Genomic DNA, 56,777 nt, shown 5'->3' with positions numbered 1-56,777 from the left:
GGGTCTCCCGGCTCGGCGGTCCCGCCGTGGCCGCCGTCGCCGTCGCGACCAACTCCGAGAACGTGCTCCTCGGCGTCGCCCTGGTCTTCGCCTCCGGCACGACCGTCCTCGTCGCCCACGCCAGAGGGGCCCGGGATCCGGGCGCGCTCCGGGCGGCCGTACGCGGCGGAGGGGCCCTGTGCGCGGTCGTGACGCCCGTGGTCGCCGTGGGCGGATACCTGCTGCGCGAGCCGCTGGCCCGACTGGTCCTGGGCGGCGACGGGCACGCCCTGGCCCTGGCGGTCGCCTACTTCGGGATCTCCCTGCCGGGCATCGCCGTCTTCTTCGCGCAGAACCTCGTCGACGGCATCCTGAAGGGCGCCGGTGACACCCGCACCCCGATGCGCCTCGCCCTGCTGGCCAACGGGCTGATTCTCGGCCTCGACCCGCTGCTCATCCACGCGTACGGCGTCCGGGGCGCCGCCGCCTCCACGGTCCTGTGCCGCTGCGTCGCCCTCGCCGCCGGCCTGCGCGCCCTGCGCCGCAACGCGCCGCTGCGCGAGGCCGCGGCCGTCCGCCCCGCCGAGCCCACCGGCCCCGCGCTGCGCCGCACCCTGCGGACCGGACTGCCCATGTCCGCCGACTTCACCGTGCGCCAGGGCGGGGCGCTGGTCCTGGTCGCGATCGTGGCCCGGCTCGGGGTGACGGCCGTGGCCGCGTACTCCATCGCGTACAAGGTCATGTACGTCGCGACCATGGCCTTCTACGCGGTGCGGCAGGCCGCCTCGATCCACACCGCGCACACCCGGGGCACCGGCCGGGACGAGCGGGGTGCGATCGGGCGGCAGGCGGTGATCGTCTCCGGGGCGGTGGGCCTGGTGGCAGCCGTCCTGCTCGGCGCGTTCGCCCCCTGGATCACGCGGGCCTTCGGAGCCGGGGGCGCGGTCGCCCACGACGGTGTGCTGTTCCTGCGCTGCGTCGGCCCGTACCTGCCGCTGATGGCCTGCTTCATCGCGTTGGGCGGGGTCTTCGAGGGGAGCGGGGGAGCCCCGTTGTTGCTGCGGGTGACACTGCTCGGCACCGCGGTCCAGCTGCCCCTGGCGTACGCCCTGTCGGGGCTCGGACTGCCCGGGATCTGTCTGGCGCTGGCACTGTCCATGGCGGTGCAGTGCACGGCCGTCGGACTGCTTCTCGCCCGCGCCCGCCGCCGTCAGGAGGAGCTCAGGCGCTCCTTGCTGCGGGTGGCCTGAGCGGGCAGGGTCGGGGCCGGGTCGGACACCGTGCTCCACCACAGTTCGAGGGCGGCGATCAGGGCCGCGACCACCAGCAGACCGTTGCGCACGAAGAGCAGGGTGATGCCCAGCCGGTCGCTGCCCACGACGTGCGAGAACCAGATCGGGAACTCCAGGACGGTCGCGAAGCACGCGGCCAGCACCAGGGTGACCGGCAGGGTCATCCGGCTGCCCCGGAAGCACAGGCAGACCGCGCCGATCCCGACCAGCCACACCATGTACTGCGGGCTGATGACCCGGCTGGTGGCCGTGAACATCAGCACCGCCACGAACGCGGCGTCGGCGAGCGTGTGCGGCCGGAAGCGCTGGACGCGCAGCCGCCACAGCAGCAGCCACGCGAAGGCGATCGCGGTGAGCGCCAGGGCCAGCCTGCTCACCACGTCGACGTACGGGCCGAGGAACTCCACCGAGCCGTAGTTGAGCAGCACCTGACCGTCCCAGCCGAAGTGCCGGCCCACGTGGAAGACGAGGGAGCCCAGCGACTCCACCTCGGTGCCCCGGTCGCGCTGGAAGGTCAGGAAGGAGAAGGCGCCGGGCATCGACAGCCCGAACAGCACCGCGATCCCGCCCGCGGTCACCGCCGCCGCGGCCCACGCGCGCCGCTTCACGGCCCCCAGGAGCAGGAGCGCCGGCCACACCTTCACCAGCGCCCCGAAGCCCACGAGAGCGCCCATCACCCGCGGATGGCGGGCTCCCGCGAGGAGCGCCGCGACCGCCACGGCCGTCACCATCACGTCGTAGCGGGCGTAGACGGTCGGTCCGAGCAGTGGGACGCCGATCACCCACACCCAGGCGCCGCGCAGCGTCTTGCCGGGGCGCCGGCCGGCGTAGTGGAGCAGCGCGTACACCACCACGTCGGCGACGAAGGCCAGCAGGAAGAAGGCGTGCGCGTAGTCGAGGAAGGGCAGCAGTCCGGGGGAGAGGACCGCGAGCGCGGCGGCCGGCGGGTACTGCCAGGTCACGTCGTCGAGCGGGAAGGTGCCGGTGCGCAGGATCTCGTACCAGCCCTGGTAGATCACCGAGACGTCACTCGTGACGTCCGGTCCCGGGAAGACGAACACCTTGAAGACGAAGAGCAGGAGCAGAAGCCTGGTCAGGCCCCAGGTTCCCAGCAACGCGTACGGAAACCCCGCCCCCCGTGTGCCCTTCATGCTCACCTGGCCCTCGTTCGTCGGCTGTCTGTGCGGTGGTGACGTGGTGCGGTGGTGCGGAAACATGATGACGTGCGGGGCTGTGCGAGGCCCATGAAGCGCGGCCGTACGGAGCTGTGACCACCGGTGGAATACAGCTTCGCCGCTGTGGACCGCTCGCGTGGGGATTCGAAGGTTTCGGTAGTGTCGAGCGCGATGCACAAGACCTTGATCGTGACCAACGACTTCCCGCCCCGCCCCGGCGGCATCCAGGCGTTCCTGCACAACATGGCGCTACGACTGGACCCGGAGCGGTTCGTAGTCTACGCATCCACCTGGAAGCGGAGCCGGGAGGGCATCGAGGCGACGGCCGCCTTCGACGCCGAGCAGCCCTTCACCGTCGTCCGGGACCGTACGACGATGCTGCTGCCCACACCGGGTGCCACCCGGCGCGCCGTCGGGCTGCTGCGCGAGCACGGCTGTACGTCGGTGTGGTTCGGGGCGGCGGCCCCGCTCGGCCTGATGGCGCCCGCGCTGCGCAGGGCGGGCGCCGAGCGCCTGGTGGCCACCACGCACGGCCACGAGGCGGGCTGGGCCCAGCTGCCCGCCGCACGGCAGCTGCTGCGCCGGATCGGCGAGTCCACGGACACGATCACCTACCTCGGCGAGTACACGCGCTCGCGCATCGCGTCCGCGCTGACGCCCGAGGCCGCCTCCCGCATGGTCCAGCTGCCTCCGGGGGTCGACGAGAAGACCTTCCACCCCGGCTCGGGCGGCGACGTGGTCCGCGCCCGCCTCGGCCTCACCGACCGCCCGGTGGTGGTCTGTGTCTCCCGTCTGGTCCCGCGCAAGGGCCAGGACACGCTGATCCTCGCCATGCCCCGCATCCTCGCCAAGGAGCCGGAGGCGGTGCTGCTGATCGTCGGCGGCGGGCCGTACGAGCAGGACCTGCGCAAACTGGCGTACGACACGGGGGTCGCCGCCTCGGTCCGCTTCACCGGCGCGGTCCCCTGGTCGGAGCTGCCGGCCCACTACGGCGCGGGCGACGTCTTCGCGATGCCCTGCCGCACCCGCCGGGGCGGCCTCGACGTCGAGGGCCTGGGCATCGTCTACCTGGAGGCCTCCGCGACGGGCCTGCCGGTCGTCGCGGGCGACTCGGGCGGCGCCCCCGACGCGGTCCTCGACGGCGAAACGGGCTGGGTCGTCCGAGGCGACTGCCCGGACGACTCCGCCGACCGCATCATCACCCTCCTCGCCGACTCCGAACTCCGCCGCCACATGGGCGAACGGGGACGGGAATGGGTGGAGCGGAAATGGCGCTGGGACCTGCTGGCGGAGAGCCTGAAGGAGTTGCTCTAGGTGCGCGGCCGGTCACAAGCAACCCGCACTCTCCCCACTCATCGCGGCGCCCCCTGAAATCCCGGCAAAAACCCTAGGCGGAAGCAAATAATCCGCCGATGCTGCGCTCATGACAGAAAAACTGACTCATCATCAGATGAGTAACCGTCAGCTGACAAACCGTCACTTGACGAGACGCCAGATCTTGGGCATGGTCGCCCTCCAGACGGCCGCCGCCGCCGGCCTCACCCGCGTAGGCCTCCAGTCCGCCCACGCGGCAGAGCCCGCCGCGGTCGACACCGCGCCCGCCATCGTCATCGGATCGGGTTACGGCGCCGCCGTGGCCGCCCTCCGCCTCGGCCAGGCCGGCATCCGCACCCTCGTGATAGAGATGGGCAAGCTCTGGAACACCGCCGGTTCCGACGGCAAGGTCTTCTGTTCCACCGCCGCCCCCGACGAGCGCTCGATGTGGTTCCGCACCCGCACCGAGGCCCCGCTCGCCACCTTCCTGTGGCTGGACGTCGTCAACAAGGACATCGGCCTCTACCCAGGAGTCCTGGACCGGGTCCACTACGACAACATGTCGGTCTACGTCGGCCGAGGCGTCGGCGGCGGCTCACTGGTCAACGGCGGAATGGCCGTCACGCCCCTCCAGTCCTACTTCTCCGAGCAGTTCCCCACGGTGGACGCCACCGAGATGTACAACACCTACTTCCCGCGCGCCCGCACCATGCTCGGCGTCAACACGGTCGACCCCACCTGGTTCGAGTCCACGGAGTGGTACCAGTTCACCCGCACCTCCCGTAAGGCCGCCGCCAACGCCGGCCTGAAGACGACCTTCGTCCCGAACGTCTACGACTTCACCTACATGCAGCGCGAGGCGGCCGGCACCGCCACCAAGTCCGCACTCGCGGCCGAGGTCATCTACGGCAACAACTACGGCAAGAAGAGCCTCGACAAGACCTACCTCGCGGCGGCGCTCGGCACCGGCAACGTCACCATCCACACCCTGGAGAAGGTCCGGGCGATCAGCAGGGCCACGGACGGCACGTACACCCTGACCGCCGACCGGATCGACACCACCGGCGCGGTCGTGGAGACCAAGCAGTACAGCTGCACGTACCTCTTCCTGGGCGGCGGCAGCCTCGGCACCACCGAACTCCTCGTCCGGGCCCGGGAGACGGGCACCCTGCCGGCCCTGGACGCGAGCGTCGGCACCGGCTGGGGCACGAACGGCAACGTGATGACGGGCCGCGCCAACCACATCTGGGACACGGTCGGGGCGAACCAGTCGACGATGCCGGTCATGGGCATCGACGACTGGGCCAACACCGCCAACCCCGTCTTCGCCGAAATCGCCCCGATACCCACCGGGTTGGAGACCTGGATCAGCCTCTACCTCGCGATCACCAAGAACCCGGAGCGCGCGTCCTTCACGTACGACGCGGCGACGGACTCCGCCAGGCTCGGCTGGACCGCCGCCCAGAGCGCGGTCTCCGTGAGCATGGCCAAGAAGCTCTTCGACCGGATCAACTCGGCCAACGCGACGATCTACCGCTACGACCTCTTCGGCAACAACAAGACCTTCGCCGACGACTTCTGCTACCACCCGCTGGGCGGCTGCGTGCTGGGCAAGGCCACGGACAACTACGGCCGCGTCAAGGGGTACCCGCACCTGTACATCACCGACGGCTCGCTCGTGCCGGGCTCGATCGGGGTGAACCCGTTCGTCACGATCACCGCGCTCGCGGAACGCGGAATGGCGCGGATCCTCGCCGAGGACACCGCGCCATGAGAACCGCTCGGTCGGGCCGTCAGCCCCGGTAGATGGCCTCGATCTCGTCCGCGTAGTCCTTCGCCACCACGTTGCGCTTGAGCTTCAGGGACGGCGTGAGGTGGCCCGACTCCTCCGAGAACTGGGAGGACAGAATGCGGAACTTCCGCACCGATTCCGCCTTCGACACCGCGGCGTTGCCGTCGTCGACCGCGTCCTGGATCGCAGCGATCAGATCCGGGTCCTCGCGCAGCGACGCCGCGGTGGAACCCGCCGGCTTGCCGTGCTCCTCGGCCCAGCGGCCCAGGAACTCCTCGTCGACGGTGACCAGCGCGCCGATGAACGGGCGCCCGTCGCCGACCACCATGCACTCCGCGACCAGCGCGTGCGCGCGGATCCGGTCCTCGATCACGGCCGGGGCGACGTTCTTGCCGCCCGCGGTGACGATGATCTCCTTCTTGCGGCCGGTGATCCGGAGGTAGCCGTCCTCGTCGAGGGTGCCGATGTCACCCGTGTGGAACCAGCCGTCCGCGAGCGCCTCGGCGGTCGCGGCCTCGTTGTTCCAGTACTCCTTGAACAGGTGCTCGCCGTGCAGCAGCACCTCGCCGTCGTCGGCGATGCGGATCACGGAGCCGGGCAGCGGCTGGCCGACCGTACCGATCTTCGTACGGTCCCAGGGGTTGAAGGCGGTGGCCGCACAGGACTCCGTCAGGCCGTAGCCCTCCAGGACCGTGAAGCCGATGCCGCGGAAGAAGTGGCCCAGCCGCTCGCCGAGCGGGGCGCCGCCGGAGATCGCGTACTCACCGCGACCGCCCAGCACCGCGCGCAGCTTGCTGTAGACGAGCTTGTCGAACGTCTTGTACTTGATCTTCAGGCCGAGCGACGGGCCGGAGGGGGTGTCCAGGGCGCGGCTGTAGGCGATCGCCGTGTCCGCCGCCTTGTCGAAGATCTTGCCCTTGCCGTCCGCCTGCGCCTTGGCGCGCGCCGAGTTGTAGACCTTCTCGAAGACACGCGGCACACCGAGGATCAGCGTCGGCCGGAACGCGGCCAGCTCGTCGGTGAGGTTCTTGATGTCCGGGACGCAGCCCAGCTTGATCGGCGCCATCATCGGCGCGACCTGCACCAGCCGTCCGAAGACGTGCGCGAGCGGCAGGAAGAGGAGGACGGAACACTCGCCCGTACGGAACAGGGGGCGCAGCCGCTCCACGATGTTGCCGCACTCCGCGAAGAAGGCACGGTGGGTGAGGACACAGCCCTTGGGGCGGCCGGTCGTACCGCTCGTGTAGACGATGGTCGCCGGATCGTCCGCCTTGGCCAGCGAGCTGCGCTCCTCGACGGTGGCGTCGCTGACGTCCTTGCCCGCGCGCCCCAGTTCCTCCACCCCGCCGGCCTCGATCTGCCAGACGTGCTTGAGGGCGGGCAGCCGGTCGCGCACCGATTCCACGGAGGCCGCGTGCGTGTCCAGCTCGACGATGCAGGCACTCGCGCCCGAGTCGCCGAGTATCCACTGCACCTGCTCGGCCGAGCTGGTCTCGTACACCGGCACGGTGATCGCGCCCGCGCTCCAGATCGCGAAGTCGAGCAGTGTCCACTCGTAGCGGGTACGGGACATCAGGGCGACCCGGTCGCCGGGCTGGACGCCCGAGGCGATCAGGCCCTTGGCCGCGGACCGCACCTCGGCGAGGAAGGTGGTGGCGGTGACGTCCGTCCACGTGCCGCCCACCTTGCGGGCGATGACGGCGACGTCGGGATGCTGCGCGGCGTTTCTGCGGACGATGTCGGTCAGATTTCCGTCCGCAGGGACCTCGTACAAAGCCGGAAGGCTGAACTCGCGCAAGACTGCTGCTCCTCATAGGGCGCCGACGCCACGACGGTGTGTGATGCGACGGAGCGGTCCAAGGCTCGGGCAGGTACCCAGGAACATCATTGTTGAAATCCTGAGTACGACTGGACTGCCCGGACGTTACCCACCGGTACGGCTTTTTCGATAGGGGGTCCCGCCGAGATGTTCCCTGCGTCACACAGGTTGGTGCGTCGCACCCGATGGCGTTCCTTCACGCACAGTAGTCCACGCTCTTCTTGCCATGCCAGTAACCGCAGGTCCGACCGCCTCTATTCACGTTTGCCGCACACGCCTACGCTTGATCGTCATGGCACCCACACCAGGCGGTAACCGCAGGACGCGCATTCATGTGGTCAGTGACGTGCACGGCAACGCGCGCGACCTGGCCCGGGCCGGCGACGGCGCGGACGCCCTGCTCTGCCTCGGTGACCTGGTGCTCTTCCTCGACTACGCCGACCACGCGCGCGGCATCTTCCCCGACCTCTTCGGCACCGAGAACGCCGACCGGATCGTCGAGCTGCGCACCGCCCGCCGCTTCGCCGAGGCACGGGAGTTCGGGCGGCGGCTGTGGGACGAGATCGGGATGGACCATTCCGTGGCCATCGAGAAGGCGGTGCGCAAGCAGTACGCCGAGCTGTTCGCCGCGTTCCCGACACCGACGTACGCGACCTACGGCAATGTCGACATGCCCCCGTTGTGGGCGGAGTACGCCGGACCCGGCACGACGGTCCTCGACGGTGAGCGGGTGGAGATCGGCGGCCGGGTCTTCGGCTTCGTCGGCGGGGGGCTGCGCAGCCCCATGCGGACGCCCTACGAGATCGACGACGAGGAGTACGCGGCGAAGATCGAGGCGGTCGGCGAGGTCGACGTGCTGTGCACGCACATCCCGCCGGACGTACCGGAGCTGGTCTACGACACGGTGGCGCGCCGCTTCGAACGCGGCTCCCGTGCCCTCCTGGGCGCGATCCGCCGCATCCGTCCCCGTTACTCCCTCTTCGGCCATGTCCACCAGCCGCTCGCGCGCCGGATGCGGATCGGGACGACCGAGTGCGTGAACGTCGGCCATTTCGCGGCGTCGGGCCGCCCGTGGGTCCTGGAATGGTGAACACCAGGTGGGGTGGCGATGCTTCGGCGGGCGCGCGGTAGCCTTCACGCTGCACACACGTGCGTACCACCCTCCCTCACCGGACCGCATCTGGAGGAGCCACCGCGATGGCGGAACACACCAGCTCGAGCATCACGATCGAGGCGGCACCGGCTGATGTCATGGCGGTCATCGCCGACTTCGCCCGCTACCCGGACTGGACGGGAGAGGTGAAGGAGGCGGAGGTACTCGCCACGGACGGGCAGGGCCGCGCCGAGCAGGTACGCCTCGTCATGGACGCCGGCGCGATCAAGGACGACCAGACCCTGGGGTACACCTGGACCGGCGACCACGAGGTCTCCTGGACCCTGGTCAAGTCCCAGATGCTCCGCTCCCTGGACGGCTCGTACATCCTCAAGCCCGCGGGCGCCGGTGCCACCGAGGTCACCTACCGGCTCACGGTCGACGTCAAGATCCCCATGCTGGGCATGATCAAGCGCAAGGCCGAGAAGGTCATCATCGACCGGGCGCTGGCGGGTCTGAAGAAGCGAGTGGAGTCGGGCGAGGCGGGCTGACCACGCTCCGAGGGTCGCCCCTGAAGTCGGGGCATCGCCCCGGATCCCGTCGGGCTGAGGTGTCTTGTCCGCGGGTTGGTGGGGGCTGGTCGCCCAGTTCCCCGCGCCCCTGACGGGGCGCGCCCGCGTTTCAGCCCGTCCGGCGTGTGAGGACGAGGCCGACCGGGGAGCTGGGGGCGGAGCCCCCAGGCACGGGCGGGGGCGGCGGGGGCGCTCGGCGCAGGTAGCGTTCATGCCATGCGCACCATCCTGATCACAGGCCAGGGCGGCACGGGCCGTACGACGGTCGCGGCGGCCACCGCGCTGAAGGCCGCCCGCGAGGGCACCCGCACCCTCCTGCTCACCGCCGACCGCACCGACACCCTCGGCGCCGTCCTCGGCGTACCCACCGGCGCGGAACCCACCGACACCGCGCCCCGTCTCACGACCTGGCGCCCCGACGCCAACGCCCGCTTCCGTGCGGACCTCACCGCCTTCCAGGACCGCGCGACCACCGCCCTGGACCTGCTCGGCGCCGCCCGCCTGGACGCCGAGGAACTCACCCCCCTGCCCGGCGCCGAGGAACTCGCCCTGCTGCGCGCCCTGCGCGACGCGGCGACCTCGCAGACGTACGACCTGCTGGTCGTGGACCTCCCGCCGACCCCACAGGCACTCGCCCTCCTCGCCCTCCCGGAGGAGCTCCGCCGCTACCTGCGCCGACTGCTCCCGCCGGAGCGCCAGGCGGCCCGCGCCCTGCGCCCCGTCCTCGGCCGCCTCGCGGGCGTCCCGATGCCCGCCGAGTGGCTGTACGAGACGGCGGCACGCTGGGACATCGAGCTGGCCGCCGTCGCGGCGGTCGTCGAGGACCGCGCCACGACCGTACGGCTGGTCGCCGAGCCGGGCCCGGCCGGCACCGACGCCGTGCACGCCGCCACCACCGCCCTCGCCCTGCACGGGCTGCGCGTCGACGCGCTGGTCGCGAACCGGGTACTGCCCGCCGCGAGCGCGGACGCCTGGCTGGGCGCCCTCGCCGCCCAGCAGCGCAAGGCGCTGGACGAGTGGCAGGAGACGTACACCGTCCACGAGGTCCCGCACCTCGGCCGCGACCCGCGCGGCACCGACGACCTCGGCGCGCTCCCCGTGCCCGGCGTCAACCGGGTGCCCGTCCCGGTCGAGTGGCCCGTTCTCGACCACCTCGCCGACGACGGCGTCCTCGTCTGGCACATCCCGCTGCCCGGCGCGATACGCGAGGAACTGGACCTGATCCGCCGGGGCGACGAACTCGTCGTCACCGTGGGCCAGTTCCGCAGGATCGTGCCGCTGCCGTCCGCGCTGCGCCGCTGCACCGTGGCAGGCGCCGCCCTGCGCGAGGGGGAACTCAGGGTGCGTTTCGCGCCGGACCCGGATCTGTGGCCCCGGACACGGTGAACGGCGTACCCCCGTTCGGGTACCGTCGAAAGGAAGAACCACAGGCAGGAGTCCGCCATGAGCGAAGAGCGCCCCACGTCCGACGCCGCTCAGGAGGCGAGCGACGAAGCGCGCGCGAGCGACGCCGACGCCTGGGCGAAGGCCTGCGCCGAGGACCTCGCGGCGGAGAAGGCCCGCCGCCGCGCCCAGTACGGTCCGCCGCCCGGCTCGGCCGCAGAGGAACTGCGCAAGCTGGTCGACACGGTCGCCGACAAGCTGTCCGGACTGAACTCGCCGCTCTTCGGCATGGTCGCCTCCGGCACCGCCCAGCAGATGGTCAACCAGGTCGTACAGCAGGCCAAGGCCGCCGTCGAGCCGGTCATAGAGCGCAACCCCGATGTTTTCGATCACCTCGCGGCCGCGGGCAACGAGCTGCTCGCCGCCTACCGCTCGGCCGTCGAGGCCCAGGAACGACGCTGGACCACCCGGGAGCATGGCCCCCGCGACGAGGGGACCGGTCCGGGGAGCGGATTGACTTGGACTAAAGGCTGCTCGGGTACGGTTGGCCGTAGCGGGGCTCGACCGAAACTGAGGGATTCATGGGACTCACCATCGGCGTCGATATCGGCGGCACGAAGATCGCGGCCGGTGTGGTCGACGAGGAAGGCAACATCCTCTCGACGCACAAGGTGCCGACCCCCACCACGCCGCAGGCCATTGTGGACGCCATCGCCGCCGCGGTGGAGGGCGCGCGCGCAGGTCACGACATCGTCGGCGTGGGCATCGGTGCCGCCGGATACGTGAACCGCCAGCGCTCGACCGTGTACTTCGCGCCCAACATCGACTGGCGGCAGGAGCCGCTCAAGGCCGAGGTCGAGGCGCGCGTGGGGCTGCCCGTCGTCGTCGAGAACGACGCGAACGCGGCGGCGTGGGGCGAGTACAAGTTCGGCGCGGGCAAGGGCCACCGGAACGTCATCTGCATCACCCTGGGCACGGGCCTGGGCGGCGGCATCATCATCGGCAACAAGCTGCGCCGCGGGCACTTCGGTGTGGCCGCCGAGTTCGGCCACATCCGCATGGTGCCGGACGGTCTGCTGTGCGGCTGCGGCTCGCAGGGCTGCTGGGAGCAGTACGCCTCCGGGCGCGCCCTCGTCCGCTACGCCAAGCAGCGGGCCAACGCCACCCCCGAGAACGCGGAGATCCTGCTCGCGCTGGGCAACGGCACCCCCGACGGCATCGAGGGCAAGCACATCTCGGTGGCCGCACGCCAGGGCGACCCGGTGGCGGTGGACTCCTACCGCGAGCTGGCCCGCTGGGCCGGCGCCGGCCTCGCCGACCTGGCCTCGCTCTTCGACCCCTCCGCCTTCATCGTCGGCGGCGGCCTCTCGGACGAGGGCGAGCTGGTCCTCGACCCCATCCGCAAGTCGTACAAGCGCTGGCTCGTGGGCGGCAACTGGCGTCCGGTGGCCGAGGTGATCGCCGCCCAGCTCGGCAACGAAGCCGGCCTCGTGGGCGCGGCGGACCTGGCCCGGGAACCCGACCCGATCATGTAACCGACTTGATCACGCAGTACGCACACCTCGCCCGCCGCGCCCTTCAGGGGTACGGCGGGCGAGGTCGTACCGTGCCCCTTTCGGCGGGGGCTCAGGGGCGCGGGGCTGTGACATCATGCGGCTCCGCCGCGCGGCGCGCCCAGCCCCCACCACCCCGCAGCCAACGAACCACCGCGGCGTTCCGGCGCCGTCGAGCAGCGCATCCACGTATGTTGATCCAATGGCGACGACCCCGCTGCCCGGCTCCCACACCGAACCCGACGGCTCCGCCGTCATCCGCGTCCTCAGCTACAACATCCGCTCGATGCGTGACGACACCACCGCCCTCGCCCGCGTCATCCACGCCTGCGCCCCCGACCTGGTCCTCGTCCAGGAAGCCCCCCGCTTCTTCCGCTGGCGCAAGAAGCTGGCCCGGCTCGCGGCCGCGTCCGGCCAGACGATCCTGTCCGGCGGCGCGACCGCCGCGGGCCCCGCGCTCCTCTGCTCGATGCGGGCCACCGTCGAACGCACCGAGGACGTCCTGCTGCCCCTCACCCCCGGCCTGCACCGCCGCGGCCTCGCCACCGCCGTCGTCCGCTTCGGCGCCGCCCGGCTCGGCGTGGTGAGTTGCCACCTCTCGCTCCAGAAGGACGAGCGGTACACGCAGAGCGGCCTGCTCCTCGACCGCCTCGCAGCCCTCGGCACCCCGCACGCCCTCGCCGGCGGCGACCTGAACGAACGCCCCGACGGCCCCACCTTCACCCGCCTCGCCGCCGGCCTCCAGGACTGCTGGGCCACCGCCCCCTGGGGCACGGAGTACACCTCGACGCCCACCGACCCCCACCAGCGCATCGACGCGATCTTCGCCACCCGCGGCATCGAGGTCCTCGGCTGCGGGGTCCCGTACGGCCACCCCGGGGTCACGGAGACAGACCTGAGGGCGGCCACGGACCATCTGCCCGTACTGGCCGCCCTCAGAGTGCCCGCCGCGTAACCGGCCGCGTCAGACCACCGCGCCCCGCCCGGGATCGTCCTCGTCCTCGTCGTCGGGCTTCATGCGCGCCACGAGGGTGGCGAAGCCGCCCAGGAAGCCGCCGATGCCGACCGTGGCGAGCCACCACGTCATGTCCCAGCCGAGCAGGACGGCCAGCAGGAGCACGATCGGGCCACCGACGACGGCGAGCCAGGCGAACTTGGCCGTGGTGTCCGCGGTGGGCAGCGGAGGCGGCTCCGGGGGACGAAGTGGCCCTCGTCGTCCCCGTCGAAGTCGTCCTCGGAGGGCTCGGGCGCCTGGTAGTCGCGCGGACCGCCGACGCCCGGCGCGAAGGAGACGGAGCCGCCGAGGGGCTTCGCCGCAACGGGCGGCTTCCCGGTCTCGTCGCCGGTCCCGTCCTTCTCGCTCGTCCCGACGGTCCCGCCGGTCCCGTTCTTCTTGCCCTTCTCGGGCCTCTCGGGTGCGTCCCCGCCGCCCGGGGCGTCGTTCGTCACCGGGTCGAGGAGCGCCAGGTGCTCGATCGACTTGAACGGCTTCGCGCCGGGCGGGTCCGGCGGTTCCTCGCCGTACCCCGCCACGATCGCCTGCCACGCGGCGTCCTCGTCGAACGGCACCCCCTGCCCGTCACCGAGAGGCTCGCCGACGGGTACGCCCTTCTCGTCGGGCTCGCCGCGCTCCGCGTCGTGCTCAGCCACCAGTGGCCGTCCCTTCCTGCTGACCCGCCTGGCCCGTGTCGGACCGCTTGCCGACACTGGGCGCGAGCCGGGCGATGAACGCGTAGCTCTCCTCGAAGATCCGGTCCGCGTCATGGTCCAACGTCGCCACGTGGTAGCTCTGTTCCAGCAGGATCTCCGTCACGTCGGTGGACGACACCCGGCTCAGGATCCGGGCCGAGTCGACGGGCGGCACCACATGGTCCTGAGGGCTGTGCAGCAGCAGCATCGGCTGGGTGACCTGGGGCAGTTCCCCGTCGACCATCCGGTAGAAGTTCCGCATGGAGTGGGCGGCGTGCAGGGGCACCCGGTCGTATCCCACCTCCGCGACGCCTTCCTTGGCGATGTCGCTGGTGATGCCGCTCACCGTCCGGACGAGGTGGCGGAGCACCGGGAGGGCGTGGGCCGCCGCCCCGTGCACCTTGTTCGCCGGATTGACGACGACGATGCCGCTCACCTCGTCCCCGTGCTTCGCGGCGAGCCGCAGGGCCAGCGCGGCGCCCATGGACAGGCCGAAGACGAACACCTGGGCGCAGCGCTCCCGCAGGCCACGCAGCTCGCGGTCCACCTCCGCGTACCAGTCCTGCCAGCCCGTGAGCTGCATGTCCTCCCAGCGCGTGCCGTGCCCGGGCAGCAGGGGCAGCGCGACGGTCAGACCGCGCTCGGCGAGATACTCCGCCCAGGGGCGCAGCGACTGCGGGGAACCGGTGAAGCCGTGACAGAGAAGGACACCGACCTCTCCGCCCTCGTGGCGGAACGGCTCGGCTCCAGGAAGGACCGGCACTTCGGTCTCCTGTTCATCAGACGGGCGGAATGCGAGGCGTACTTCACCGTACGCGACGGCACTGACACCGACCAGGGTCGTCGAGGCCTTTGACAGTGCTCCGGGATAAGGTCTGACCGACGACACAGGAGGCATTCGGTTGATCTACGGCGCCATGAAGTTTTCCATCGGAGGGCCGCTGAAGCTTGCCTTCAGACCCTGGGTGGAAGGCCTCGAGAACATTCCCGCCGAGGGCCCCGCCATCCTGGCCAGCAATCATCTCTCGTTCTCGGACTCGTTCTTCCTGCCCGCGGTCCTCGACCGCAAGGTGACCTTCATCGCGAAGGCCGAGTACTTCACGACGCCCGGCGTCAAGGGCCGGATGACCGCCGCCTTCTTCAAGGGCGTCGGCCAGCTCCCGGTGGACCGCTCAGGGGCACGCGGCGCGGGCGAGGCGGCGGTCAAGAGCGGCATCGACGTCATCGAGCGCGGTGAGCTGTTCGGCATCTACCCGGAGGGCACGCGCTCGCCCGACGGGCGGCTGTACCGCGGCAAGCCGGGCGGCCTCGCGCGCGTGGCGCTCGCCACCGGCGCCCCGGTCATCCCGGTCGCCATGATCGACACCGAGAAGATCCAGCCGCCGGGCAAGGTGATGCCCAAGCTGATGCGCCCGGGCATCCGCATCGGCAAGCCGCTCGACTTCAGCCGCTACAACGGCATGGAGCACGACCGCTTCGTGCTGCGCGCGGTGACCGACGAGGTCATGTACGAGATCATGAAGCTCTCCGGCCAGGAGTACGTCGACATCTACGCGACGGCCGCCAAGCGGCAGATCGCGGACGCGGCGAAGGCCGAGAAGCAGGCGCTCAAGGATGCCGAACAGGCGCAGAAGGAGGCCGCGAAGGCGGCCGAAGCCGAAACCGAAGAAGGACGGGCCGGCACCTAGACGCTTGCGTCGGGGGACGGTGGGGGTGGGGGACATGGCCAAGCGCGAGAGAGTCATGAGGATGTCGGTCGAGCAGCCGCTGTGGCGTGCGCTCACCGCCTACCGCGTGCTGACGATGCTGTACGCGATCGGGCTCTTCGCCACCGCGTTCCGCAAGTTCGCCCATCCCTGGGTGGCCATCGGGTACTACGCGGTCCTGTTCGTCTGGACGCTCGCCACTCTGCCCAGGGTGGCGAACGCGGCGAGCTGCACCAAGCGCTTCCTCGCCGTCGACCTGACCGTCGCGCTCACCGGCATCATGCTCACGCCCGTCGCGGACACCCACCACCGCGTGGTGACCGGCGGCCCCACACTTCCGTCGATATGGACCGCGGGCTCCGTCCTGGCCTTCGCCATCAAGGGCGGCTGGCGCTGGGCGGCCTTCGCCTCGACGCTCGTGGCGGCCGCCAACCTCGTCGAGCGCGGTGCCCCCACCCGCGACACGGTCCACAACGTGATCCTCGTCTGGGTCGCCTCCATCGCCATCGGATACGTCGTCGAGGTCGCCCGCGCCTCCGAGCTCACCCTCGCCCGCGCACTGGAGATCGAGGCCGCGACCCGCGAGCGCGAGCGTCTCGCCCGTGACATCCACGACGGCGTCCTGCAGGTCCTCGCCATGGTGCAGCGACGGGCCTCCGCGCTCGGCGGCGAGGCCGCGGAGCTGGGCCGGATGGCCGGCGAGCAGGAGGTCGCGCTGCGCAGCCTGGTCTCGGGCGGCCTGGTGCCCGTCTCGCGGGTGTCCGAGGACGCCGCGCTCGGCGCGGTCGTACGGGCCGTCGAGGAACCGGACGAGGACCGGGACCCCCGGGGCCCTGTCGACCTGCGCACGCTGCTCGCCCCGTACGCGAGCGCGCGCGTGACCTTCTCGGAGCCGGGCGCCCCGGTTCCTCTGCCCCCGGCCGCGGCCCGGGAGTTGGCCGCCGCTGTCGGTGCCGCGCTGGACAATGTCCGGGGGCACGTCGGAGAGGACGCCCGGGCCTGGATCCTCGTCGAGGACGAGCCGCACGAGGTGATCGTGACCGTACGCGACGAGGGCCCGGGCATCCCGGCGGGGCGGCTCGCCCAGGCCGAGGGGGAGGGGCGGCTCGGTGTGGCCCTGTCGATCAGGGGCCGGCTGCGCGACCTCGGCGGCGCGGCCGAACTGATCTCGGTGCCCGGCCAGGGCACGGAGGTCGAGCTGAAGGTACCGAAGGTTTCCAGGGTTTCACGGGGGAAGGCGGAGCAGCGATGACGGAGGTCACCGACGTGGTGAGGCAGGGGCCGATCAAGGTCATGGTGGTGGACGACCACCCCATGTGGCGCGACGCGGTCGCCCGCGACCTGGACGCGTCCGGTTTCGCCGTGGTCGCCACCGCGAGCGACGGTGAGCAGGCGGTGCGCCGTGCCCGGGCCGCCGCGCCCGACGTCCTGGTGCTCGACCTGAACCTGCCCGCCAAGCCCGGCGTCCAGGTCTGCAAGGAACTGGTCGGCAGCAACCCGGCGCTGCGCGTCCTCGTCCTGTCGGCCAGCGGCGAGCACGCGGACGTCCTGGAGGCGGTGAAGTCCGGCGCCACCGGCTATCTGCTGAAGTCGGCGTCCACGGAGGAGCTGATCGACGCGGTGCGCCGTACGGCCGTCGGCGACCCGGTGTTCACGCCGGGCCTCGCGGGCCTGGTCCTCGGCGAGTACCGCCGGCTGGCTTCCGAGCCCGTCCCCGCCGCGGGCGCCGACGAGCCCAAGGCCCCGCAGCTCACCGACCGCGAGACCGAGGTGTTGCGCCTGGTGGCCAAGGGCCTGAGCTACAAGCAGATCGCCGAGCGCCTGGTCATCTCCCACCGCACGGTCCAGAACCATGTGCAGAACACCCTGGGCAAGCTCCAACTCCACAACCGGGTCGAGCTGGTGCGCTATGCCATAGAGCGCGGTCTCGACGAGGCGTAGACCCTGACGAGTGGGTGGCGTAAACCCTGGTTGACCCACCATCGAGTGAAGGCGAGTGATCAACACCCGCACAATTCACCGGAATTGACCCTCCGCCCCATGACGAAGTGACCTGGATCACTATTAGCGTGAGTCCCCTCAGGCAATCGCGGCGAAGGGACTTTTCCATGCGGGTCGGAGTACTGACCGGAGGCGGCGACTGCCCCGGACTCAACGCCGTCATCCGGGGCATCGTCCGCAAGGGCGTACAGGAGTACGGATACGACTTCGTCGGCTTCCGGGACGGCTGGCGCGGACCTCTCGAGAACGACACCGTCCGGCTGGACATCCCCGCCGTGCGCGGCATCCTGCCGCGCGGCGGCACCATCCTCGGCTCCTCGCGGACGAACCCGCTCAAGCAGGAGAGCGGCATCCGCCGCATCAAGGAGAACCTCGCCAAGCAGGAGGTCGAGGCGCTCATCGCGATCGGCGGCGAGGACACGCTCGGCGTCGCCGCGCGCCTCACCGACGAGTACGGCGTGCCCGTCGTCGGCGTACCGAAGACCATCGACAACGACCTGTCCGCCACCGACTACACCTTCGGGTTCGACACCGCCGTCGGCATCGCCACCGAGGCGATCGACCGCCTGCACACCACCGCCGAGTCGCACATGCGCGTCCTCGTCTGCGAGGTGATGGGCCGTCACGCGGGCTGGATCGCCATCCACTCGGGCCTCGCCGGCGGCGCCAACGTCATCCTCATCCCCGAACAGCGCTTCGACGTCGACCAGGTGTGCGCCTACGTGACCTCGCGCTTCAAGGCCTCGTACGCGCCGATCGTGGTCGTCGCCGAGGGCGCGATGCCCAAGGACGGCCAGATGGTCCTGAAGGACGAGTCCCTCGACTCCTTCGGCCACGTACGCCTCTCCGGGGTCGGCGAGTGGCTGGCCAAGGAGATCGAGAAGCGCACCGGCAAGGAGGCCCGCACCACGGTCCTCGGGCACATCCAGCGCGGCGGCACCCCCAGCGCCTTCGACCGCTGGCTCGCCACCCGCTTCGGACTGCACGCCATCGAGGCCGTCCGCGACGGAGACTTCGGCAAGATGGTCGCCCTGCGCGGCACGGACATCGTCCGGGTCCCGATCGCGGACGCCACGGCCAAGCTCAAGACGGTCGACCCGAAGCTGTACGAGGAGGTCGGGGTCTTCTTCGGCTGACGCGCCCCCTCCCCGCGATCCCGTCGGCCGCACGGGCCTCCCGACACCCGTGCGGCCGGCGTCTCGACCACGGCTGCCACGACCAGAGCCTGTCCGGCCGATCATGCCGCAGGCGCGGAGTCTGGCACGCACTCCTCCCAGCTCTTCGAGCAGGGGGTGCTCCCGGCGGCGTTGTCGTCGGTCAACGACTCCCCCAAGTTCTCGGCTTCGCTCGAACAGGGGGACCCCCCTCGCGTCGCTTCCCTCCTCCGCCTGGCAGCTGCGCGCACCGGACCCCGCTCACCGGCACTGCCGAGGCCCCGCCGCTTTTCTGCGACTTGATCGACCGGACAGGCCCTACACGGAGGGCCGCCGCTCCGACAGCGCGCCGGCGCCCCGCAGCCGACCGACCAACTCCCGCACGACGACCGTCCCGTTCAGCGTCAGCACCGACTCCGGGTGGAACTGCACACCCGCGAACCTCGGCCCGCGCAGCGCGTGCACCTCACCGCTCTCGGTGCGACTGACCTCGATGCCGTGGGCCGACAGCTCGGCCGCCGTCTCCTCGTCGCAGTGCGCCACGAAGCTGTTGTAGAAACCGACGGTCTCGGCCCGCCCGAAGAGATCGATCCCCGTCTGCGCGCCCTGGTACGGGACCTCCTTGCGTACGATCTCCAGGCCCAGCTCCGCCGCGATCAGCTCGTGCCCGAGACAGACGCCCAGCACGCCGTGCCCGTGCCCCTCGACCACCTCGGCGGTGAGCTCCCGCAGGAACCGCATCTTGGGATCGTCCAGGTCCGAGGGGTCGCCCGGGCCGGGGCCCAGGACCAACGGCCCTTCGTGCGCCCGCACCGCCTCCCGCAGCCCCGGCTCGTCGTAGCGCCGCACGGTCACCTCGAGCCCCGAGGACCGCAGCACATGCGCGAGCATCGCCGTGAAGGTGTCCTCGGCGTCCACGACCAGCGCATGGCCCTCCAACTCACGCGCCTGCTCCTGCATCCGCAGCCAGAACGGCGCGAGCGAGGCCCGCCGCCCGTCGAGCGCCGCCCGCACCCGCGGATCGTCGGCCAGCCTCGGCCGTACGCCCTCCCCACGGGCCCCGGCCTCCACGACCCCCAGCGCCGCCAGTACCCCCGCCGCCTTCGCGTGCGTCTCGGCGACCTCGCCCGCCGGATCCGATCCCCGGACCAGGGTGGCGCCGACCGGCACCCGCAGCCGCCCGTCCGCGTCGATGTCGGCGGTCCGGATGAGGATGGGCGAGTCGAGGGTCTGGGCACCGCCCGCATCGCGGCCGATGAGGGCCAGCGCCCCCGCGTAGTAGCCCCGCCCGCCGACCTCGTGCCGCTCGATCACCCGGCACGCGTTCTGCACCGGCGACCCCGTGACGGTCGCCGCGAACATGGTCTCCTTCAGGACCTCGCGCACATCCAGCGAGGACCGGCCCCGCAGCTCGTACTCGGTGTGCGCGAGGTGGGCCATCTCCTTGAGCCGCGGGCCGATCACCACGCCGCCCATGTCTCCGACCGTGCACATCATCTTGAGCTCCTCGTCGACGACCATCGAGAGCTCCTCGATCTCCTTGCCGTCGGCGAGGAAACCGAGCAGGTCGTCCGCGCAGGGCCCCTCGGCCGGATAGCGGTACGTGCCGCTGATCGGGTTCATCACGACGGTCCCGCCCGACATCCGCACGTGCACCTCGGGGCTCGCGCCCACCAGCGTGCGCTCCCCGGTGTGCACGACGAACGTCCAGTACGCGCCCCGCTCGCCGACCAGCAGCCGCCGGAACAGGGCCAGCGCGTCGGGCCGCCCGAACCCCGGGATCGCGCCCTCGTACGTACGCCGGATCACGAAGTTCGCGCCCTCGCCGCGCCCGATCTCCTCCTCCAGCACGCGCCCGACGATCCCGGCGTACTCCTCGTCGTCGACGTCGAAGCCCCCGCCCGTGACACGCACCCCGTGCGTCGGCAGCTCCGCCAGCGCCCGCTCCAGCGGCAGGACGTGTGTCTCCTCGGGGGTCAGCACCGTGAGCGGCGTGCCGTCGTCGCGGACGTCGAAGCCGCGCTCCCTGATCTGGCGGAAGGGGACGAGCGCGAGTCCCTCGTCGGGGAGGTCGGCGAGGCGGTCGCAGGTGCTGACCGGTCCGAGCAGCAGCTCGACGGTGTCGTGATCGTGACCGGGGGCGCGGCGCCGCAGCAGGGCGAACGGACGGGGATCGTCCAGCAGGTCGAGCAGGTGCATCGGTCCTGTTCCTTCACTCGGATTCTCGGATTCCCGAAAACTCGGAGAGGAACGGCCCGTGTCCGCAAACACCGAAGGCCGCCCCTCGGGCGGCCTTCGCGAAGTCTTGCGTACGCGCAGTCAGTGGGCCGCCGGATGAGCGGTCCACCACCAGTTCTGGGTCGAGTGCGCGAACATGCGCCGCACCTTACCCGACGTCAGGGGGCGGGCAACAGCGTGAACCGTCCGCGCCCTGCGTTCCTACTGCTCGGTCACCGGCCATGGATGGCATGGCCCAGGAAGCCCGACCGAGGAGACAACCATGTACGCAGCCCGTTCACCCCGGCCCCGCCGTGGCGGCGTCCGAACGCTCACCGTGTGCGCCGCCGCCGCGGCCCTCGCCGCCGGCCCGCTCGGCACCGCACGCGCCACCGGGACCGACGACACCGTCAAGGTCACCTACCGCGGCCACGAGTTCACCGTCCCCGCCTCCTGGCCGATCGTGGACCTGGAGAAACATCCGGACGTCTGTGTCCGCTTCGACCGGCACGCCGTGTACCTCGGCACGCCCGGCGACCAGCAGCGGTGTCCGGCGGGGGCGAGGGGACGCACCGAGGCGTTCCTGATCCAGCCGTCCGTCGTCAAGGGCCGCACCGCCAGCGAGAACCGCACGGCCGGCACGTTCCGGGTCACCGCCGACCGGATCGCCGTGACCGCCGCGTACGCGAAGGACCGTACGAGGATCCAGGACATCCTGCGCGACGCCGGTCTGCCGGACGCCGCCGCGGGGACCGACGTGACCGCCGGCGCGCCCGCGGCGGCACCGCTGCCCGCCGACGCGACGTCCTTCCGCGGCGAGGGCTTCGACGCCTGCACCGCGCCGGGCCAGACGGCGATGGACGCCTGGCGGGACGACTCCGACTACGGGGCCGTCGGCGTCTACATCGGCGGGGTCAACCGTGCCTGCGCCCAGAGCAGGCTCACCGCCGGCTGGCTGCGGACGCAGTACGCGAACGGCTGGCGGTTCTTCCCGCTGTACGTCGGCCGCCAGCCCACTTCCGACGGGGGCAGCTGCAAAGGCGGCTGCGAGGCGATCACCGACCCCGTGCCGCAGGGCACCGAGGCCGCCGACGACGCCGTCGAGCAGGCCACCACGCTGGGCTTCGCCAAGGGCACGGTGATCTACGACGACCTGGAGAACTACACCCCCGGCTCCACCGTCACCAGCCGGGTGCTGTCGTACCTCGACGCCTACACCAAGCGCCTGCACGCACTGGGCTACCGCTCCGGCGTCTACGGCAACACCTCGTCCCTGGTCACCGACCTGGTCGCCCACAAGAGCCGCGCCACCCTGCCCGACGTGCTCCACTTCGCCCGCTGGAACGGCAAGTCGACGACCACCGACCCGACGATCCCCGCGAACCTGTGGGCCGACCACCAGCGCATCCACCAGTACGTGGGCGACACGACCGAGACGCACGGCGGCGTGACGATCTCCATCGACCGCGACCGGCTCGACGTGGGCTAACGCCCGGCCACCCGCCCGCTCCGGGCGGCCGCGGGGCCTGCCGTGCGGCCGCCCGGAGCGCGTCCCGATCGAGCGCGGGCCGTCTCAATTGATGGGCATGGGGATGGACGCCCGACACGACCCCGTAATGTTGTCAGGGTGACCGTGAACGCTAAGCCCAGCGCAAGCGCTGGCAACACCTGGCGAGACCTGCCCGCGGCGCAGCAGCCCGAGTACCCCGATGCCGAGGCTCTGCGCGATGTGATCGCGGACCTCGAGTCGTATCCGCCGCTCGTCTTCGCGGGCGAGTGCGACCAGCTGCGCGCCCGGATGGCGTCCGTCGCCAAGGGAGAGGCGTTCCTTCTCCAGGGTGGCGACTGCGCCGAGGCCTTCGACGCGGTGTCGGCCGACCACATCCGCAACAAGCTCAAGACCCTGCTCCAGATGGGCGCCGTGCTCACGTACGCCGCCTCGGTGCCGGTCGTGAAGGTCGGCCGCATCGCCGGCCAGTACTCCAAGCCGCGCTCCAAGGGGACCGAGACCCGCGACGGCGTGACCCTGCCGACGTACCGCGGTGACTCGGTCAACGGCTTCGACTTCGACGAGAAGGCCCGCATCCCGGACCCCGAGCGTCTGAAGCGGATGTACAACGCCTCCGCCTCCACGCTCAACCTGGTGCGCGCCTTCACCACCGGCGGCTACGCCGACCTGCGCCAGGTGCACGCCTGGAACCAGGACTTCGTGAAGTCCTCCCCGTCCGGCCAGCGCTACGAGCAGCTGGCGCGGGAGATCGACAACGCGATGAACTTCATGCGGGCCTGCGGGACCGACCCGGAGGAGTTCAAGACCGTCGAGTTCTACGCCTCCCACGAGGCGCTGCTCCTCGACTACGAAGCGGCGCTGACCAGGGTCGACTCGCGTACGGGTCAGCTGTACGACGTCTCGGGCCACATGGTGTGGATCGGCGAGCGCACCCGGCAGCTGGACGGCGCGCACATCGAGTTCGCCTCGCGGATCCGCAACCCGATCGGCATCAAGCTCGGCCCGACGACGACGGCCGAGGAGGCACTCCAGTACATCGACCGCCTCGACCCGGACCGTGAGCCCGGCCGGCTGACCTTCATCGTGCGGATGGGCGCCGACAAGGTCCGCGACAAGCTCCCCGAGCTGGTCGAGAAGGTCACGGCCTCGGGCGCGGTGGTGGCCTGGGTGACCGACCCGATGCACGGCAACACCTTCGAGGCGGCCTCCGGTCACAAGACCCGCCGCTTCGACGACGTGCTCGACGAGGTCAAGGGCTTCTTCGAGGTCCACAAGGGTCTGGGCACGCACCCGGGCGGCATCCACGTCGAGCTCACCGGTGACGACGTCACCGAGTGCGTGGGCGGCGGCGACGAGATCTTCGTCGACGACCTCCACCAGCGCTACGAGACGGCCTGCGACCCGCGTCTGAACCGCAGCCAGTCCCTCGACCTGGCCTTCCTGGTCGCGGAGATGTACAGGGACCAGTGACGGGTTCGCCTGTTACACCTGAGTGAAGTGGGGCGCGGATCACATACGATCCGCGCCCCCTCCCACTTTTGCGGTTCCTGAGTGATGGGTAAGGTTAGGTTAGCCTCACCGATTAACGGGACGGCACCAGACATTTCAATCCCGTCGGGAGGTGAACCGCGTGTACGTATGCAGCTGCTTCGGAGTCACCGAACAGCAGGTCAAGCAGCACGCGGAGAACGGCGCCTGCACGCCCCGCCAGATAGCCTCCGCCTCCAAGGCGGGCACGGACTGCGGCTCCTGCGTCCGCAGCATCCAGGCGATCCTCGGCCGTGGCGCCTGCCCCCGCCGTGAGCTGGCCGAGAAGGGCAAGCCGGTACTGGCCGAGCTGTCCTCGGCACAAGGCCTGGAAGAGGCCGCCTAGCTTTCCGGCTGCTCGATCACCTGGGCGATGTAGAGCGCCTCACCGAGCTTCTCCACCAGCTCCAGCTGAGTGTCCAGGTAGTCGATGTGGTGCTCCTCGTCCTCGAGGATCGACTCGAAGATGTTCGCGGACGTGATGTCGCCCTTGTTGCGCATCACCTCGATCCCGCGCTTGAGGCGGTCGATCGCCTCGACCTCCACCTGCCGGTCGGCCTGGAACATCTCGGTGACGGTCTGGCCCACCCGGACGTGGAAGAGCCGCTGGTAGTTCGGCAGGCCCTCCAGGAAGAGGATCCGGTCGGTGAGCACCTCCGCGTGCTTCATCTCGTCGAAGGACTCGTGGCGCGTGTACTTCGCGAGCTTCGTCCAGCCGAAGTTCTCCTGCATCTTCGCGTGCAGGAAGTACTGGTTGATCGCGGTCAGCTCACCGGTCAGCTGCTCGTTGAGGAATTCGATGACCTCGGGGTCGCCCTGCATCGCAGAGGCTCCTTCCAAGCGAGGGACTGGGCAGATTGCGCCGCATCCTTGCATCGGCGTCCCGGGCCGTCCAGTAAGTGCATGCTTAGTACGAGTTGCCCGATTCCGTACTGGGCTGGTCATGTGCACTGTCCCGGGTCTGTCAGGATGGAGCCATGGGTCAGCCGGTGGGACGTGGAACGGGAGAAGCGGCACAGTCGGAGCTTCCGCCGGGGCAGCGACTGCAGCGCGGCTGGCCGGTCACGCACTACGGTCCCGTACCCAAGTTCCGTCCCGAACGCTGGGAGTTCAGGGTCTTCGGCGCCACCGCCGACGGTGAGAAGCACTGCTGGACCCACGAGGAGTTCACGGCCCTGCCGTACACCTCGGTCGTGGCCGATCTGCACTGCGTCACGAAGTTCAGCATGATCGGGGCCGAATGGGGCGGTATCCCGGCGCGCACGATCCTGGAGATCGCCCCGCCCGCGCCCGCCGTCACCCACGTCATGGTCTGGGCGGAGTACGGCTTCAGCTCGAATCTGCGCCTCGACGACTTCGCCTCCGACCGCACGATCTTCGCCACCCACAAGGACGGCGAACTCCTCACCGCCGAGCACGGCTTCCCGCTCCGCCTCGTCGTCCCCCACCTCTACGCCTGGAAGGGCCCCAAGTGGGTGCGCGGCGTCGAGTACATGACGGCCGACCGTCGCGGCTTCTGGGAGGAGCGCGGCTACCACAACGTCGGCGACCCCTGGCGCGAACAGCGCTACTCCTACCAGGAGGAGCCCGGGGACGGCCCCGAGCTCTGACCCGGCCCGCCTTTTCGGGCGGGGTCAGCCGTCCCTGAGTTTCTTCAGGCGCTCCACGTCCGCCGCGTGCCCCTCCTTCCCGCCCGGCGTCTCGATGATCAGGGGTACGCCCTCGGTGGCGGGGTGGGTCATCAGCGCGCGGAACGGGTCCTCTCCGATGTGACCGGAGCCGATGTTCTCGTGGCGGTCCTTGTGGGCGCCGACCACGTCCTTGGAGTCGTTGGCGTGGATCAGCCTGAGCCGGCCCGCGCCGACCGTGTCCATCAGCAGGTCGAGCGTCTGGTGCATGCCGCTCGGCCCGGTCAGGTCGTGCCCCGCCGCGTAGATGTGGCAGGTGTCGAGGCACACGCCCAGCTTCGGATGGGCGTCCAGCGCCTCGAAGTACGGCCCGAAGTCCCAGGTGCGCGAGCAGAGCGAGGCGCCCTGGCCCGCGGTCGACTCCAGGAGCAGATACGGGTCGTCGTCATGCGTCAGCTCGTCCAGCAGGGGCAGCAGATGCTCACGTACCTGCCTCAGGGCGACGGACCGCTCCCGGCCTCCCGTGGCGCTCCCCGTGTGCACGACCACGCCGAGCGCCCCGATCTCCCGGCCCCGCCGCAGCGAGTGCCGCAGCGACTCCACCGACTTCTCGACCGTCGCCTCGGTGTGCGAGCCGAAATTGATCAGATAGGGGGCGTGGACGTACGCGGGTATCGACTCGGCGGCGCAGGCCGCCCGGAACTCCTCGTCCTGGCGGGGACTACCGACGGGTGTCGCCCAGCCGCGCGGGTTGGCGACGAAGACCTGGACGGTCTCGGCGCCCATCTCGCGTGCGTAGGTCAGGCCGACGGAGCTGAGGCCGCCGGCCACGGGGACGTGGCCGCCGACGGGGTTGCGGAGCTGCTTGCTGGTCACGCCCTTCAGGGTGTCACGCGCTCCCGGACGGCCCGTCGGCGGACCTCACTGCCGTGGCCTCAGCGCCGCCGTGGTCTCAGCGGATCACGATGGAGATCGTCGACCCCTTGGGCGCGGTCCTGCCGCCCTCCACCGACTGGCTCTTGACGTGGTCCCCGAAGAGCCCGAGCAGCCCCCGGTCCTCGTTGACCTGGAAGCCGGCGTCCTCCAGCGTCTTCCTCGCGTCGTCCACGCTGGCGCCCACCACGTCCGGCACCGAGACCATCTCGGGGCCCTTGGAGACGGTCAGCGTGACGGTGTCGCCCCCGGCGACCTGGCTGCCCGCCTTCGGCGACTGCTGGGCGATCTGGCCCTGGTCGAACTCCGAGTTGACCTGCTGGGTGGCGATCTTCACCTTCAGGCCCGCCTGCTCCAGCTCCGAGGTGGCGTCCGCGACGGACGCGCCCGTGACGTCCGCGACCTCCACCGGGCTGCCCTTGCTGACGGTGAGGGCGATGGCCGAACCGGCGTGCCGCTCCGTGCCCGCGCCCGGATCCGAACTGATCACGAAGCCCTTGGGGACGTCCTGGCTGAACTCCCGGGTGACCATGCCCGCGGCGAGCCCGTCCCCCTTCAGGACCTCTCGCGCCTTGAACAGCGCGAGTCCCGTCAGGTCGGGCACCTTCACCGTCTCCGGGCCGTTGGAGATGGTCAGCGTCACGGAGTCGTTGTCCCGGATACGGGCGCCGGGCGCCGGGTCGCTGCTGATCACAGTGCCGCGCTTCACGGTGTCGCTGTAGGCGTGCTTGATCTGCCCGACGTCGAGACCGGCGTGCTCGATCCGCGTCCTGGCCTGCGCCTCGGTCTTCGCCAGCAGCAGCGGGACCTTGGTGAACTGGCCGGAATTGATGTACCAGACGCCCGCGCCGAGCCCGAGCACCAGCACGACCGCGGCGATGATCGCGAACATGCCGCGCCGGGGCCGTGCGCCGCGCCGCGGGGGAGCGGGCGGTCCGGACTCGAACCGGCTGGTCTGCTCGAACCGACTGGTCCGGTTCACCGGGTCGCCGGAGTCGCCGCCGTCCTCGTGGCCCTCGTTCACCGGCAGCAGGCGGGGCACGGAGAGCGAGCGCGGGATCACACTCGTACGGTCGCCCGCGTTGTCGTGTCCCACGGCGAGCGCCTGCGGGGGTATGGCGTCGAGCTGCTCGGCGGTGAGACCGGCTCGCGCCTGGAGGACCTGGCCGAGCAGCGCCACCGCGTCGTGCGGGCGCGCCTCGGGGTTGCGGGCGGTCGCCGCGGCGACCAGCCCGTCCAGGGCGTACGGCATTCCGGGCACGGCGGCCGAGGGCGGCGGCACATCCGCGTGCAGGTGCTGGTAGAGCACCTGGGCGGGGGAGTCCCCGGAGTGTGGTTTGCCGCCGGTGAGCATCTCGTAGAGGACGACCCCGCAGGCGTAGACGTCGACGCGGGTGTCCGCGGTGCCGTGCTCGATCTGTTCGGGCGCGAGGTACGACACGGTGCCAAGGACGGCCCCTGTCGTGTTCGTGATGGTGTCCACGGCCCGGACGAGGCCGAAGTCGGCCACCTTGACCCGGCCGTCGTCCCCTATCAGGACGTTCTCCGGCTTCATGTCGCGATGCACGAACCCGGCGCGGTGCGCGGCGCCGAGCGCGGCGAGCACCGGCTCCAGGACGTCCAGGGCGGCCCGCGGTTGCAGCGCCCCCCGCTCGCGCAGCACGTCACGCAGGGTGCAGCCGGCGACGTACTCCATGGCCAGATAGACGTACGACCCGTCCGCGCCCTGGTCGAAGACCTGCACCACGTTGGGGTGCGCGAGGCGGGCCACCGACTTGGCCTCCCGGATGAACCGCTCGACGAACGAGCCGTCGGCGGCCAGCGTCGGGTGCATCACCTTGAGTGCGAGCACGCGGTCGAGGCGGGTGTCCAGGGCCCGGTAGACCGTGGCCATCCCGCCGACCGCGATCCGTGCGTCGACGCGGTAGCGGCCGTCGAGCACTTGCCCGACAAGCGGGTCCTGAAGGGTCGTATCCACGCAGGCGAGTCTACGAGTCGCCACTGTCACCCCCACCCTTCCGGCCAATTCCGGAGCGGGACTGCAGCCGACCTGTGACGGATCTCGCACGCCAGATCGATCCGGTCCCCATGTCGTGCACAGGGAAGGTAAGGCAGCCTGCCCCTCCACCCCCCAGCCGCCAACGGCGCCCCACCCTCACAGGCGACGCACACTTTCCAGCCGACTGGAAACGGGCGGTGCGCGGGCGGGAGAAAAAACACACCGGCGCCGGGCGCCTAGAAAGCAGGACGCTCAGGATCCAACCGCGCCAGCCCCTCCGCAGGAGACGACGCGGAGGCGAAGTGCCGCCGAGGAATCCGCCCCGCACGCCAGGCGAGCCGCCCGGCTTCCACCGCGTGCTTCATGCCCTCGGCCATCAGCACCGGCTCCTGCGCCCGGGTCACGGCCGACGCCAGCATGACGCCCGCACACCCCAGCTCCATCGCGAACGCCGCATCCGACGCCGTACCGGCCCCCGCGTCCAGAATCACCGGCACACGCGCGTGCTCCACGATCAGCTGGAAGTTGTGCGGGTTGCGGATGCCGAGACCGGACCCGATGGGCGACCCGAGCGGCATGACCGCCGCGCACCCCACGTCCTCCAGCTTCCGCGCGAGCACAGGATCGTCGTTGGTGTACGGCAGCACGGTGAACCCGTCGTCGACCAGCGTCTCGGCCGCGTCCAGCAATTCGATCGGATCCGGCAGCAGGGTCCGCTCGTCGGCGATGACCTCCAGTTTGATCAGCTCCGTACCGAGCGCCTCTCGCGCGAGCCGCGCGGTCAGCACGGCCTCGCCCGCGGTGAAACACCCCGCCGTGTTCGGCAGCACCCGGATGCCCAGCTTGTCGAGCACGGACAGCACCGAGCCGTGCGCCGAGGGATTCACCCGCCGCATCGCGACCGTCGTCAGCTCCGTGCCGGACGCCACGAGCGACCGCTCCAGGACGTCGAGGCTGGGCGCACCCCCCGTACCCATGATCAGCCGGGACGAGAAGGACGTACCTCCGAGGACAAACGGATCGTCGGCCATGGTTCAGCCTCCTTGGACTGCGGTGAGGACTTCGACGCGGTCTCCCTCGGAGAGGGCCGTGGACGACCACTGCGTGCGCGGGACGACGGTTTCGTTGAGCGCGGCGGCGACGCCGGAGGGCGCGACGGTGAGGGTGGCGACGAGCGTGTCGAGGGCCGTGTCGGCGGCGACGAGCCGTCGCTCTCCGTTGACGAAGATGTTCATACGGTCTGCTCCGTGAGTGCGGTGCTGAAGCGGCCGGGGGCGAAGGGGCGGGCCTCTTCCGGGAGCTCGCCGGTGGTCAGGACGTGCGCCATGGCGTCCCCGGTGACGGGCGTGAGCAGGACGCCGTTGCGGTAGTGCCCGGTGGCCACCAGCAGCCCGTCGAGCGCGGTCGGGCCGAGCAGCGGCGCGTTGTCGGGCGAACCCGGGCGCAGGCCCGCGCGCGTCTCGGTGAGCGGCAGCTCGGTGATCCCGGGCACCAGCTCGTGGGCGTCGCGCAGCAGCTCGTAGACCCCGCCCGCGGTCACCGTCGTGTCCCAGCCCAGCTCCTCGCTGGTGGCGCCCACGACGAGCTCACCGTTCTCCCGCGGCACCAGATAGACCTGGCTGCCGCGCACCACGGCCCGCACGGTCCGGCTCAGGAACGGCGCGTAACGCTTCGGCACGGTCAGCCGCAGCACCTGACCCTTCACGGGCCGTACGGGCGGCAGTACGTCGGCGGGCACGCCCGGGAGCTTTCCGCTGAGGCTCCCGGCGGCGAGCACCACCTGCCCCGCCCCCAGCTGTTCGCCGCCCGTCGTGAGGACCCCGGCGGCCCGGTCCCGTACGACGGTCAGGCGCTCCGCCCACGTCCGGTGGAACTCCACTCCGGCCCGCTCGCACGCCGTGACCAGGGCCTTCGCGAGCCGGCGCGGGTCGATCTGGTGGTCGCCGTCGACCCGCAGCCCGCCGCGCACGCCCGGCGCGAGCATGGGCTCCAGACGGCGGCACTCCCGGCCGCTGAGCCACTCCGATTCGAGCCCCGAGCGGTGTTGCAAGGCGTGCAGTTCGCGCAGGTGGGCCCGGTCGTCGGCATCCATGGCGACGGCCAGCGTGCCGCACCGGCGGTAGCCGAGGTCCTGGCCGCTGGCCTCGGTGAGTTCGGCGGCGAAGTCGGGATAGCGGCGTGCGGAGGCGAGGTTCAGGCCCAGCAGGGTCTGCTCGCCGTAGTGCAGCTCGGTGACGGCGGCGAGCATTCCGGCGGCCACCCGTGCCGCCCCGCCGCCCGGCTCGGGGTCCACGACCGCGACGGTGAACCCGCGCTGCGCGGCCCGCCAGGCGGTCACGAGACCGATGATCCCGCCCCCGATGACGAGGACGTCTGACACACGTGCGTCCGATGACGGCGCATCCGAGGAACGTGCAGGTGTACGCGTAGGCGACATGGGCGTCCAGCCCCTCCCTTCGCCGGCATGACCCGGATCAGGTTCGTACGGTCGGAGGCCGCCAGCCTCCCTCTCAGCCCGGTGCGTCCGGGCTCCCGCGAGTGCTTTACGTTGGCCACCCTAGCCCGCTGCCGTATGTCTCAGTAAGGGAGCCTCCGTCCATGACCCGTACGCTCGACGGCCTGGTCCTCGCCCCGGTCGCCGACCAGGCCCCCGGGCAGGTCGGTACGCGCACCCGGTTCACGTACCACGAGAAGGACGGCGAGATCTGGGCCGAGTACGCGGGCGGGGACGTCGTACGCGGTCACCTCGTGGGGACACGGGAGGGCGACCGCCTCGACTTCCGGTACGTGCAGCTGAAGCACGACGGCAGCACCTCGTCGGGCCACTGCGTGTCCTTGGTCGTGGAGCTGCCCGACGGACGGTTGCGCCTGGAGGAGACCTGGGAGTGGGAGTCCCAGGACGGGAGCGGTACGAGCGTTGTGGAACAGGTCACTGCGCACGTCCCCTGACTGACAGATTGTCAGTTGTCTATGGTGATCAGGTGAGCGAGCAGACGCGGGCACAGGTGCGGGCGCAGGAGCGTACGGCACGGCGGGTCGTCATCGTGGGCGCGGGCATGGCCGGCGTACAGACGGCGGTCGCCCTGCGGGAACAGGGTTTCACCGGGGACGTGACGCTGATCGGGGCCGAACCGCACCAGCCGTACGACCGGCCACCCCTGTCCAAGGCGGTGCTGCTCGGCAAGGCCGAGGGCTCCGCCTTCGACATCGACTTCGAGGCGCTGGACATCGAACTGCGGCTCGGCTGCGAGGCGCTGGGCCTGCGCCCCGCGGACCACGAGCTGGACACCGAGGCGGGACCGGTGCCCTACGACGTCCTGGTCCTCGCGACCGGCGCGGAACCGATCCAGCTGCCGGGCTCGGAGGGCGTTCCCGGCGTCCATCTGCTGCGGACCCTGGACGACGCCGAGCGGCTGCGCCCCGTGCTCGCCCAGCAGCACGACATCGTGGTCGTCGGGGCGGGCTGGATCGGTGCGGAGTTCGCGACGGCGGCACGTGAGGCCGGGTGCGCGGTCACGGTCGTCGAGGCCGCCGACCGGCCGCTGGCCGGCGCGCTGCCCGCGGAGGTGGCCGCGCCGATGACCGCCTGGTACGCGGACAGCGGCGCGTCGCTGCGCACCCACGCGCGCGTGGAGCGCGTCGAGCCCGGCGCGGTGGTCCTTGACGACGGCACGCGGGTGCCGGCGGGCGCCGTGGTCGTCGGCATCGGCGCGCGCCCCGCCACCGCCTGGCTGTCCGGCTCCGGCATCGAGCTCGGCGCCCACCGCGAAGTGGTCGCCGACAGCCACCTGCGCGCCTCCGTGCCGGACGTCTACGCGGTCGGCGACTGCGCCTCCTTCCCGTCGGGCCGCTACGAGGAGCGCCTCCTCGTCCACCACTGGGACAACGCACTCCAGGCGCCGCGCACGGTCGCGGCGAACATCATCGGCGAGGCCCCGGTGGCGTACGACCCGGTCCCGTACTTCTGGTCCGAGCAGTTCGGCCGCTTCGTCCAGTACGTCGGCCATCACGCCCCCGCCGATACGACCATCTGGCGGGGCGACCCGTCGGGCGCGGCCTGGACGGTGTGCTGGCTCCGCGAGAGCCGCCTCGTCGCCCTGCTGGCCGTGGGGCGTCCCCGTGACCTGGCCCAGGGCCGCCGCCTGATCGAGGCGGGCATGCCCATGAACCCGGACATCCTGGCCGACCCGTCCCGCCCCCTGAAGGACGCCACGGCATGACCGCCCGGTTTCCGTCGCCCGGACGGCGGTCCGGGGGGCGCTCGGGTACCGAGTGTCAGTCCGGGATGGCAGGCTTGTCCCGTGACCGAGATTGACGCAAAGATCGATGCTCTCGTCCCCGCCTGGCTCACCCTCCCCGACATCGCCGAACAGCTCGGCGTCGAGGTGACCCGCGTCCGGCAGTTGGTCAAGGAGGGCCAGCTGATCGCCGTACGCCGTGGTGAGAACCGCGCGCTGCACGTCCCCGCCGCCTTCATCGACGGGAACGAGCAGAAGGTCGTCAAGGGCCTGACCGGCACCTTGACGCTCCTGCGGGACGACGGCTTCTCCGACGAAGAGATGCTCGAGTGGCTCTTCACCCCCGACCCGAGCCTGCCCGGCACCCCCGCGCAGGCTCTGAGCGAGAATCGCGGCACGGAGGTGAAGCGCCGCGCCCAGGCGCTCGCCGTCTGATTCGACCGACCCTCCGGCGTACGGACCACGGCCGGCCCCGGACCACCCCGGCCGCCGCGGTCCGTACGCACCGCACCACGTCCGTAGGGTGCGTACGACATCCGTACGCACCGCACCACGGGGGACACACGCATGCCTGAGAACGCCGCCCGCACCCGCCTCGCCGACGCCCGCGTCTACCTCTGCACGGACGCCCGCAAGCGCCAGGGCGACCTCGCCGACTTCCTGGACGCGGTCCTGACCGGCGGCGTCGACATCGTGCAGCTGCGCGACAAGGGCATGGAGGCCGCCGAGGAACTGGACCACCTCCAGGTCTTCGCGGACGCCTGCGCCCGCCACGGCAAGCTCCTCGCGGTCAACGACCGGGCGGACGTCGCCCACGCCATCGGCGCGGACGTACTCCACCTGGGCCAGGGCGACCTCCCGGTCCCCGCCGCCCGCGCGATCCTCGGCGACGAGGTCCTGATCGGCCGCTCCACGCACGCCGAGTCCGAGGCCGCGGCCGCCGCCGTCCAGGACGGCGTGGACTACTTCTGCACCGGCCCCTGCTGGCCCACCCCCACCAAGCCCGGCCGCCACGCCCCGGGCCTCGGCCTGGTCCGTCACACGGCCTCCCTCGTCACCGACCGCCCGTGGTTCGCCATCGGCGGCATCGACCTCGGCAACCTCGACGAGGTCCTGGAGGCGGGCGCCCGCCGCGTCGTCGTCGTGCGGGCGATCACCGAGGCGGCGGATCCCGGCGCGGCGGCGGCAGAGTTCGCGAAGCGGCTGCGTCAGGTGTGAGTGGGGCCGCGTCGGGCACAGGCCGTGCCCCCGGGCGGGTCGATGGTCCGATCAACGATCGGACCGGTCGTCCCGCCAGGTGTCCGAGGGGTGGACAAGAAGTCGACAAATCGGACAATTGGCGTCGGTTCGGTTGGGAGACCGCCGCCCCCTGGCTAACCTGCGGGTATGGCCCTCGGATCTGCTTCCACCAGGACTGATCGCGCGCGCACCGTGCGTGACATGCTCGGCACCGGCAAGGCGACGTACTCCTTCGAGTTCTCCGCGCCGAAAACCCCCAAGGGCGAGCGGAACCTGTGGAACGCGCTGCGCCGCGTCGAGGCCGTCGCCCCCGACTTCGTCTCCGTCACCTACGGCGCCGGTGGCTCCACCCGCGCGGGCACGGTCAAGGAGACCGAGCAGATCGTCGCCGACACGACGCTCACCCCGGTCGCCCACCTCACCGCGGTCAACCACTCCATCGCCGAACTGCGCAACATCATCGGCCAGTACGCCGACGCTGGCATCAGGAACATGCTCGCGGTCCGCGGCGACCCGCCCGGCGACCCGATGGGCGAGTGGGTCCCGCACCCCCGGGGTCTGACCTACGCCGCCGAACTCGTCCGTCTCATCAAGGAGTCCGGCGACTTCTGCGTCGGCGTCGCCGCCTTCCCCGAGATGCACCCCCGCTCCGCGGACTGGGACGTGGACGTCGCGCACTTCGTCGACAAGTGCCGGGCCGGCGCGGACTACGCCATCACCCAGATGTTCTTCCAGCCCGAGTCGTATCTGCGCCTGCGTGACCGGGTGGTGGCGGCCGGCTGTACGACACCGGTCATCCCGGAGGTCATGCCGGTGACGAGTGTGAAGATGCTGGAACGACTTCCGAAGCTCAGCAACGCTTCGTTCCCGGACGTCCTGAAAGAGCGGATCCTCACAGCCAAAGACGATCCGGCGGCTGTACGCTCCATTGGGATCGAGTTCGCGACGGAGTTCTGCGCGAGGCTGCTGGACGAGGGAGTCCCCGGACTTCACTTCATCACGCTCAACAACTCCACGGCGACGCTGGAAATCTACGAGAATCTGGGCCTGCACCACCCGCAGCAGGCCTAGACCGGTCGCACCCACGTACGACACACTGCGTAGCGGCCACTGGGAGAGGGGCGTACATGGGCTGGACGGTCCTCTATATCGCGTTCGGCATCGTCGCGCTGTGGCTGCTCGGCGAGGTCCTGCTGCAGTACAAGGCGCGGTTGCGCTGGCGCCTGCTCGCGTTCGTGGGCTTCCTCGGTGTCGTCTTCGGCGTGCTGATTCCCTCCGTGATCGTCATCGGGCTCGGCGCGGCGGCCTTCGCGGTCGGCCAGACGTACGTCACCCTGTCGTTCCGCCGCGGTTTCGCGGAGGGCTGGGCCGTGGGCAACCGGCAGGGTGCCGAGAGCGGCGCCGGCAAGGGCTTCGGCAAGAGCAAGCGACGCCGCGGTGAGGAGCACCAGGACCCGGCGCTGGAGGTCTCCGACCTCGAAACGGCCGAGGGGGCCGAGGCCAGGGCCGCAGGACTGGCCCGAGACGCGGCGTATCCCCAGGGCGACGACTTCACCCGCGAGGACGACGTGTTCTCGCCCGCGCACTCCGACCGGTTCATGCCGCCCGGTTCCGGCGACCTGACGGCCGCCGAGGCCGCCGCCGTGTACGAGCCCCAGCCCCTGCCCGACGACACCGGCTCCTACGGCGTCTACAGCGACACCGCCTACGCGGCCGCCGCCACTGACCAGTCCTACGCCGCCGCGGCCCAGTCCCAGGACCAGCAGGCGTACGCCTACGACGGCTACGCGACCGGGTACGACCAGCAGCAGTACGGCTACGACAACGGCCAGCAGCAGTACGCCGCCTACTCCGACCCGTACATCGGCACGCAGTCCTACAACGGCGCCTCGTACGACACGACCTACGGCGGCGGCGACCAGCAGTACACGCAGCAGCAGGGCTATGGCCAGGACCAGTACGCCACCGGCGGCTACGGCGGCGAGACCCCGGCCGGCGGCGTCTGGGTCCCGCAGCAGCGCAACACCGACGACCCCTACGGCGGCGAACTCCCGCCGGAGCAGCCCTACCCGTACCAGGGCAACGGCAACGCCAACGGCGCCGGGTACGACGAGCAGTACCGGTACTGAAGGCCGCCCTCCCCGGGCGGCCTCCGGCGCGCCGATGCGCTCACTGAGAGCCCCGGAACTGCGGTCCCTCCACGATCAGTCCGGACACCAGGGCGCCCGACATGCCCGCGTGCGGGAGGCCGCCGCCCGGGTGGGCCCAGCCGCCGACCACGAACAGCCCCGGCACACGGGTGGTGTTCGACGCGTGCAGCAGCCGCCCGTCCGCCGCGGCGAGCGCCGGGGCGGGGACGGCGCCGCCGTCCGTGCCCGTCTCTTCCGCGCAGTCGGCAGGAGTGCGGGCCTCGTGCCACAGCAGACGGTCGCGCAGGTCCGGTATCGCGCGCTCGGCGACACCGAGCACCCCCTCCACGTCCGCCTCGGACACCGACAGGCCCGACGGGACCGTGACGCTCAGCGTGACCGCCTCGTGCTCCGCGTCCGGCGCGAGGGCGGGGTCGTCCGGGCACGACACCGTCACGGTGGGCGAGGAGGAGAACCCCGGACGCTCACCGAAGAGCCGGTCCAACTCCTCCGTACGGTCCGCCGCGTGCACCACCGTCCGGTGTGCCACCCCCTCGGGGCGCCCTCCGCGCAGCGCCAGCAGCACGGTCAGCCTGCTCGGTGCCCCGCGCTGCGGCGCGACCTCGTCACCGCCCCGTAGCGCCGTCCCGGGGGCCAGGACGTCGAGTGCTCCGGGCGCGACACCGGCGACCACGAAGTCGGCGTCCGCGACCTCGCCGTCGGCCAGCTCCACACCCGTGGCCCGGCCGTCCTTCTCTACGATCCGCGCGACCGGGGCTTCGAAGCGGAATTCCACCCGGCGGGCCACGCACCGCTCGTACACCGCGCGCGCCAACTCCCGTATGCCGCCGCGCACATACCAGGTGCCGAAGGCGTGCTCCATGTACGGCAGTACGGCCGCGCTCGCCGGGGTGACGCGCGGATCGAGCCCGTGGGCGAGGGCGTGGCTCTCCAGCAGGGCCGTGAGGCGTGGGTCGCGCAACTCCCAGGCGCCGACCTCGGCGAGGGTCGTGGCGCGGCGGGTGCGCAGCAGCTTCTTGTGGGGCACCGAGGGGTAGGGCTCGCGCTCGGCGAGCACCGACCAGTTCGGCCACAGCGGCTCCTCCAGGAGCGGCCTGCGGGTGCGGTCCCAGGCCTCGCGTGCCCGCACCAGGAAGTCGCCCCACCGTGCGCCCGCGCCCGCCCCGAGGGCCTCGTCGAGGGCGGTGACGACGCCCGCGCGCGAGGCGTTCGGCAGACGGACCTCCGTGCCCTCGGCGAAGACATGGTGCGAGGACGGGTCCACCTGGACCAGCTCGACGCACGCCTCCAGAGGCTCCTTGCCCGTTTTGACGAACAGATCGCGGTAGACCGCGGGCAGCGGGAGCAGCCCCGGGCCCGTGTCGAACACGAAGCCGTCGCGCTCGAAGCGGCGCACCGCCCCGCCGTACGTCGCCGCGCGCTCGTACACCACCACCCGGTGGCCCGCGACGGCCAGCCGGGCGGCGGCCGCCATCGCGCCCATCCCGGCGCCGATCACCGCAATCCGTCCCATGCCAGCGACTTTATCGGCCCGACCGACCACTCGGCCCGCGGTCTCAGTCGGGTGGCTGTCCCACCCGCTCGGCCAGGCGTTTCTCCTCCCTGCGCTGGGCCCTGCGGCGCAGGAACCGGCGGATCCGTGAGATCAGGAAGAAGAGCGTCAGCAGTCCCGCGAGCAGCAGCACGCCCGCGATGATCGCCGCGGCCTCGGGGTGGAACATCGCGAACGTCAGGATTCCGGCGACCCCGAGATCCTCGGCGGTGCTCATGACGAGGTTGCTGAACGGCTCCGGCGAGGTGTTGATCGCCATCCGAGTCCCGGCCTTGACCGTGTGGCTCGCCAACGCCGTCGAACCGCCGATCGCGCCCGCCGCCAGATCGGAGAGTGAACCGCTCTGCCCGGCGAGCAGTGCCCCCACCCACGCCCCCGCCGCCGGGCGGATCACGGTGTGCACCGAGTCCCACACCGAGTCCACGTACGGGATCTTGTCGGCGACCGCCTCGCACAGGAAGAGAACGCCCGCCGTGATCAGGATCTCAGGGCGCTGAAGGGACTCCGGGACGTCGTCGCTCAGACCGGTCGCTCCGAAGACGCCGAGGAGCAGCACCACCGCGTACGCGTTGATGCCACTGGCCCAGCCGCTGGTGAAGACCAGGGGGAGTACGGACACGGACGCGATCGTAACCAGTGGACGACGATGCGTCCTGGGCATGAGCGCGGACGACTGAGTATCCGTACCTAGTGAGTGAGATGAGTACGCGCGCGGATGGGGCCCGACCTGCGCGAAAGAGAGAGTGGAGGCACGGAAGGGGGCGCGGCTCCGGTACCGCCGACACGGGGCGGCGGAACGGTCCTCGCGCCCTTGGCCGCTCCTTCCGCCGACTCTGTCGGCGGGAGCGAGGCACGGGGGAACCCGGGGGACGACCGAACGGGGGCCCAACGGGGAGTACGGGGGAGTACGGCGAAGCGCCGGTCCGAGGTGGCCCGCGGGGGACGCGGCCACCTCGGACCGGCGCCTCGCCGTGCCCCGTTTCCGTACCGAACCCGGTCAGCTCACCGGTTGCCGCTCACGCGGCCCTGGAGCAGCCGCGACAGCGCCGCGTGGACGTCGTCCAGGGAACGCTCCGGCTGGAAGGCCTGCCAGTCCAGGGCGGCCACCAGGACCATCCCGACCAGCGCGGCGGCCGTCAGCGGAATGTCGATCTCGTCGCTGAGCTCGCCGTTCGCCACCCCTTCGCGCAGCACGCCCTCGACGACCGCGACCGCCTCCTGCCGGACCACCATGAGCGTGGACTGCCAGGCCCGGTTGGTGCGCCACAGCTCGGCCACGTAGAGCTGGGTGAAGGCCGGGTAGCGGTTGATGAAGGCGAGCCCGGCCCTGATCATCGCGTCCAGTGCGTCGACCTTGGTGCCGCCGTCCCGCTCGGTGCGCTCCGCGGCTTCCCGCAGGGAGGCGGTGAGGAGTCCCACGCCGTGCCGCAGCAACTCCTCGAAGAGGACGGACTTGCTCGCGAAGTTGTAGTAGACCGTGCCTTTCGCGACCCCGGCCCGCTCGGCGATCTCGTCCACGGTGGTGGCGGAGAACCCCTGTTCCGCGATGAGGGTGACCGCCGCCTCGTAGAGCTTCTGCCGGGTCGCCTCGCGACGGCCGCCACCTGCCGTGGTGCTGCTGCTTTCCATGGCCCTGATTGTCACAGGCTCAGCTCGGGGTGCAGACGGTCGAGGGTCCACACCTGCTTGCGGTGTGCCGACAGGGCGGTGAGCGCGAGCGCGCCCGCGGTGAACGCCGTGAGGACGGCGCACGCCTGCCAGACCGGTCCGAGACCGCCGCCCGTGATGAGCCTGCGGAGGGCCCCGACGACGTAACTCATCGGCAAGAAGGGGTGGATCGCGTTGAAGAAGCCCGGACTGGTCTGGACGGGGTACGTGCCGCCCGCCGAGGTCAGCTGGAGCATCAGGAGGGCGAGGACGAGAATCCGGCCCGCCGCTCCGAAGCGTGCGTTCAGCCACTGCACCAGCGCCGCGAAGCACGCCGTCACCAGGCACAGGAAGCCGACCGTCCCGGCCGCCCGCACCATCTCCAGGCCGATCGCCCAGTGCAGCACGGACATCAGGGCCACCGTCTGGAGCACGCCCAGGGCGGCCACCGGCAGCCAGCCCGCCAGCGCGATGCGCCAGGCCGAGGCACCCACCGCGAGCGCGCGCCGGTTCAGCGGCGGGATCAGCATGTACGCCACCATCGCGCCCACCCACAGGGACAGCGGGATGAAGTACGGGGCGAAGCCGGTGCCGTAGTTGGGCGCCTTGTGCAGGTCCTTGGAGGCGAGCTTCACCGGGTCGGCCATGACCTGGGTGCGCACGTCGCGGTCCTGCCGGTCGTAGTCGGGGATCTGCCCGGCGCCGTCGTGCAGCCCGCCGGCGAGCTGCCCCGAGCCGCCGACGAGCTTGTACATGCCCTCGTCGAGGGTGCTCGCGCCCGTCTTCAGCTCGCCGACACCCGTGTCGAGGTCCGCCGCGCCGGTCTTGGCCGTGCCGAGTCCCGTGCGCAGCTTCTTGGCCCCCGCGGCGACCTTCTCGGCGCCCTCGTTCAGCTTGTTGACCTTGGAGACGGCGTCGGTGAGGTCTTCGGAGAGGTGCGGCGAGCGGTCGGCGAGGGCCTGGGCCTGCTTCTGCAGGGTGCCCAGGTTCTTGTCGAGCCGGTCGAGATCGCCGTTCTGGTCGCCGATGAGCGTGTTGACGTCGTCGGCGACCTCGGCCACGTCCGCGGCCGCCTGCCGGGCCTTCTTCAGGTCGGGGCACGCGGCGTCGGGCAACGGCAGGGTCTCGCAGCGTGCCCTGTAGACGGCGCTCAGCGCGTCGGACGCCGTATGGGCGCCCTTGGCGGCGGCCGGGGCCGTCTTCACCAGTGTGTCCAGGTTGTGGCGGATCCCCGCGGCGGAGTCGGCGACGAGCCGGGCCGTGTCGCCGATCGACTTCTCGTTGTCCTTCAGGAAGGGGCCCACCTTGTCCGCGACCCCGTTGACCTTGTCGGCCAGCGCCCCCGTGCCGTCGGCGACCTGCCGCGAGCCGTCCGCCAGATCGCCGGCGCCCCTGTCGAGCTTCCGCAGGCCGCCGGAGAGCTTGCCACTGCCCTCCTTGGCGTCCTTCAGGCCGTCGGCGAGGTCCTCGGAGCCCTTCCGGGCCCTGGTGATGCCACCGCTGAGCTTGTCGGCCCCCTTGGCGGCCTTCTCGGTCGCCCCGTGGATGTCCGAGAACGAGATGAAGATCTTGTCCAGGAACGACCGGGAGGCCTTCGTGGACGCCGCCGTGCGCACCTCGCCGAACACCGTCCGTGAGATCTGCCCGACGATGTAATTGTTCGCGTCGTTCGTGCGCACCTGGAGGGCGCCCGTCTCCGGAGCCTGTCCGGAGCTGGAGGCGATCCTCCGGCTGAAGTCGGACGGCATGGTCAGCGACAGGTAGTACGTGCCGTCCTCGACACCCCGGCGGGCCTCGGCCGCGCTCACCTCGTGCCACTCGAAGGTGTCGCTGTCGCGCAGCCCCTTGGTGATGTCCTCGCCCGCCGAGAGCTTCTTGCCCGCGACGCTCGCCCCCTTGTCGTCGTTCACGAGCGCCACGGGAATGCGGTCAAGGCGGCCGTACGGGTCCCAGAACGACCACAGGTAGAGGGCGCCGTACAACAGCGGCAGCAACAGGAGCGCGGCCAGCGCGGCACGCGGGAGTTTGCCCCGGCCGAAGCGCCTGAGCTCAAGAACGGCCAGTCTCGGCGAGCGCATCGGCCGTCTCCTTGTCGTCGGTCTCGCTGGTGTGGTCGGTCGGGCGGGTGGACACGCGGACGGCTCCGTCGGGAGCCTCGCCGCACACCGCCACGACCGTGGTGCCCGACTGGGCGATCGACTTCAACAGGGCCCAGACCTCGGCCCGTTCGGCATCCGACAACTTGAGGTCGGTGTCGTCGACGCCGAGCAGCCCCGGGCGGCCGACGAGGGCCAACGCGACGGACAGCCGCAGGGCTTCGAGCCGCTCCAGGTCGCGTACGGCGGTCCGGGAGCCCTTGGGCAGGGCCTCCCGGTCCAGCCCGGCGGCGGCCAGCGCGGAGTCGATCCGCAGCTTCCCCTCGGCCGCCCGCTCGGCTCGCGGACGCAGCGGCCCGCGCAGGGAGTCCTTCAGGGACCCCCCGAACCGCCGCTGCAGCAGCGCCCGTTCGAGCAGGTGCTCCCCGACGGTCAGGGCGGGGTCCAGGTCGGTGACACCCGGGACATGGGCCAGCGCGCTCGCGCGACGCACCGCGGCCATCTGCCGCGGCAGCGTGGCCCCGCCCACGGCGGCCGTCCCCTCGGTGGACCGCATCCGGCCCGTGAGCGCGAGCAGCAGGCACGTACGGCCCGAGCCGGACGGCCCCGCGACCGCGATCAGCGAGCCGGGCCCCGCATCGACACCGACACCGCGGAACGCCCAGCCGCGAGGGCCCTCGAGTCCGAAGTCCCTGGCCGTGACACCGAGTCCGCGCGGACCGTCCACAGCGTCCCCATCCCCTGAACATTTTTGAACTGACTGGTCAGTGCAAAAACTAACCCGAACCTTCGATCGAAGCAAAGGCCCAGGTCAGAACGGATTGTCAGTGGCATACCTCACGGTGGGCACATACGGCCACAGTGCCGTCACACAGACGACAGGAGGTTCGTCATGGCCACCTCTTCCGCAGCAGCCGCCCACCGGCGCCGCGCCACCGGCCCTGCCCCCTCACTGACCGGCCCGGCGAGCGACGTGCACCCCGTGCTCCGCCGGGCCACGGCCCCGCCCGCCGCCCTCGACCTGCTCGCCCAGGCCCGCGCCGGCCTCGACGAGGCGACCGCCCTGGAATCACCCAACGAGCGCTACGCGACGGCGCACTTGGCGGCCCTGCGCACCGCCGCCGCCGTCCTCGCCGCCCGGGGCCGCCCGGAGCCCACGCCCCGACGCCGCGCCCGCATCCGGAGCGCCTGGGAAGTGCTCCCCGAGATCGCGCCCGAACTCACCGAGTGGAGCGCCCTGTTCGCCTCCGGAGCCGACCGGCGCGCCCGCGCCGAGGCGGGTATCCGGGGCGCGGCCGGCACCCGCGACGCCGACGACCTGATACGGGACGTGGCGATGTTCCTGCGCCTCGTCGAGCGGATGCTGGTGCTGCAACCCGTACTGCCCCAGCCCCGTCGCAACGGAGAGGAGGAGGGCGACGGAGACGGGGAGGGCAGGAAGCACAGGGCGGACAGGGAGGTCCCGGACGCGAGCTGACCCCGCGATCCGACGCCTGATCCCATGCCTGATCCGACGCGTGATCCGCCGGGTGAGACGGAGGGTCGGGTACGACGGCGGAGGCAATAGGGTGGAGACGCCTGAAGCCTCCTGCCGGGAGGCCCCCCGATCGCTCCGCCGCGCAAGAGGCGGTGCCGCTCCGAGGAGTCAACTGCCGTGCCGGACCCGACGCGCCCTCGCGCTTCTCTCCGTACCGCCGTGGTCTGGGAGGTCCTCAAGGACGCTCTCGACCGCCGGGTCAAGGCCACCGGGCGGGAGTCGCTGGACGTCCTCGACACCGGAGGCGGCAGCGGCAACTTCGCGGTGCCCGTGGCCCGCCTCGGTCACCGTGTCACCGTCGTCGACCCCAGCCCGAACGCGCTGTTCGCGCTGGAGCGCCGGGCCGCCGAGGCCGGGGTCGCCGACCGTGTCAAGGGTGTCCAGGGCGACGCCCACGGCCTCTTCGACGTCGTCGAGCGCGGTGGCTACGACGTCGTGCTGTGCCACGGGGTCCTGGAGTACGTGGACGACCCCGCCGACGGCGTGCGCAACGTGGTGGACGCGCTGCGCCCCGAGGGCGTTCTCAGCCTCCTCGCGGCGGGCCTGGGCGGCGCCGTGCTCGCCCGCGCCCTCGCCGGCCACTTCAAGGAGGCCAAGCAGGCGCTCGACGACCCGGACGGACGCTGGGGCGAGGGCGATCCCGTACCCCACCGTTTCACCGCCGATCAGCTCACCGCGCTCGTCGAGGGCGCGGGTCTGCGCGTCGGCGCCGTGCACGGCGTACGGGTCTTCGCGGACCTGGTCCCCGGCGTCCTCGTGGACACCGAGCCGGGTGCCGTGGAAGCCCTTCTGAAGCTCGAGGCGGCGGCCGCCGAACTCCCCGCGTTCCACTCCGTGGCCACGCAGCTTCATGTGCTCGGTGAGGCACAGGGGGCCGACGAGGGTTGAGTCGCCTCCCATGTTGCGCCCCTGATCAGGGGCGGGGCGGCAGATGGAGTACGCCACAGGCCACCCGATCGGGCGCTCGGCGCCGTATGATCGAGGGAGACCGTCCGGCATGACGGGCCGGTTGCTGGGGAATGCACGCCTCAGTGAATCGGGGTGCCATGGCGGGTTCCGGTTGGCGAATTGGCGCAGAGGGGCGGGTTTCACGGGGGCGATTCCCTGCCTATCCTGAAGGGGACCCCCGGTCGCCCCGGCGACTGCACGATGAGGAGGACGCCGTGCCGCTCTCGGAGCACGAGCAGCGAATGCTCGAGCAGATGGAGCGAGCGCTGTACGCCGAAGATCCCAAGTTCGCGACAGCGCTTGAGGGAAGCGGGCTGCGTACGTACACCCGGCGACGGGTCTACCAGGCGGTCGCGGGCTTTCTGGTGGGTATCGCGCTCCTCATGGCCGGAATGGTCTCGAAGCAGATCTGGGTCAGCGTGGTGGGTTTTCTCGTCATGCTGGGCTGTGCGGTGCTCGCCGTCACCGGTTGGCGCAAGGCTCCCAAGCCGGGTGAGCAGCCGGCCGCGCCCGGCGCACCCGCCACGCGCCACCAGGGCCGACAGCGCCGCTCCATGATGGACCGCATCGAACAACGCTGGCAGCGACGCCGAGACGAGCAGGGGCAGTAGCCCTGCGGGCGCCCGCAGTCGAAGACAACGCGTGAGGGGGTGTCCCCACCCGGGCCGGGTGGGGACACCCCCTCAGTCGTACCCCGACAGGGCGTCTTGCCCGCGCCGACGTCAAGCGCCTGCGTGAAGCACCGGCGTGACGCCGACGGGAACCGAACCTGGGGGACGCCGGCCAGTACCGGCGGGTCGCCACCGGCGTCCTCCGTCCCGGTCGCGCACCCACCACATGTGGCCCGTGTCCCCGGCCGGGGACACGGGCCACATGGTTCAACGCGACGTCAGCTGTTCTGCCCCGAAGGGCGTCGCAGCAGGGACTCTCTGCGCGCCGCCAGCCGGGCCGACACAGCCGCCCAGTAGCCCGACGCCGCCCAGGCCACCCGGACGGCTGAGCGGGGCGCGAGCAGGGCGCGCAGGCGGGCCGTGCGGCTCGCCCGGGCGCCGAGGGCGTCCGTGACACGACGGGCGTCCTCCGCGAGCCCCGCCGTCAGCCGGGGGTGCGGGGCGTACAGCACCTGCTCGACCGCCGCGGCCAGCCGGTGCACCGCCTGCGACGCCTCGGCTTCGAGGAGCCCGATGCGCACGATCCGCGCCGCGGCCTTCCGTGGTGTCTGGGACTCGTCCGGCACGATTCCGTAGTCCCACGCCGTGTCGGTCACCTCCAGCCACGTCGCCAGCGTGTACGCGGGCGCGTCCGCCTCACCTCGGCCGTGCGCACCGAGCCGCACGGACCGGAGCCGGATCCGCCACAGCATCGGCAGCAGCGGTAGGACCAGCAGCAGGAGCCCGGCCAGTGTGTAGCCCAGGATCTGGAACCACGGAGTGCCGTCGTCCTTCGAGCCGACTGTGGCCGGCGCGGACTGGCTCGGGCACGCATCCAGCTTCTTCTGCTCGGCCAGGCAGTTGCCGCTGGCCGAGGGAGCGGTGGACGGCGCCGCGGACGCCGACGTGGACGGCTTCGGCACCGTCGGTGAGTCCGACCCGGGCGTGTCCCGCTGGGTGTACGACGGCACCGAGCCCCGGTTCGGGGTCGGCTCGAAGCGGGTCCAGCCCACCCCTTCGAAGTACAGCTCGGGCCAGGCGTGCGCGTCCCGCAGTCCCACCGACATCGAACCGTCGGACTGCGGGGAGCCGGGCGTGAAGCCCACCGCGACCCGGGCCGGAATCCCCAGCGTGCGCGCCATCGAGGCCATCGCGAAGGAGAAGTGGACGCAGAAGCCCTGCTTGTCCTTCAGGAAGCGCGCGATCGCGGCCGAGCCGCTGCCCACCTGCACCTGGGTGTTGTAGGTGAACCCGCCGTTCACCGCGAAGTAGTCCTGGAGTTTGACCGCCTGCTCGTAGTGGTTCGTCGAGCCCGCGGTGACCTTGCGCGCCGTGTCGGCCACCACCGCGGGCAGCGACGACGGCACCTTGGTGAACTCGCGCTTCAGGGCCTTCGACGGCTCCGGCGCGTTCGCCAGCTGCGCCGCGGTCGGCTGCACGATCAGGCTCGTCACCTCGTACTGCACGCCGCGCGTGTTCTGGCCGTGGTCACCGACGAGCGTGCGCCCGACCGGCTCGTACCGCCAACTGCCGCCGATGTTCACCTTGCTGACCGGGTACGGCATGGGCAGCCAGTCCTGCGCGTACCAGTCGGCCGCCGAGATGCGGGTCTGGATCTCGCTGCGCTGGACATCGGCCCCGAGGCCGATCGGCGTCGGGAACGTGTCCGGCACGTCCTGGATGTGTCGCTGAGCCGGCTTCCACGCCGTGCCGTCGAAGTCGTCCAGGGACACGATCCGCAGATACATGTCCTGGGTGTCTTCGGTGTTGGTGCGGTAGGACATGACCTGGCGGTCCTCGTCCACGTTCAGGCTGTCGCGGAGCGAGACCAGCGGATTCACCGCGGAGATCGTGCCGCCCCCGGAACCCGATCCGACGCCCGCCCCCGCGACGCCCAGCAGACCGCCGTCGAGGGCGGGCAGGGCGAGCGGAGCCGCCAGGGCGACGCCCAGCGCGACCACGCCGATGCGCCGTCCCGTGCGGACCGGTGCGACCGTGCCCGAGGGGGCGTCCAGACCCTGTGAGCGGGGCGCGCCGCCGAAGACCCGGCCCCACTGGGAGAGCCGGTCGCGGCCCTCCGCCAGAAGCAGCATCAGATAGCCCGTGGCCGCGAGCAGGAACCACAGCCAGGCCCAGCCGCCGCCCGACAGTCCCGCGGCGACCGAGTACAGCGCGAGCAGGGGGAGTCCGGCGGGGGCCGCGCTGCGGAACGTCACCGCGAGGGTGTCCACCGCGAGCCCGATCACCAGGACACCGCCGATCAGCATCAGGCGGATGCCGTCGGACAGCGGCGCCGGAATCGCGTACCGCCCGACGTCGTCCGTGCCCGCCCGGAGCAGATCGCCGAGGTGCCGGAACGCCTCCGGTCCCGGGACGAAGCCGAGGAGCGCCTGCTGCTGGGCGAAGACCAGAGTCAGCAGCATCAGCGTCACCAGCGCCTGCGCCGCCACCGTCAGCGGCCGGGCCAGCGGAACCCGCCGGGTCAGGGCGCCCACACCGGACTGCAGGGCCAGCAGGAACACCGCTTGGAGGAACCATGTCGCCGGCTGGACCAGCGGCAGCAGCGCGCACGCCGCCATCAGTGTGGCCGCCGCCGAATACAGCGTCAGGCGAGCCCGCCCGCTCATGATCGTCCACCCCCAGCCGTACTCCCCGTCGAGGCGGCACCCGTGCGCTGCCGGTCCGCCTGCCGCCACAGATCGGCGAGTTCCGCCCCCCGTGGCACCGTCACGGCGGTCCAGCCCGCCTCGCGCAGCATGCGCAGTCGATCCTCGCTCCTGTCCAACGGGCCGGGGACGTCGGTCGGTTCCCGCACCCAGGTCTCGCTGTCCAGCAGGAAGGCGACGGCCCCGCCGCTGCGCTGGCGCATCTTGGCGAGCACCGTCGCCTGCTCCTCGTCGAGGTCGCCGAGAAAGGCGATCAGCAGCCCTTCGTTGCCTCCACGCAGGACGTCGTAGGCCCGGGAGAGCCCGGCGCCGTCCGAGTGGTCGATGACCGCGAGCGTGTCCATCATCAGTCCGGCCGCGTCCGCCGACTCCTGGCTCGCGCCCGCGAAGCCGTCGGCGCCCTCGCCGGGCACCGAGTTGCCGTCGTCGGTCAGCAGCCGCACCGAGAAGCCCCGCTCGAGCATGTGCACCAGCGTCGACGCCGTGCCCGACACCGCCCACTCGAAGGCGGAGTCCGGGCCGGCGCCCTCGTAGGCGATGCCCCGGGTGTCGAGCAGCACCGTGCAGCGGGAGCGCTGCGGCTGTTCCTCGCGACGGACCATCAGTTCGCCGTAGCGCGCGGTCAGGCGCCAGTGCACCCGGCGCAGGTCGTCGCCGTAGCGGTAGCCGCGCGGGATGATGTCGTCCTCGCCGGCCAACGCCAGCGAGCGCTGGCGCCCGTCGCCGTACCCCTTCGCCTCACCGGTCAGCCGCACCGGCGGCAGCGGTTCCACGCGCGGGATGACCGTCAGGGTGTCGTACGTCGAGAAGGAGCGGGTCAGTTCGCACATCCCGAACGGGTCCGTCAGACGCAGTTGCAGCGGACCCAGCGGATAGCGGCCGCGCAGATCGGAGCGGACCCGGTAGGACACCTCACGCCGGCCGCCCGCCTCCACCCGGTCCAGGACGAACCGGGGCCGTGGGCCGAGCACGTACGGCACCCGGTCCTGGAGCATCAGCAGGCCGGTGGGCAGCCGTGAGACGTTGTCCATCCGTAGATGGACGCGGGCCTCGGAACCGGCCGGTACCCGCCCGGGGAGAGCCGGCGACTGCCCGCGACCCGGTAGCGCGTGCGGTACAGCACGGTCGCGCAGACCAGCGGCAGGACCGCGAGGAGCAGGCCGACCCGGAGCAGATCGCTCTGCCCCAGGACGTACGCGCAGATCGCGGCCGCGATGCCGGCGGCAAGGAAGGAGCGTCCACGGGTGGTGAGACCGGTGAGCGCGGTGCGCAGCCCGCCCTTGTCCTCCTCGGCGTCGCCGGTCCCCCCGGACGTCATCACAGCCTCCGGGGCGGCTGCTGGCCGAACGCGGGCGCGCCGCGGCCCATCGTGAAGCCCGGCTGCTGCTGGGGTGCCGCGGGAACGGCGGTGTGCTGAAGGATCTCCTGGACGACCTGCTCGGCCGTACGACGGTTCAACTGCGCCTGGGCCGTGGGGAGCAGACGGTGGGCCAGGACCGCCACGGCGAGTGCCTGGATGTCGTCCGGCAGCGCATACTCCCGGCCGCTGAGCGCCGCGGAGGCCTTCGCCGCGCGCAGCAGATGCAGCGTGGCACGCGGCGAGGCGCCGAGTCTGAGGTCGGGGTGGGTGCGCGTGGCGGCGACCAGATCCACCGCGTACCGCCGGACCGTCTCCGCGACGTGGACCGTGCGGACCGCGTCGATCAGTTTCACGATCTCGTGCGCGTGCGCCACCGGCTGGAGGTCGTCCAGCGGAGAGATCCCGCCGTGGATGTCCAGCATCTGGAGTTCGGCTTCCGCACTGGGGTAGCCGATGGAGACGCGGGCCATGAAGCGGTCGCGCTGGGCCTCCGGCAGCGGGTAGGTGCCCTCCATCTCGACCGGGTTCTGCGTGGCCACCACCATGAAGGGGCTGGGCAGTTCGTAGGTCTGCCCGTCGATGGTGACCTGGCGCTCCTCCATCGACTCCAGGAGAGCGGACTGCGTCTTGGGGGAGGCGCGGTTGATCTCGTCGCCGATCACGATCTGGGCGAAGATCGCACCCGGTTTGAACTCGAAGTCCCGGCGCTGCTGGTCCCAGATGGACACACCCGTGATGTCCGAGGGCAGCAGGTCGGGCGTGAACTGGATACGCCGCACCGAGCAGTCGATGGACCGTGCCAAAGCCTTGGCCAGCATGGTCTTGCCGACGCCGGGGACATCCTCGATCAGAAGATGTCCCTCGGCGAGCAGCACGGTCAGCGAAAGCCGTACGACCTCAGGCTTGCCTTCGATCACTCCTTCCACCGAACTGCGGACACGCTCCACAGTGGCGGTCAGATCTGTAAGGCTCGCTCGATCGTCATAGGTCGTCACCCGGCCCTCCTCGGCCCGTTCTCGGGCCGACGCCCTGTGCGGACCGGCCCACCCCGAAACACGGACACCACGCGCGAGTGGTTCCGCGTGACGCCACAACCGCATTCTTGTTGCCGTTACCGGTTCGTGTCACTCGCCTGTGGATAACTGGCTGCGATATGTCAGGTCTTGCGACCCTTTGGGCGCCGGTGGGTCGGGGTTTTTTCGTGAAGCGAGGGTCCCACGAGGGCCCCAGGAAGTTTTACGAGGGGCCCGGTGGGAGCGTTCAGGCGGGGTCGATCTCGCGCAGCAGACCCGTCGTCACGTCGAAGACGAAGCCGCGCACGTCGTCCGTGTGCAGGAGGAACGGTGAGGTGCGCACGCGCTGCATCGACTGCCGTACGTCCTGTTCGACGTCCCGGAAGGCTTCGACCGCCCAGGCGGGGCGCTGGCCGACCTCCATCTCCAGGTCGTGCCGGAACTCCTCGGTGAGGGACTCCAGGCCGCAGCCGGTGTGGTGGATGAGAACGACGCTGCGGGTGCCGAGCGCCCGCTGGCTGATGGTGAGGGAGCGGATCACGTCGTCGGTGACGACGCCGCCGGCGTTGCGGATGGTGTGGCAGTCGCCCAGCTCCAGGCCGAGCGCGGCGTGCAGGTCGAGCCGGGCGTCCATGCACGCGACCACCGCGACGTGCAGCACGGGGCGCGCGTCCATCCCGGGATCGGTGAACGCGCCGGCGTACTGCTGGTTCGCCTCGACGAGACGGTCGGTCACGCCGCCGCTCGTGGTTATGGCGTCTTCGGGCTCTGTGGGTACGGATGCAGAAGTCGTCATAGCTATGACGTTACTGGTCAGGTACGAAGTAGTCCTGCTGTGAGAAGGGACAAAGAACGTCATCGCGTCTTGTTGTGAGGTAACCCACATGGGTGTTTAGAGATCGCCTGGATAGGTGATTTTCGCTGATTTACAGCTTTGACCGGGGGTTCGTGGAGGAGTGGTCCGCGACGCGCATGCCGGTTGATTGACCGCGAGACACCGTGGACTAAAGTGACGCGAAGCGGGAGACGAGGCTCTCCCTGCTGGACTGCTTTCCCCTGGAGACCCGGCGATTTTCCGGCGTCTCCCCCGCGTGCGCGGCGCGTACGTACGGCTCGGCCTCCTCCCGCTCCCGGTCGGCTGACGCCACTCACCCGGCGCCAGCAGGCCTCCCCTTCTCGAGCGGGTGGGGACCCGGCGGTGCGTACGGCCGCGCCGGATCTGAGAGGGCCCCTTGAGCCAGAGTCGACACGTCCCGGTGATGCTCCAGCGGTGCCTGGACATGTTGGCCCCGGCCCTCGCCGAGCCGGGCGCCGTGGTCGTCGACTGCACCCTGGGACTCGGCGGCCACAGCGAGGCGCTGCTGGCCCAGTTCCCCGAGGCCCGTCTCGTCGCCCTCGACCGCGACAAGGAGGCACTGCGCCTCTCCGGAGAGCGGCTCGCCCCCTTCGGTGACCGTGCCACCCTCGTGCACGCGGTCTACGACGAACTGCCCGAGGTGCTCGACCGCCTCGGCATCCCCCGTGTCCAGGGCGTCCTGTTCGACCTGGGCGTCTCCTCCATGCAACTCGACGAGGCCGACCGCGGCTTCGCCTATGCCCAGGACGCCCCGCTCGACATGCGGATGGACCAGACGACCGGCATCAGCGCGGCCGAGGTGCTCAACACCTACCCGCCGGGCGAACTGGTGCGGATCCTGCGCGCCTACGGCGAGGAGAAGCAGGCCAAGCGGATCGTCTCCGCCGTCGTGCGTGAACGCGAGAAGGAACCCTTCAGCAACAGCGCGCGGCTCGTCGAGCTGATCCGCGACTCCCTGCCGCAGGCCGCCAAGCGCACCGGCGGCAACCCCGCCAAGCGCACCTTCCAGGCGTTGCGCATCGAGGTCAACGGAGAACTCAGCGTCCTGGAACGGGCGATTCCCGCGGCCGTGAAGGCGCTCGCCGTCGGCGGCCGGATCGCCGTCCTGTCGTACCACTCGCTGGAGGACCGGCTGGTCAAGCAGGTGTTCGCGGCCGGTGCCGCCACCACCGCGCCGCCCGGTCTGCCGGTCGTGCCCGAGCGCTACCAGCCCCGGCTCAAGCTGCTCACCCGCGGTGCCGAACTTCCCACCGAGGAAGAGGTCGCCGAGAACCGGCGAGCGGCTCCCGCACGACTGCGCGGGGCTCAGCGCATCCGCGAGGACGCCGAGTGAGGCACCAGGAGGGGGAGAGCGAGTGAGTAGGAAACCCGAACTCAGGGGGCGGGCCGCCCGGCTCGCCCGGCTTCTTCCCGCCGGCGGGGGCCAGGCCGCCCGCACCCCCTTCGTCCTGCTCGTCGTGCTCCTGCTCGGCGGTGGCCTGATCGGCCTCCTCGTGCTGAACTCCGCCCTGAGCGAGGGCTCGTTCCACCTGGACGACCTGCAGAGGGACACCAAGAGCCTCACCGACGAGGAGCAGGCGCTGCAGCGGGACGTGGACACCTACTCCGCGCCCGACGCCCTCCAGCGCCGCGCCCGCGAGCTGGGCATGGTGCCCGGCGGCGACCCGGCCTTCCTCAACCCGGACGGCAGCGTCAAGGGCGTCCCCGGAACGGCCGCCCAGCAGTCCTCCGCACGCAACCCGGTGGTCCGTCCGCCCGAGGTCCTCGCCCTCACGCAGACCACGGCCCCGGCCACCAGCGCCCCGGCGGCCGCCGTCCCCTCCGCAGGCACCGCCACACGGCAGACCCCGGCTCCGCAGACCCCGGCTCCGCAGACCTCGACCCCGCGGACCCCGACCCCGCAGACCCCCGCCCGCACCCCGTCCGCGCAGCCCTCCTCGACCCCCGGCAGGTGACGGAAGTGTCCGACAGGGAACCGCCGCGCCGTCGTGTGCCCGGCCCCGCCAGGCCCGTACGCCCCGGCGGCCAGCGGCGTCCGGGCCCCGGCGCCCGCCCCGCACGCCGCCCGGGCGCGCCCCGGCCCGGCGGCCCGCAGGCCCTGCGGCTGGGCAGCCCCCGCCCCCGGCTGCGCATGGTCAGCCTCGCCCTGACACTGGTGATGATCGCCTTCGTCGTACGCCTGCTCCAGGTGCAGGCCGTGGACGCCAACGCCTACGTCGCGAAGGCCGAGCAGAACCGCTACGTCGGCCGCACCCTGGCCGCCACCCGTGGCGGGATCACGGACCGCAACGGCGTGGAGCTCGCGACGAGCGTGGACGCGTACGACATCACGGCCGACCCCACGATGTTCACGCAGGACACGACGAAGGTGACGGACGCGCCCGAGCAGGCCGCGGCACTGCTCGGACCGATCCTCGGCCAGGACGTGGACACCGTCGCCAAGAAGCTCCGTACGAAGAACACCCGCTACACCCTGCTCGCGCACCGCCAGACCCCCCAGGTCTGGAAGCAGATCAAGGACCTGAGGAACACGCTCGCGGTCAAGGCGGAGACCGACAAGAGCACCGTCAACTTCCTCGCGGGCGTCGTCGCGGTCCCGGCCAGCAAGCGCGTGTATCCGAACGGCGATCTCGCCGCCGGGATACTGGGCTGGGTCAACGCCGACGGCAAGGGCGGCGGCGGAGTCGAGCAGAAGCTGAACAAGGAACTGGCCGGCAAGGACGGCAAGATCCGCTACGCCCAGTCCGGCGGCCGTCAGGTGCCGACCGCGGGGTCGACGGAGACTCCCGCCGTGGCGGGCTCCGACGTCGAGCTGACCATCAACCGCGACATCCAGTGGGCCGCGCAGAACGCCATCACCCAGCAGGTGAAGGCGTCCAGGGCGGACCGCGGGTACGTGATCGTGCAGGACGCCCGCAGCGGCGAGATCCTCGCCATGGCGAACTCGCCCGGCTTCGACCCCAACGACCTCACCCAGGCCAACGCGGCGGCCCTGGGCAACGCGGCCCTCCAGGACGCGTACGAACCCGGCTCCACCGCCAAGGTCATGTCGATGGCAGCCGTACTGGAGGAGAACGCCGCAACGCCCGCGACCCACGTGGTCGTGCCCAACCGGCTGCACCGCGGCGACCGCCTCTTCCAGGACGACATCGACCACGCGACCTGGAACCTGACGCTCAACGGCGTGCTCGCCAAGTCCAGCAACATCGGCACCATCCTGGCGACCGGCCAGCTCGGCAAGACGCAGAAGGAGGCGAACCAGGTCCTCTATTCGTATCTGCGCAAGTTCGGCATCGGCAGCTACACCGGGCTCGGCTTCCCCGGCGAGACGAAGGGCATCCTCGCGCCCGCCGACAAGTGGTCGACCTCCCAGCAGTACACGATTCCTTTCGGCCAGGGCATGTCGATCAACGCGATGCAGGCGGCCTCCGTCTACTCGACGATCGCCAACGGCGGTGTACGCGTCGAGCCGACGCTGGTGCGCGGCTCCAAGGGGCCCGACGGCCGGTTCACCCCGTCCGCCCAGCCCAAGAAGACGAGGGTCGTGAGCGAGAAGACGGCCAAGACCCTCGCCCAGATGCTGGAGTCCGTCGTGGACGACGAGCAGGGCACCGGCGCCAAGGCGCGCATCCCCGGCTACCGGGTCGCGGGCAAGACGGGTACGGCCAACCGCGTGGATCCGGCCACTGGCAAGTACCACGGCTACACCTCGTCGTTCGCCGGATTCGCCCCCGCCGACAAGCCCCGGATCACCGTCTACTGCGCCATCCAGAACGCCACGAAGGGCAGCTACTTCGGCGGCCAGATCTGCGGACCCATCTACAAGCAGGTCATGGAGTTCGCGCTCAAGACCCTCCAGGTCCCGCCCACCGGAGCGGGGGCCGCCAATCTGCCCGTGACCTTCACGCCGTGATCGATTCCGGCCATATTCCCTGATCAGGACTTGATCAGGGTCCGGCCAGGACCCGGACAAGACCGCACGCACAACGGACCAGGAACCAGCTCGTGACAACGATCACCCCGGATTCCGGGAACCACGGCTCGCCACGCCCCTCGCTTCGCTCCGGCGGGGGTGGGCCCGGTACGCTCACCGCCGTGCCACACGCTGATCAGTCCCAAACCACCCAGAAGGGCGTTCCTGTGACATATCCGGGGCCGCCGCGACCGGTCCAGAACTCCGCCACACCCCTCGCGGAGCTCGCCGATCAGCTGGGTGCCACCGCCCCGGCGTCGAGCGCGGAGGTCACGGGCATCACCCATGACTCCCGCGCGGTGCGCCCCGGAGACCTCTACGCCGCGCTGCCGGGCGCCCGCCTGCACGGCGCCGACTTCGTGACGCAGGCGGCCGGTCTCGGCGCGGTCGCCGTGCTGACCGACCCGACCGGCGCCGAGCGCGCCGCCGCCACCGGGCTGCCGGTCCTCGTCGTCGACGACCCGCGCGGCCTGATGGGAGAGCTCGCGGCCACCATCTACGGCCACCCGGGGCGCGATCTGCTCCAGATCGGCATCACCGGCACCTCCGGCAAGACCACCACGGCCTATCTCGTCGAGGGCGGGCTGAAAACGCTCCGCTCCACCGGCCTGATCGGCACCGTGGAGATGCGTATCGGTGAGGAGCGCATCAAGTCGGAGCGCACCACCCCCGAAGCAACCGACCTCCAGGCGCTGTTCGCGGTGATGCGCGAGCGTGGCGTCGACGCGGTCGCGATGGAGGTCTCCAGCCACGCGCTGGTCCTCGGGCGGGTCGACGGCTGTGTCTTCGACATCGCCGTCTTCAACAACCTCAGCCCGGAACACATGGAGTTCCACTCCGACATGGAGGACTACTTCCGGGCCAAGGCGCAGCTGTTCACACCGCAACGCAGCAAACTCGGCGTCGTCAACCTCGACGACGAGTACGGGCGCAGGCTGGTCGAGGAGGCCACCGTCCCCGTCGTCACCTTCTCCGCCGAAGGACACCCGGACGCCGACTGGCGCGCCGAGGAGGTCGAGGTCGGCCCGATGGACTCGGCGTTCGTCGCGGTCGGCCCCAAGGGCGAGCGGATCACCGCCAAGTCGCCGCTCGCGGGCCCCTTCAACGTGGCGAACACCCTCGCCGCGATCGTCGCCCTCGCCGTCGCCGGGATCGACCCGCAGACCGCCGCCGACGGCATCGCCGCCGTCCCGGGCGTGCCGGGCCGCCTGGAGCGTGTGGACGTGGGCCAGCCCTACCTCGCGGTCGTCGACTACGCCCACAAGACGGACGCCGTCGAATCGGTCCTGCGCGCGCTGCGCAAGGTCACCGAGGGCCGGCTGCACGTCGTGCTCGGCTGCGGCGGCGACCGTGACAAGACCAAGCGGATGCCGATGGGCGCCGCCGCGGCGCGGCTCGCCGACACCGCCGTACTGACATCGGACAATCCCCGCTCGGAGGACCCCCTCGCGATCCTCGCGACGATGCTCGCGGGCGCCGCCGAGGTGCCGGCGCACGAGCGTGGCGAGGTCCAGGTCTTCGAGGACCGGGCCGCCGCCATCGCCGCCGCCGTCGCCCTGGCGCGGCCCGGCGACACCGTGCTGGTCGCGGGCAAGGGCCACGAGCAGGGCCAGGACATCGCCGGGGTGGTGCGTCCCTTCGACGACCGCCAGGTGCTTCGCGAAGCTATCCAGAAGACCCAGGGATGAACTTGTGATCGCCCTCTCTCTCGCCGAGATCGCAGCAGTCGTCGGCGGGCAGACGTACGACATACCGGATCCGGCGGTACAGGTCACCGGACCGGTCGTCAGAGACTCCCGTGAAGTGGAGCCAGGCAGCCTCTTCGTCGCCTTCGTCGGGGAGCGCGTGGACGGCCACGACTTCGCCGAGGCCGTCGTCGCGGCCGGCGCGGTCGCCGTACTGGCCTCCCGGCCCGTCGGCGTGCCCGCGATCGTCGTCGCGGACGTGCAGGCGGCCCTGGGGGCCCTCGCGCGTCACGTCGTCGAACGCCTCGGCGCGACCCTCGTGGCCCTCACCGGCTCCGCGGGCAAGACCAGCACCAAGGACCTGATCGCCCAGGTCCTGCGGAGCAAGGCGCCGACCGTCTTCACGCCCGGCTCGCTCAACAACGAGATCGGGCTGCCGCTGACCGCGCTGAGCGCCACCGACGAGACCAGGTTCCTCGTCCTGGAGATGGGCGCCCGCGGCATCGGCCACATCAGCTACCTCACGCACCTCACGCCACCGAGGGTCGGCCTCGTCCTGAACGTCGGGACCGCCCACATCGGTGAGTTCGGCGGCCGCGAACAGATTGCACAGGCGAAGGGAGAGCTCGTCGAGAGCCTTCCGCCATCGGAAGCGGGCGGTGTCGCCGTCCTCAACGCCGACGACCCCCTCGTACGCGCCATGGCGTCCCGGACGAAAGCGCGCGTGATCCTCTTCGGAGAGTCCGGCGAAGCGGACGTACGTGCCGAGAACGTCCGTCTCACGGACTCTGGACAGCCCGCATTCAGGCTTCGCACACCCTCCGGGTGCAG

General features: G+C 71.3%; 49 protein-coding genes, 3 pseudogenes and 1 riboswitch (2 of these 53 cut by a window edge). Of the genes and pseudogenes, 31 read left to right on the top strand and 21 right to left on the bottom strand.

Annotation, left to right across the window (positions count from 1 at the left end; all coding sequences use genetic code 11):
• Window positions 1-1,229 carry the 3' portion of an MATE family efflux transporter gene (locus tag AAFF41_RS15130; protein WP_343324074.1) on the top strand. The gene continues 94 nt to the left of window position 1, outside the view, so the window shows 1,229 of its 1,323 coding nt (coding positions 95-1,323); its start codon lies off the left edge, out of view; the stop codon is at window positions 1,227-1,229.
• Here the strand turns inward: AAFF41_RS15130 and AAFF41_RS15125 are convergent.
• A complete protein-coding gene (locus AAFF41_RS15125) occupies window positions 1,190-2,422 on the bottom strand; it encodes a glycosyltransferase family 87 protein (protein ID WP_319752487.1) in 1,233 nt (410 codons plus the stop codon). The two genes, AAFF41_RS15130 and AAFF41_RS15125, sit on opposite strands and share 40 nt — an antisense overlap.
• A 195-nt stretch (window positions 2,423-2,617) precedes the next feature.
• On the opposite strand from AAFF41_RS15125, the gene AAFF41_RS15120 reads away from it, so the two are divergent.
• Together AAFF41_RS15120 and AAFF41_RS15115 are read left to right on the top strand one after the other, a co-directional pair.
• Window positions 2,618-3,760 (top strand): glycosyltransferase family 4 protein, encoded by a 1,143-nt coding sequence (locus AAFF41_RS15120; RefSeq protein ID WP_319752486.1) that lies wholly within the window; start codon window positions 2,618-2,620, stop codon window positions 3,758-3,760.
• A 109-nt stretch (window positions 3,761-3,869) separates the two neighbouring features.
• Complete coding sequence (locus AAFF41_RS15115; protein WP_450530716.1) at window positions 3,870-5,534, top strand: GMC oxidoreductase; 1,665 nt, start codon at window positions 3,870-3,872, stop codon at window positions 5,532-5,534.
• A gap of 19 nt (window positions 5,535-5,553) precedes the next feature.
• Here AAFF41_RS15115 and AAFF41_RS15110 read toward each other — a convergent pair whose 3' ends face one another.
• Window positions 5,554-7,350, bottom strand: coding sequence for an AMP-dependent synthetase/ligase (locus AAFF41_RS15110; RefSeq protein WP_054231536.1), 1,797 nt, complete (start codon window positions 7,348-7,350; stop codon window positions 5,554-5,556).
• Window positions 7,351-7,663: 313 nt separating this feature from the next.
• Between AAFF41_RS15110 and AAFF41_RS15105 the strand changes: the two genes are divergently transcribed.
• The 6 genes and pseudogenes from AAFF41_RS15105 to AAFF41_RS15080 all read left to right on the top strand — a co-directional run bounded on the left by AAFF41_RS15105 (window position 7,664) and on the right by AAFF41_RS15080 (window position 12,927).
• On the top strand, window positions 7,664-8,461 hold the full coding sequence (locus tag AAFF41_RS15105; RefSeq protein WP_319752485.1) for a metallophosphoesterase family protein: 798 nt from the start codon (window positions 7,664-7,666) through the stop codon (window positions 8,459-8,461).
• Window positions 8,462-8,568: 107 nt separating this feature from the next.
• Window positions 8,569-9,015: an SRPBCC family protein gene (locus tag AAFF41_RS15100; protein ID WP_054231534.1), complete on the top strand. Its 447-nt coding sequence runs from the start codon at window positions 8,569-8,571 to the stop codon at window positions 9,013-9,015.
• Window positions 9,016-9,252: 237 nt separating this feature from the next.
• On the top strand, window positions 9,253-10,422 hold the full coding sequence (locus AAFF41_RS15095; protein WP_319752484.1) for an ArsA family ATPase: 1,170 nt from the start codon (window positions 9,253-9,255) through the stop codon (window positions 10,420-10,422).
• A 57-nt stretch (window positions 10,423-10,479) separates the two neighbouring features.
• A pseudogene (locus AAFF41_RS15090) lies at window positions 10,480-10,866 on the top strand (DUF5304 domain-containing protein); the annotation flags it as partial.
• Between the two features lie 134 nt (window positions 10,867-11,000).
• Window positions 11,001-11,954 carry an ROK family glucokinase gene (locus tag AAFF41_RS15085; RefSeq protein ID WP_054231531.1) on the top strand — a complete coding sequence of 318 codons (954 nt, stop codon included), beginning with the start codon at window positions 11,001-11,003 and terminating at the stop codon, window positions 11,952-11,954.
• A gap of 220 nt (window positions 11,955-12,174) precedes the next feature.
• Entirely contained in the window at window positions 12,175-12,927 is a 753-nt protein-coding gene (locus tag AAFF41_RS15080; protein WP_319752482.1) for an endonuclease/exonuclease/phosphatase family protein, read from the top strand.
• Between the two features lie 9 nt (window positions 12,928-12,936).
• Here AAFF41_RS15080 and AAFF41_RS15075 read toward each other — a convergent pair.
• Both AAFF41_RS15075 and AAFF41_RS15070 read right to left on the bottom strand, forming a co-directional pair.
• Window positions 12,937-13,622, bottom strand: a pseudogene (locus tag AAFF41_RS15075) (hypothetical protein).
• Window positions 13,615-14,424, bottom strand: coding sequence for an alpha/beta hydrolase (locus tag AAFF41_RS15070; protein ID WP_319752480.1), 810 nt, complete (start codon window positions 14,422-14,424; stop codon window positions 13,615-13,617). The pseudogene AAFF41_RS15075 and the gene AAFF41_RS15070 overlap by 8 nt, the downstream one beginning before the upstream one ends.
• A 154-nt stretch (window positions 14,425-14,578) precedes the next feature.
• Here AAFF41_RS15070 and AAFF41_RS15065 point away from each other — a divergent pair, with 154 nt between their 5' ends.
• The 4 genes from AAFF41_RS15065 to AAFF41_RS15050 all read left to right on the top strand — a co-directional run bounded on the left by AAFF41_RS15065 (window position 14,579) and on the right by AAFF41_RS15050 (window position 18,504).
• Window positions 14,579-15,349, top strand: a complete 771-nt coding sequence (locus tag AAFF41_RS15065; RefSeq protein WP_319752479.1) for a lysophospholipid acyltransferase family protein — start codon at window positions 14,579-14,581, stop codon at window positions 15,347-15,349.
• 34 nt (window positions 15,350-15,383) lie between these two features.
• The gene (gene macS, locus AAFF41_RS15060; protein ID WP_319752478.1) at window positions 15,384-16,619 is read left to right on the top strand and encodes a MacS family sensor histidine kinase; all 1,236 of its coding nucleotides are present in this window, start codon (window positions 15,384-15,386) and stop codon (window positions 16,617-16,619) included.
• Window positions 16,620-16,660: 41 nt separating this feature from the next.
• Window positions 16,661-17,308 (top strand): response regulator, encoded by a 648-nt coding sequence (locus AAFF41_RS15055; RefSeq protein ID WP_388406078.1) that lies wholly within the window; start codon window positions 16,661-16,663, stop codon window positions 17,306-17,308.
• Window positions 17,309-17,475: 167 nt separating this feature from the next.
• Window positions 17,476-18,504, top strand: coding sequence for a 6-phosphofructokinase (locus tag AAFF41_RS15050; RefSeq protein ID WP_319752476.1), 1,029 nt, complete (start codon window positions 17,476-17,478; stop codon window positions 18,502-18,504).
• A gap of 336 nt (window positions 18,505-18,840) precedes the next feature.
• On the opposite strand, the gene AAFF41_RS15045 is transcribed toward AAFF41_RS15050, so the two are convergent.
• The gene (locus AAFF41_RS15045) at window positions 18,841-20,721 is read right to left on the bottom strand and encodes an anthranilate synthase family protein (protein WP_343324072.1); all 1,881 of its coding nucleotides are present in this window, start codon (window positions 20,719-20,721) and stop codon (window positions 18,841-18,843) included.
• Between the two features lie 120 nt (window positions 20,722-20,841).
• Window positions 20,842-20,898, bottom strand: a complete 57-nt coding sequence (locus tag AAFF41_RS51580; RefSeq protein ID WP_071528813.1) for a trp operon leader peptide — start codon at window positions 20,896-20,898, stop codon at window positions 20,842-20,844.
• A 124-nt stretch (window positions 20,899-21,022) separates the two neighbouring features.
• On the opposite strand from AAFF41_RS51580, the gene AAFF41_RS15040 reads away from it, so the two are divergent.
• The 3 genes from AAFF41_RS15040 (at window position 21,023) to AAFF41_RS15030 (ending at window position 24,122) form a co-directional block, all read left to right on the top strand.
• Entirely contained in the window at window positions 21,023-22,228 is a 1,206-nt protein-coding gene (locus tag AAFF41_RS15040) for a glycoside hydrolase domain-containing protein (RefSeq protein WP_319752474.1), read from the top strand.
• Window positions 22,229-22,366: 138 nt separating this feature from the next.
• Window positions 22,367-23,719 carry a class II 3-deoxy-7-phosphoheptulonate synthase gene (locus tag AAFF41_RS15035; RefSeq protein WP_054231523.1) on the top strand — a complete coding sequence of 451 codons (1,353 nt, stop codon included), beginning with the start codon at window positions 22,367-22,369 and terminating at the stop codon, window positions 23,717-23,719.
• Window positions 23,720-23,870: 151 nt separating this feature from the next.
• Window positions 23,871-24,122, top strand: coding sequence for a (2Fe-2S)-binding protein (locus AAFF41_RS15030; RefSeq protein WP_319752473.1), 252 nt, complete (start codon window positions 23,871-23,873; stop codon window positions 24,120-24,122).
• Here the strand turns inward: AAFF41_RS15030 and bfr are convergent.
• Window positions 24,119-24,598, bottom strand: a complete 480-nt coding sequence (gene bfr / locus AAFF41_RS15025; protein WP_054231521.1) for a bacterioferritin — start codon at window positions 24,596-24,598, stop codon at window positions 24,119-24,121. The two genes, AAFF41_RS15030 and bfr, sit on opposite strands and share 4 nt — an antisense overlap.
• Window positions 24,599-24,753: 155 nt before the next feature.
• On the opposite strand from bfr, the gene AAFF41_RS15020 reads away from it, so the two are divergent.
• Window positions 24,754-25,386, top strand: a complete 633-nt coding sequence (locus AAFF41_RS15020) for a sulfite oxidase-like oxidoreductase (RefSeq protein WP_319752472.1) — start codon at window positions 24,754-24,756, stop codon at window positions 25,384-25,386.
• A 24-nt stretch (window positions 25,387-25,410) separates the two neighbouring features.
• Here AAFF41_RS15020 and AAFF41_RS15015 read toward each other — a convergent pair whose 3' ends face one another.
• The 5 genes from AAFF41_RS15015 to thiO form a co-directional block, all read right to left on the bottom strand.
• The gene (locus AAFF41_RS15015; RefSeq protein WP_343324071.1) at window positions 25,411-26,280 is read right to left on the bottom strand and encodes a deoxyribonuclease IV; all 870 of its coding nucleotides are present in this window, start codon (window positions 26,278-26,280) and stop codon (window positions 25,411-25,413) included.
• A 76-nt stretch (window positions 26,281-26,356) separates the two neighbouring features.
• Window positions 26,357-28,315 carry a Stk1 family PASTA domain-containing Ser/Thr kinase gene (gene pknB, locus AAFF41_RS15010; RefSeq protein WP_343324070.1) on the bottom strand — a complete coding sequence of 653 codons (1,959 nt, stop codon included), beginning with the start codon at window positions 28,313-28,315 and terminating at the stop codon, window positions 26,357-26,359.
• 257 nt (window positions 28,316-28,572) lie between these two features.
• Complete coding sequence (locus AAFF41_RS15005; RefSeq protein ID WP_054231517.1) at window positions 28,573-29,367, bottom strand: thiazole synthase; 795 nt, start codon at window positions 29,365-29,367, stop codon at window positions 28,573-28,575.
• Window positions 29,368-29,370: 3 nt separating this feature from the next.
• Window positions 29,371-29,571: a sulfur carrier protein ThiS gene (gene thiS, locus AAFF41_RS15000; protein WP_054231516.1), complete on the bottom strand. Its 201-nt coding sequence runs from the start codon at window positions 29,569-29,571 to the stop codon at window positions 29,371-29,373.
• Window positions 29,568-30,773 carry a glycine oxidase ThiO gene (gene thiO, locus AAFF41_RS14995; RefSeq protein WP_343324069.1) on the bottom strand — a complete coding sequence of 402 codons (1,206 nt, stop codon included), beginning with the start codon at window positions 30,771-30,773 and terminating at the stop codon, window positions 29,568-29,570. The genes thiS and thiO overlap by 4 nt, the downstream gene beginning before the upstream one ends.
• Window positions 30,771-30,882, bottom strand: a riboswitch (TPP riboswitch). Its footprint overlaps the gene before it by 3 nt.
• Window positions 30,883-30,934: 52 nt before the next feature.
• Between thiO and AAFF41_RS14990 the strand changes: the two genes are divergently transcribed.
• The 6 genes from AAFF41_RS14990 (at window position 30,935) to AAFF41_RS14965 (ending at window position 35,942) form a co-directional block, all read left to right on the top strand.
• Entirely contained in the window at window positions 30,935-31,285 is a 351-nt protein-coding gene (locus tag AAFF41_RS14990; protein WP_319752468.1) for an avidin-fold protein, read from the top strand.
• Window positions 31,286-31,317: 32 nt separating this feature from the next.
• Entirely contained in the window at window positions 31,318-32,556 is a 1,239-nt protein-coding gene (locus tag AAFF41_RS14985) for an NAD(P)/FAD-dependent oxidoreductase (RefSeq protein WP_388405923.1), read from the top strand.
• A gap of 81 nt (window positions 32,557-32,637) precedes the next feature.
• A complete protein-coding gene (locus AAFF41_RS14980) occupies window positions 32,638-33,009 on the top strand; it encodes an Rv2175c family DNA-binding protein (RefSeq protein WP_054231512.1) in 372 nt (123 codons plus the stop codon).
• Between the two features lie 132 nt (window positions 33,010-33,141).
• A complete protein-coding gene (gene thiE, locus AAFF41_RS14975) occupies window positions 33,142-33,792 on the top strand; it encodes a thiamine phosphate synthase (protein WP_319752467.1) in 651 nt (216 codons plus the stop codon).
• Window positions 33,793-33,960: 168 nt separating this feature from the next.
• Entirely contained in the window at window positions 33,961-34,884 is a 924-nt protein-coding gene (gene metF, locus AAFF41_RS14970) for a methylenetetrahydrofolate reductase [NAD(P)H] (protein ID WP_319752466.1), read from the top strand.
• 56 nt (window positions 34,885-34,940) lie between these two features.
• A complete protein-coding gene (locus tag AAFF41_RS14965) occupies window positions 34,941-35,942 on the top strand; it encodes an SCO2102 family sporulation regulator (RefSeq protein ID WP_319752465.1) in 1,002 nt (333 codons plus the stop codon).
• 40 nt (window positions 35,943-35,982) lie between these two features.
• On the opposite strand, the gene AAFF41_RS14960 is transcribed toward AAFF41_RS14965, so the two are convergent.
• The 5 genes from AAFF41_RS14960 to AAFF41_RS14940 form a co-directional block, all read right to left on the bottom strand.
• Entirely contained in the window at window positions 35,983-37,476 is a 1,494-nt protein-coding gene (locus AAFF41_RS14960; protein WP_343324068.1) for a phytoene desaturase family protein, read from the bottom strand.
• Between the two features lie 43 nt (window positions 37,477-37,519).
• Window positions 37,520-38,134: a DUF4126 domain-containing protein gene (locus tag AAFF41_RS14955; protein WP_319752463.1), complete on the bottom strand. Its 615-nt coding sequence runs from the start codon at window positions 38,132-38,134 to the stop codon at window positions 37,520-37,522.
• Window positions 38,135-38,517: 383 nt separating this feature from the next.
• Window positions 38,518-39,144 carry a TetR/AcrR family transcriptional regulator gene (locus tag AAFF41_RS14950; protein WP_054231506.1) on the bottom strand — a complete coding sequence of 209 codons (627 nt, stop codon included), beginning with the start codon at window positions 39,142-39,144 and terminating at the stop codon, window positions 38,518-38,520.
• A gap of 11 nt (window positions 39,145-39,155) precedes the next feature.
• Window positions 39,156-41,240, bottom strand: coding sequence for a YhgE/Pip domain-containing protein (locus AAFF41_RS14945; protein ID WP_319752462.1), 2,085 nt, complete (start codon window positions 41,238-41,240; stop codon window positions 39,156-39,158).
• On the bottom strand, window positions 41,212-41,985 hold the full coding sequence (locus AAFF41_RS14940; protein ID WP_343324067.1) for an ATP-binding cassette domain-containing protein: 774 nt from the start codon (window positions 41,983-41,985) through the stop codon (window positions 41,212-41,214). The genes AAFF41_RS14945 and AAFF41_RS14940 overlap by 29 nt, the downstream gene beginning before the upstream one ends.
• Before the next feature lie 165 nt (window positions 41,986-42,150).
• Between AAFF41_RS14940 and AAFF41_RS14935 the strand changes: the two genes are divergently transcribed.
• The 3 genes from AAFF41_RS14935 to AAFF41_RS14925 all read left to right on the top strand — a co-directional run bounded on the left by AAFF41_RS14935 (window position 42,151) and on the right by AAFF41_RS14925 (window position 44,354).
• Window positions 42,151-42,735, top strand: coding sequence for an SAV_6107 family HEPN domain-containing protein (locus tag AAFF41_RS14935; protein WP_319752460.1), 585 nt, complete (start codon window positions 42,151-42,153; stop codon window positions 42,733-42,735).
• A gap of 177 nt (window positions 42,736-42,912) precedes the next feature.
• On the top strand, window positions 42,913-43,683 hold the full coding sequence (locus AAFF41_RS14930; RefSeq protein WP_097284314.1) for a methyltransferase: 771 nt from the start codon (window positions 42,913-42,915) through the stop codon (window positions 43,681-43,683).
• Window positions 43,684-43,958: 275 nt separating this feature from the next.
• Complete coding sequence (locus AAFF41_RS14925; protein WP_060902071.1) at window positions 43,959-44,354, top strand: DUF3040 domain-containing protein; 396 nt, start codon at window positions 43,959-43,961, stop codon at window positions 44,352-44,354.
• Window positions 44,355-44,632: 278 nt separating this feature from the next.
• Here the strand turns inward: AAFF41_RS14925 and AAFF41_RS14920 are convergent, their stop codons facing one another.
• The 4 genes and pseudogenes from AAFF41_RS14920 to AAFF41_RS14905 all read right to left on the bottom strand — a co-directional run bounded on the left by AAFF41_RS14920 (window position 44,633) and on the right by AAFF41_RS14905 (window position 50,228).
• Entirely contained in the window at window positions 44,633-47,020 is a 2,388-nt protein-coding gene (locus AAFF41_RS14920) for a transglutaminase TgpA family protein (RefSeq protein ID WP_319752459.1), read from the bottom strand.
• Window positions 47,017-48,377: pseudogene (locus AAFF41_RS14915) on the bottom strand (DUF58 domain-containing protein). Before AAFF41_RS14915 ends, AAFF41_RS14920 begins: the two are co-directional and overlap by 4 nt.
• Window positions 48,377-49,414 (bottom strand): AAA family ATPase, encoded by a 1,038-nt coding sequence (locus tag AAFF41_RS14910; RefSeq protein WP_054231500.1) that lies wholly within the window; start codon window positions 49,412-49,414, stop codon window positions 48,377-48,379. Before AAFF41_RS14910 ends, AAFF41_RS14915 begins: the two are co-directional and overlap by 1 nt.
• 265 nt (window positions 49,415-49,679) lie before the next feature.
• Window positions 49,680-50,228, bottom strand: a complete 549-nt coding sequence (locus tag AAFF41_RS14905; protein ID WP_054231499.1) for a beta-class carbonic anhydrase — start codon at window positions 50,226-50,228, stop codon at window positions 49,680-49,682.
• Between the two features lie 436 nt (window positions 50,229-50,664).
• On the opposite strand from AAFF41_RS14905, the gene rsmH reads away from it, so the two are divergent.
• From rsmH to AAFF41_RS14880, 5 genes are all read left to right on the top strand, one after another.
• Window positions 50,665-51,621, top strand: a complete 957-nt coding sequence (gene rsmH / locus AAFF41_RS14900) for a 16S rRNA (cytosine(1402)-N(4))-methyltransferase RsmH (protein ID WP_343324066.1) — start codon at window positions 50,665-50,667, stop codon at window positions 51,619-51,621.
• 22 nt (window positions 51,622-51,643) lie between these two features.
• Entirely contained in the window at window positions 51,644-52,243 is a 600-nt protein-coding gene (gene ftsL, locus AAFF41_RS14895) for a cell division protein FtsL (protein WP_319752456.1), read from the top strand.
• A gap of 5 nt (window positions 52,244-52,248) precedes the next feature.
• Complete coding sequence (locus tag AAFF41_RS14890) at window positions 52,249-54,201, top strand: peptidoglycan D,D-transpeptidase FtsI family protein (protein ID WP_343324065.1); 1,953 nt, start codon at window positions 52,249-52,251, stop codon at window positions 54,199-54,201.
• Between the two features lie 227 nt (window positions 54,202-54,428).
• The gene (locus tag AAFF41_RS14885) at window positions 54,429-55,949 is read left to right on the top strand and encodes a UDP-N-acetylmuramoyl-L-alanyl-D-glutamate--2,6-diaminopimelate ligase (protein WP_319748364.1); all 1,521 of its coding nucleotides are present in this window, start codon (window positions 54,429-54,431) and stop codon (window positions 55,947-55,949) included.
• A 4-nt stretch (window positions 55,950-55,953) separates the two neighbouring features.
• On the top strand, window positions 55,954-56,777 hold the 5' portion of the coding sequence (locus AAFF41_RS14880; protein WP_343324064.1) for a UDP-N-acetylmuramoyl-tripeptide--D-alanyl-D-alanine ligase. 607 nt of this gene lie beyond the right edge of the window; 824 of the gene's 1,431 nt are visible here — the first part of the coding sequence; the start codon lies at window positions 55,954-55,956; the stop codon falls past the right edge of the window.

The organism is Streptomyces mirabilis (genome assembly GCF_039503195.1).
GTDB classification, from domain to species: domain Bacteria; phylum Actinomycetota; class Actinomycetes; order Streptomycetales; family Streptomycetaceae; genus Streptomyces; species Streptomyces mirabilis_D.
The sequence above is the reverse complement of the archived record's forward strand: the minus strand, read 5'-3'. Positions and strand labels throughout refer to the sequence as shown.

Bases quoted from the DNA above. Each gene is read 5' to 3' on its own strand.
- AAFF41_RS15055 (WP_388406078.1), top strand. From the start codon at position 16,661: ATGGTGGTGGACGACCACCCCATGTGGCGCGACGCGGTCGCCCGCGAC.
- AAFF41_RS14965 (WP_319752465.1), top strand. From the start codon at position 34,941: ATGGGCTGGACGGTCCTCTATATCGCGTTCGGCATCGTCGCGCTGTGG.
- AAFF41_RS15115 (WP_450530716.1), top strand. From the start codon at position 3,870: ATGACAGAAAAACTGACTCATCATCAGATGAGTAACCGTCAGCTGACA.
- AAFF41_RS15095 (WP_319752484.1), top strand. From the start codon at position 9,253: ATGCGCACCATCCTGATCACAGGCCAGGGCGGCACGGGCCGTACGACG.
- AAFF41_RS15045 (WP_343324072.1), bottom strand. From the start codon at position 20,721: ATGCACCTGCTCGACCTGCTGGACGATCCCCGTCCGTTCGCCCTGCTG.
- AAFF41_RS15065 (WP_319752479.1), top strand. From the start codon at position 14,579: ATGAAGTTTTCCATCGGAGGGCCGCTGAAGCTTGCCTTCAGACCCTGG.
- AAFF41_RS15020 (WP_319752472.1), top strand. From the start codon at position 24,754: ATGGGTCAGCCGGTGGGACGTGGAACGGGAGAAGCGGCACAGTCGGAG.
- AAFF41_RS14945 (WP_319752462.1), bottom strand. From the start codon at position 41,240: ATGCGCTCGCCGAGACTGGCCGTTCTTGAGCTCAGGCGCTTCGGCCGG.
- AAFF41_RS14905 (WP_054231499.1), bottom strand. From the start codon at position 50,228: ATGACGACTTCTGCATCCGTACCCACAGAGCCCGAAGACGCCATAACC.
- AAFF41_RS14990 (WP_319752468.1), top strand. From the start codon at position 30,935: ATGACCCGTACGCTCGACGGCCTGGTCCTCGCCCCGGTCGCCGACCAG.
- AAFF41_RS15005 (WP_054231517.1), bottom strand. From the start codon at position 29,367: ATGGCCGACGATCCGTTTGTCCTCGGAGGTACGTCCTTCTCGTCCCGG.
- AAFF41_RS14950 (WP_054231506.1), bottom strand. From the start codon at position 39,144: ATGGAAAGCAGCAGCACCACGGCAGGTGGCGGCCGTCGCGAGGCGACC.
- metF (WP_319752466.1), top strand. From the start codon at position 33,961: ATGGCCCTCGGATCTGCTTCCACCAGGACTGATCGCGCGCGCACCGTG.
- AAFF41_RS15050 (WP_319752476.1), top strand. From the start codon at position 17,476: ATGCGGGTCGGAGTACTGACCGGAGGCGGCGACTGCCCCGGACTCAAC.
- AAFF41_RS14960 (WP_343324068.1), bottom strand. From the start codon at position 37,476: ATGGGACGGATTGCGGTGATCGGCGCCGGGATGGGCGCGATGGCGGCC.
- AAFF41_RS15100 (WP_054231534.1), top strand. From the start codon at position 8,569: ATGGCGGAACACACCAGCTCGAGCATCACGATCGAGGCGGCACCGGCT.
- AAFF41_RS15120 (WP_319752486.1), top strand. From the start codon at position 2,618: ATGCACAAGACCTTGATCGTGACCAACGACTTCCCGCCCCGCCCCGGC.
- bfr (WP_054231521.1), bottom strand. From the start codon at position 24,598: ATGCAGGGCGACCCCGAGGTCATCGAATTCCTCAACGAGCAGCTGACC.
- macS (WP_319752478.1), top strand. From the start codon at position 15,384: ATGGCCAAGCGCGAGAGAGTCATGAGGATGTCGGTCGAGCAGCCGCTG.
- AAFF41_RS14920 (WP_319752459.1), bottom strand. From the start codon at position 47,020: ATGAGCGGGCGGGCTCGCCTGACGCTGTATTCGGCGGCGGCCACACTG.
- thiS (WP_054231516.1), bottom strand. From the start codon at position 29,571: ATGAACATCTTCGTCAACGGAGAGCGACGGCTCGTCGCCGCCGACACG.
- thiO (WP_343324069.1), bottom strand. From the start codon at position 30,773: ATGTCGCCTACGCGTACACCTGCACGTTCCTCGGATGCGCCGTCATCG.
- AAFF41_RS15105 (WP_319752485.1), top strand. From the start codon at position 7,664: ATGGCACCCACACCAGGCGGTAACCGCAGGACGCGCATTCATGTGGTC.
- AAFF41_RS15040 (WP_319752474.1), top strand. From the start codon at position 21,023: ATGTACGCAGCCCGTTCACCCCGGCCCCGCCGTGGCGGCGTCCGAACG.
- AAFF41_RS15080 (WP_319752482.1), top strand. From the start codon at position 12,175: ATGGCGACGACCCCGCTGCCCGGCTCCCACACCGAACCCGACGGCTCC.
- AAFF41_RS15085 (WP_054231531.1), top strand. From the start codon at position 11,001: ATGGGACTCACCATCGGCGTCGATATCGGCGGCACGAAGATCGCGGCC.
- AAFF41_RS14935 (WP_319752460.1), top strand. From the start codon at position 42,151: ATGGCCACCTCTTCCGCAGCAGCCGCCCACCGGCGCCGCGCCACCGGC.
- thiE (WP_319752467.1), top strand. From the start codon at position 33,142: ATGCCTGAGAACGCCGCCCGCACCCGCCTCGCCGACGCCCGCGTCTAC.
- AAFF41_RS15125 (WP_319752487.1), bottom strand. From the start codon at position 2,422: ATGAAGGGCACACGGGGGGCGGGGTTTCCGTACGCGTTGCTGGGAACC.